This is a genomic window from Gordonia rhizosphera NBRC 16068 (assembly GCF_000298195.1).
GTDB lineage: Bacteria > Actinomycetota > Actinomycetes > Mycobacteriales > Mycobacteriaceae > Gordonia > Gordonia rhizosphera.
In genome coordinates, this window is the sequence record NZ_BAHC01000104.1 from 1 (window position 1) to 57,671 (window position 57,671).

Genomic DNA, 57,671 nt, shown 5'->3' on the forward strand with positions numbered 1-57,671 from the left:
CATCGACCGATCCCATCCCGGTCCGGCCACCCCATGGCTGGCGGCGACGGCCCGCTGGGCGTGGCGCACCAAGCTGATGGTGTCGGCATCCATCGAGGCCCGCGTGCGCCTGCGGCAGCGTGCCGAGACCGACGCGGTCGCGGTGTTCGCGAAGAACCTCAAGGATCTGCTCCTGGCCGCGCCGGCCGGCACCCGGGCGACCCTCGGACTCGACCCGGGGTTCCGGACCGGAGTCAAGGTCGCGGTCGTCGACCCCACCGGCAAGGTCCTCGACACCTGCGCGATCTTCCCGCATCAGCCGCAGAAACAGTGGGATCAGGCCAAGGTGACCCTGTTGGCGCTGGTGTCCCGTCACGACGTGGAACTCGTCGCGATCGGAAACGGCACCGCATCCCGCGAAACAGATGCGCTGGCAACGGAATTGATCGCCGACATCCGGGCTGCCGGTGCCCGGCCACCCGCGAAGGCGGTAGTCAGCGAGGCCGGCGCCTCGGTCTACTCGGCCTCGCAGTATGCGTCCCAGGAACTCCCGGAGCTCGATGTGTCGCTGCGTGGCGCTGTGTCGATCGCCCGGCGTCTGCAGGATCCGTTGGCCGAACTGGTGAAGATCGAGCCGAAGTCGATCGGGGTCGGGCAGTATCAGCACGACGTCACGCCGGGCACCCTGGCGCGCAGCCTCGACGCCGTCGTCGAGGACGCGGTCAACGCCGTCGGCGTGGACCTCAACACCGCGTCTGTGCCACTGTTGTCGCGCGTGTCGGGTGTCACCCCCGGCCTGGCCGCCGCGATCGTCTCCCACCGCGACAGAGTCGGCCCCTTCCGGAGCCGTTCCGGTCTGCTCGACGTAGCGCGGTTGGGGCCGAAGACTTTTGAGCAGTGTGCGGGATTCCTGCGTATCCGTGACGGCGAGGACCCGCTGGATGCCTCGGGTGTCCACCCGGAGGCGTACCCGGTGGTGCGGCGCATCCTGGACCGGACCGGGACGACGCTCACCGAGATCATCGGCGACGAGCGAACCCTGCGGGGTCTGCGACCGGCCGACTTCGCCGACGACCGCTTCGGCGTCCCCACCGTCACCGACATCCTCGCCGAACTCGAGAAGCCGGGCCGCGACCCACGTCCCGCCTTCGAGACCGCGACCTTCGCCGCCGGCGTGGAGAAGGTCGCTGATCTCAAGCCGGGCATGGTGCTCGAAGGTGTGGTCACCAACGTGGCCGCATTCGGTGCCTTCGTCGATGTCGGTGTCCATCAGGATGGCCTCGTTCACGTGTCGGCGATGGCCGACCGCTACGTGTCCGACCCCCACGAGGTGGTGCGGTCCGGACAGGTCGTGCGGGTCAAGGTGATCGACGTGGACATCGACCGGCAGCGCATCGGACTGAGTCTGCGGCTCGATGACGACGTCAAGGGTGCTCGCGGGTCGTCGGGGCAGAAGTCGGGCGGGCAGAAGCCGGGCGCGCAGAAGTCGTCCGGTGGCGATCGCCGGCAGGCCGGCCAGCGGTCCGGACAGCGCTCGGGGCGTGGCCAAGACAATCGCCGGGAACGCTCGGGGCGCGGGCAGGCGCAGCCGAACGGATCGATGGCGCAGGCGCTGCGGGACGCGGGGTTCGGTCGCTGAACCGGGTTACGACGCCCCCGTCACCGCATCCCTCAGGGACTCCAGATCACGTTGTACCGCAGCACAATCCGCATCGAACTGCGAGTCGGTGAGATCGCGTTGCCGAACGGTGAACACCACCTCGGCACCGTCGGGATGGGCGATCACGCGTAGCGGATTACCCACCACCGTGCCGTCGGGCAGCGTCACGTCGTGGTCGAGGATGCCGAACGCGTTGCGGGGTGCGAACAGCACGGTGACCTCGCCCATCGGCGAGTCGGCGATTATCAGATCGCCGCGGCGTCTGATCCCGGCTGCGAGGCCGGTCGCCCACCGCGGCAGATTGTCCGGGTCGGCGGCGAACCGATACACCGCGTCGGGCGACGCGGCGATGACGACCGACAGGTGCCGGCTTCGGGGGATGGTCATGATGGCCGAGGGTACCGTCGACGATCCACATCAGGAGTTCTGCCGTTGCGGAACCGTGACCGCCTCGTGTGCGTCCCTGCCTTGACCGGACAGACCCCAATAGTCACTCTTGTCACATCCGTAACAGAAGTCACGGGCGGCTGCCGGTGTGAGGAGTGGTGCATGAGCCTGCGGGCCGTCGCGGTGCGTGGTGTTGTCTGTGGGCTCGTCGCGGCCGCTGCGCTCGGCGCCAACGGACTCGGCGCCGGACGCGCCGACGCATCGCCATGCGGCAACCTCGGTACGGGATCCAGCGCCCTGCCCGATCTCGGGTCGGCCGGATCCTCGGGGTCGAGCGCCCTGCCCGATCTCGGTTCGAGTGGATCGTCGGGGTCGCTGGGGTCGCTGGGCTCGTTGGGGTCGATCCCGGGTCTCGGACCGCAGGGACCGCTCCCGCCGTATGTCACCGCGAGCACGCGGGCAGTGGCGTGGGTGACCGGACCGCTCAGCATCAATCTGACATTCAACAGGTTCGGGATCACGGGCACCGATCTCGGCATCGGTTGGGACAACGGGCGCGGCCAGACGTTGATGGCCTTCGGTGACACCTTCGGCGACTGCAACAAGTTCGGGCAGCAGTGGCGTCACAATGTCCTGCTGCGGACCAACGACACCCGGTACGACGACGGTATCTTCATCCCGAACGGCGTTGCCGGAGATCAGAACTCGGGCACGGTGATCGCTGCGGGGGAACCGAACTTCGCCCAGGAGATCATCCCGTCGCTGGGTCTGGACAACGTCGAGGTCACCACCGTCCCGACCGCGGCGATCGCGCTGCCGGGCCCCTACGGTTTCCGGCAGTACATCAACTTCATGTCGGTGCGGTCGTGGGGCTCGGCCGGTCACTGGGTGACGAACTTCTCGGCGGTCGCGTACTCCGATGACAACGGGCAGACGTGGACGACCGACCAGAGCACGATCCGCATCAACGCGCCGGTGACACTCGCTGTACCGCAGGCGCTTCCGGAGGTGGAATACAACAACGGCAAGTTTCAGCAGAACGCCTACGTTCGCGGGCATTCCGGATCGGGCGACGACGGGGACTACATCTACCAATTCGGCACTCCGAACGGCCGGTACGGTGCGGCGTTCCTTGCTCGGTTCAAGCCCGAGGACATCCTCGACCTCACGCGCTACCAGTACTGGGCCGGGTCCGCGCAGGGTTGGATCGATGACATCCACGACGTGCCCGACGACGGGTCGGCCATCGTGGTGCCCGCGCCGGTCACCGAACTGTCGGTGGCGTGGAGTCCCTACCTCGGCAAATACGTCATGCTCGACGGCGACAACGGAATCCGCGTCCGGACCGCCGATCATCCGCAGGGCCCGTGGAGTGCGCCGCGCTACCTCGTCGTACCCAACACCGTCGTGCTCTACGGTCCGATGATGCTGCCCCGATCGCCGGCACTCACCGAGGACTCGAAGTACCTGTACTTCAATGCATCGCGGTGGAGTGACTACAACGTCATGGTGGTCCGCACGGACCTGAGCCGGGTACCGGGCCTGAAGTAGGGGCGAGCCAGTAGGGTTGTGCGCATGCCGATCCTGAACAAGGACATGACCCTGTGCATATCCCTCGCCGGGCGCCCGTCGAACATCGGCACGCGCTTCCATAACTTCCTCTACGACGAGCTCGGGCTGAACTTCATCTACAAGGCCTTCACCACCGACGACATCGAGGGCGCCATCCGCGGTGTACGCGCTCTCGGCATCCGCGGCTGTTCGGTGTCGATGCCGTTCAAGGAGGCGGTGATCCCGCTCGTCGACACGATCGAGGAGTCGGCGGCGGCGATCGAGTCGGTGAACACCATCGTCAACGACGACGGCCGGCTGACGGCCTCCAACACCGACTACGAGGCGGTGGCGCAGCTCATCGCGACTCACGGCCTCGACCCGGCGGGGTCGGTGGCAGTGCGCGGCTCGGGAGGTATGGCCAAGGCGGTGGTCGCGGCGTTCCGCGGGGCCGGCTTCGACGATCTCACGGTGGTCGCACGCAACGAGCAGGCCGGCGCCGCCCTGGCCGACAAGTACGGCTACGCTCACACCACCGACGACCCGGCGCCCGGGTCGTCGATCCTCGTCAACGTCACACCGCTGGGCATGCGCGGCGCCGACGAGGATGCGCTGTCCTTCGACCCCGGGCAGATCGCCGCCGCCGACGTGGTGTTCGACGTCGTCGCGTTCCCCGCCGACACGCCGCTGATCCGGGCCGCCCGCGAGGCAGGCAAGCCCGTGATCACCGGGGCCGAGGTGATCGCCCTGCAGGCGGCCCGGCAGTTCGAGCGATACACCGGTGTGTCGATCACACCCGACCAGGTCGCCCGGGCATCGGAGTTCTCCCGCGCAGAGTGAGCCAGGTCAGGTCACCGGGAACCGCAGCCCCGCCACCGCGGTGTCGTTCCAGATCAGCGCGGTGATCTCGTCGGGACGTACCGCGATCGCCTCGCCACCGTGATCGAGGACCGTGACCGCGATCCGTGACAGCAGGTCATAACCGTCGTCGGCGTAGGTGATGTCGCCGGAACCGTCGTCGATGGTGCCCTTGATGTCGTGGGTGACGTTGTAGATGAGCGTCGAGACCGCACCGGCCGACGCGGCATGGCTGATGTCGGCGAGTTCGGTCGCCACCAACCCGCGCGACATCCCGTCGGCGATGCGGTCCACCCGGGCGTTGTTGTTGCGCGCGTTGATCGCGGTCAGCTCGCGACGGATCGCGGCGTCGATCTCGTCGGCACGCAGGTCGTCGGGGCCGCCCGGCACCGGGATGATCTGACGCAGGTGATCGGCGGCCGGGTAGAGATCGAGCAGCGGATCGGTGGCGAACAGGAACAGCGGTCGTTCGGCGTTCGGGTCGACGGGCGCGAGCTCGCTCTTCACCGCCTCGGCCACCCGTTTCGAGTAGGCCTCCAGCAGCACTTTCTTGCCCTCGCCGCCGGCCAGGCGTCCGACGTGGTCGCGGTCGCGCAGCGTGGGGTGATTGCTCGCCTCGACCGCGTCGGCCCCGTACGTGCCGGACAACTCCATCGGGGCCGCGACGGTGGTCGGCGTGGCGTGCCACAGATTCCAGCCATTGGTGGACAGCGTCAGCGCGAACGCGGTCTGGGGAGTCGTCACCGGCCGGACGAGTTGTCGAACGTCGAAGAAGGTGCCCACCTGCAACTCGTTCTCGAGACGATTGGGCAGGACGAACATTTCGGTGAGGTCATCGGCGATGAAAATGGCCAGGGAATGGGATAATCGCGACCACGACTCGTCGTTGGCCACCGATTCCCACCGATCGCGGAGGGCGGTCTCGGTACCGTGCCGGATGCCCGACTCACGCAGATGCCGGATCGCCCGGTCGAAGGCGCTCTTGGCGGTGAGGTGACTGGCGTCCCGCTCATCCGGTGCGGGAGATGTCTGGGCGTAGATGCTGATCGCGTTCTCATGGGGAGTCCCGAGCGCGCGCAGGTCGTCCAGGGTTGGGAGTGCGAAGCGAGCCATCGCCGTCCTTCTTTCGTCGGCCTCTGTTCAACTCCTGTTTGCGATGCTACCGAGACGGGACGCGGTGTCGTGGTGGTTCGCGGCACTCGATTCGGGTAGTCACCGGCGCCGCGCGGCTGCGAGCGTGGACGGCCCGAGCACATCGGCGCCGAGCGCGGCGACCCGCCGTCGCAGCTCGCGATCGGCGGTGACGACCACACACCGCCGGCCGTCGTGCTCGGCCACGACCTCGACGATGCGGTCGTCACCGGAACCGGGCGCGCTCACCGTCGTCACCGTCGGTGACGAGACCACCGTGCGGGCCTGTCCCTCGACGACCATCACGACCTCGACCGGCCCGGGGATCTCGCCGAGTCCGGACGCGGCGAGCCCGGACAACCGATCGCGCAGACGCTCGGTGGCGCCGTGCCGGTCGCGCCACCAGCCGTCGGGGGTCGAGCCGACGACATTCGCGGCATCGACGACGACCAGGGGAAGCGAGGACCCGGTCATGGGGTCTCCATTCTCGAAGAAGGCAACCGTTGACAAACTCAATCGTTAATGATTATGTGTGATCTACGACATTGCGGTTCGGCCCGCGGGCTCTGACGGACAGGATTCCACGATGGCTTCGGTAACACTGGAACGACGGATCTTCGACGACGACCATATGGCGTTCCGCGAGACAGCGCGAGGATTCGCGCGCCGCCACGTGCAACCGCACCTCGCCGACTGGGCCGCCGCCAAGACGGTCGATCGGGGCCTCTACCGGACCGCGGGGGAACTCGGGCTGCTCGGTATTGCCGTCGACGATCACGCCGGGGGTGGCGGTATCGACGACTTCCGCTTCAACGCCATCCTCATCGAGGAACTCTGCGCCGTCGGCGCGCAGGCGGTGACGATGGGTCTGTCGGGATTCAACGATCTGGTCGCGCCGTACCTGGACTGGCTGTGCACCGACGACCAGAAGCGGAAATACCTCGCCCCGCTGTGCGCCGGCGAGATGGTGTCCGCGATCGCGATGACCGAGCCCGGCGCGGGCAGCGACCTGGCGTCCATCGCGACCACGGCGGTCGCCGACGGTGACCACTACGTCGTCAACGGCGCCAAGACCTTCATCTCCAACGGGATGCTGGCCGACGTCGTCGTCGCGGTGGTGAAGACCGACCCGGCGGCGGGCCGCGACGGGATCAGCCTGCTGCTCATCGAGACGGACACCCCGGGCTTCACCCGCAGCGGCCCGCTGACCAAGATCGGGCTGCCCGCGCAGGACACCGCCGAACTGCACTTCGACGACGTGCGCGTGCCCCGGGCCAACCTGCTCGGCGACGAGGGCAAGGGATTCGCCTACCTGCGACACAATCTGGCACAGGAACGGCTGTCGATCGCGGTCACCTCGATGGCGCTGATGCGCCGGACCTTCGACATCGCCCTCGAACACACCGTGACCCGTACCGCCTTCGGGCAGCGGATCGCCGACTTCCAGGCCAACCGTTTCTATCTCGCCGAACTCGCCACGCAGATCGAGGTCGCTCAGACCTTCGTCGACCGGTGCATCCTCGACGCCGCGCACCACGACCTCGACGAGGTGACCGCCGCGATGGCCAAGTGGTGGGTCACCGAACTGCATTCCACCGTGGTCAACCGCGCCGTCCAGCTCCACGGCGGATACGGATTCATGGCCGAATACGACGTCGCCCGCGACTATGTCGACTCGCGCGGCGCCACCCTCTACGGCGGAACCACCGAGATCATGAAGGAGATCATCGGTCGTCGTCTGACCCGCCCCTCCGCAACCTGATTCAGTCACTCAACGCACGCCCCACCCACCGTCGCGACGGCGCCCTCCGCCTGTCGTCGTGATGCCGCACGCCCAGCGCCGGCTTGCCACGCCGCGATCCGACTCGAAAGGGAACACCATGACCACCATCGATGAGGCTGCACTGCAGCTACCACCCGACGTCCGCGCACGCGAGGCACGTCGCGTGGTCTTCTCCAGCTACCTCGGCAGCACGCTGGAGTACTACGACTTCCTGCTCTACGGCACCGCGGCATCGCTTGTATTCGGCCCGGTGTTCTTCTCCGGGCTGTCGCCGGCCGCCGGCACCATCGCCTCTCTCGGCACCTTCGCGGCCGGGTATCTGGCCCGCCCATTCGGGGGAATCCTGTTCGGCCACTTCGGTGATCGGCTCGGCCGCAAACGCATGCTGGTCCTCGCGATGACCCTGATGGGGGTGGCGTCGGTCCTGATCGGGCTCATCCCGCCGGCATCGGCCATCGGCAGTTGGGCCGCCGTCATCCTCGTGACGCTGCGCGTGCTGCAGGGGATCGCGGTCGGCGGCGAGTGGGGCGGTGCCGCGCTCATGGCGCTCGAACACGCCGACCCCCGCCGACGGGGATTCATGGCCGCGTTCACCAACGCGGGAGCGCCCACCGGAGCCCTGCTCGGCACACTGGCCATGACCCTGTTCGCCACGCTGCCCGACGACGTGTTCTTGAGCTGGGGATGGCGCATCCCGTTCCTGCTGTCGGCGGTCATGCTCATGGTCGGTCTGTTCGTCCGCGCCCGGGTCAGCGAGAGTCCGATCTTCGCCGCTGCCGCGGCCAAGGCGGCAGCAGCGAAAGAACGAAGCAAGCTGCCGATCATCGAGGTCCTGCGCAACCCCTCGACGGTGGCGATCGCGGCCGGTGCATGCATGGCGAGCTTCGCGATCCAGACGACGTTCACCACGTTCGGCATCACCTACGCGGTACACAGCGGCGCAAGCAAGCCGGACGTGCTGCTCTCCTTCGCGGTGGGACAGTTCTTCGCCATCTTCATGATCCTCGGGTTTGCTCGATTGTCGGATCGTGTCGGCCGCCGTGTGGTGATGCTGTTCGGCATCGGTGGGATGATCGTCCTCGTCTTCCCGCTCTTCGCGCTGCTTTCCTCCGGCAACCTCGGGCTGATCACCCTGGCATTCGTCCTCTCGATGACCTGCCAGAGCGCGACGTATGGCCCGATGGCCGCCTACATCGCCGAGCAGTTCGGCACCCGGAGCCGCTACACGGGTGCGTCGCTGGGCTATCAGCTCGCCACACTGCTCGGTGGAGGGTTCACCCCGGTCATCCTCGCGTCGCTGTTCGCCGGCGCGAACGAGTCTCTGGTGCCGGTCGGGTTGTTCGTCATCGCGCTGGCCGTGGTCAGCGGGACGATCCTGCTGGTCACCCGCGAAACCAAAGACCTCGTCCTCGAAGAGATGTGACACCGCAGGCCTGTCCTGTTCGTCCCCCGGACCCGCGTTCGTCCCCCGACTGCAGTCGGGGGACGAACACGTTTGTGGGGGAGGAACTTTCGGACTAGGTCAGGGTGACGCCGTGGCAGAAGCGGTTGTCGGGATCGAGTGACGCCTTGATCTGGGCCACGCGGGCGCGGTTGGTGTCGCTGAACGAACTCGCCGAGCGGGCGACGCGTTCCTCACCTTCCAGGAAGTTCAGGTAGGCGGCACCGGTGACGTACGGCTCCAACGCCTTTCGGGTCAGGCGCAGCGCCGACTCGACCGCGAGCCCGACATGCGGATCGGGGACCACGGACACCATCTCGAGCAGGAAGGTACCGGAACGACCACGGTCGTTCACCGCCTCGGCGGCCCCGCGGGCGATGGCCCCGCCTGAATGGCGCAGCTCGGCGAGCAGGATGATCGGCGTGGAGCCGAGCCGCGGCAGGACGCGCGAGACGAGGATGTCGATCGCCTCGTCGGGCAGGTCGTCACACCATTCGGTGGTCATCATCGACGGCATGGGATCGGTCGGGTCCATGCTGATCGAGTCGGCTGCGGCGAAGGGCATCTCGCCCCACATGTCCATCGCCGGGGTCTTCCAGTCCCGCCATTCGTCGATGACCGCCTTGCCGACCTCCAGATCACCCGACCAGCATCCGCGCACGAGGACGAAACTCTTGCCGCGCAACGGCTCCGGGACCATCTCCAGCGGTGGGAAGTTCATCAGGGTGACGGCGGAGGTCAGATCCTCGCCCTGCTCCGGAGCCCACCGGGCGAAGCGGCGCATGACCTCCGCGGCGTCCTCGGCCGGGTAGAAGAGGTTGCCACCGTACACGGTGGAGACCGGGAACAGGTCGAGGACGACGTCGGTGACGACACCGATACTGCCTGCGCCGCCCCCCTTGAGCGCCCAGAAGATGTCCGGGTGGCTGGTCGCGCTGGCGGTGATGGGTTCACCCGCGGGCGTCACCACGCCGAACGAGCGTACCGAGTCAGACGCCAGGCCGTACTTGCGGCCGAGCCATCCGAACCCGCCGCCGAGGGTGTAGCCGACGACGCCGACGTCGGTGGTCGACCCCAGCAACGGGGCCAGACCGTGCTGCTGTGCCTGCTCGAGGACCGGACCCCATTTCGCGCCGGCGCTGACGGTGGCGGTGCGTTCGATCGGATCGACGCGGACGTCGGTCATCGCCGACGTGTTGACCAGCAGTGCGCCGTCGGCCGCGGTTCCCGGACCGTGGCCGGTCGCCAGGATCGCGACCCGCAGCCCCTCCTCGGCGGCGAACCGGACGGCCTCGACGACATCGAATCGGTTGACCGCGCAGACGATCACGGCGGGTCGATGGTCGGCGAGCACGTTGAATCCACGCCGCGACACGTCGTATCCGGGGTCGCCGGGTCCGTAGACGTCGCCGACGATTCGGTCGGCGAGTGCGGCGAGCACCGCGGTGCGGGTGCGGACCGCGATGTCGTCGTCGAGGTCGGTGCGGGGAGCGGACTGGATGGTCATGGGGTGTTCCTCACGTCGGGGCCGGTGGTCGGCCTGGTCGGGTTCCGGGCGAACCGGATGTGAAGAACTCTCGTCGGCGGTGCTTGATGATCTCTTGGAGCCGGCTTGGAGGCCCTATCCAAGTACGTATTCCCTGGTCAGCGCGATGTCAGCGGAAAGGCATCAAGCCATGGTCGGCCGCGAAGGAGTCGATACGGGCAACCAGAGTGGTGGCCTCCTGCATCACGGCGACACGGCGCGCCTCGCGGAGGGTGTCCGCGATGATCGAGGCGGGATGGTCGGTCGCGTACTGGTACTCGGCGCACACCAGCAGCCGGTGAGCGTCCGGATATCGCTGACCCGTCTGCTCGGCGAACGACTGCGCCTGCTCCAACAGGACGGGCACTCGGTCGTATTGTCCGGCCGCGACGAGGGCCTCGGCATACAGCGCGAACCAGAGACCCAGCCCGGTGCGCTGGGGTCGGTCGACGCCGTGCAGACGTTCCATGTGCTCGAGGGCCTCGTCGGGGGCGTCGCTCAGGGCCCGTGACCACCAGTAGATGCGTTCGCCGCTCTGACGAAGGTACTCCAGTGCCCGGTGGCTCGGTGTCGCCAGCAGGCGCTCGCCCAGGTCACGGGCCCAGTCGGTGTCGCCGGCGAGCGCCGCGGCGTGGACCCCGAAGATGGCGGCGCCGAGATAGGAGACCGGATCGTCGGGACCGGCCTCGATGTGCTCGCAGAGATGGCGTCCCTCGTGCGGGCCGACGTGCATCGTGGTCGCCACCGCGCGGAACCCGCGTGCGATCAGCGCCTGATCGGACTGTAGGCCGCTGATCGCCGCATCGATGGGCGCGTAGTCGACGAGGAGCCGATAGGCCTCGCCCATGCGGCCCCGATCGAAGAGGTCGATCGCGGCGGCTTGCATGCCGAGGTGGACGACCGTCGGATTGCCAGAACCCTTCGCACGCGAATACATCTCGGTCGCGTGGCGATGGGAGGTGCGGATGTCGGCGATCTGGGAGTGGGCGGCGAACCGGGCATAGTCGAGGTTGGCGAGCAGCGTGGCGTCGTCAGAGGCCTCACCGAGTTCGCGTGCGCGTGCGAGTAGATCGGGATCGGCCGCAAAGTATCCCTTCCACGCTACGTCGCTGAACAGGTGCGTGGTGATCGCCGCGAGTTCCAGGGACCGCTCGCCGGCGCTGCGTGCGAGGGACGCGGCATCGGAGAGGTGACGTTCGCCCGCATCGAAGTTGTAGGTGCGCAAGGCGATCCGACCCGACGTGAGCAGGGCGCGCGCGGTCCTCGCCCGGTCCGCGAGCGGGCCCGCCGCCCACAGATGCCCGGCCAGCACGGATGCATGCGTCGAACTGCCGTCGTCGAGTCGGTCGGCGATCGCGAGGTGGATTCGACACGCACGCCTGGCCGGAATGCCCTCGGCGATGGTCTCGCGGATCAGATCGTGGTTGAACGTGAACACGAACGGATCATCCGGTTCGATGTCGACCAGCCCTGCGGCGAAGGCGCTGTCGAGCGCATCGAGGGTGTCGTCGACATTCTCACCTGCCACTGCGGCCAGTAGTGAGATGTCCACGCGGCGTCCGATCAGCGCGGACACATCCAACAGGTTCGTGGTCCGCTCGGACAAGGGACGGATTCGTTCTCGGACGACGTCGCGCACCCCGGCGGGGACGGCCTGTTCGCCGATGGATCCGCGGTCGGCGAGGAGCCGGGCGAGCTCACGGACGAAGAACGCGTTACCGCCGGTGCGCCGCGAGATCGAGGCGATGGTTCCGGCCGCAGGCCATTCGTGGGTCTCGCGGCGGACCATCTCGGAAATGTCGTCGTCGGAGAGCGGGCCGACCTCGATCCGGCGGTGCTCCGGCAGCCGGGCGAGGGTGCCGAGCGCGTTGGTGACCGCCGGCCGCTGGCTCGATGACCGCAGCGAGACGAAGAAGGTGACCCCGGGTGTGCGACGGGCCGCCATGTGGCACAGGAGTTCCAGGGAGCCGCCGTCAGCCCACTGCAGATCGTCGAGCGCGATGATCAGCAGATGAGATCGCGCGATGAGCTCGAGGAGGTCGGCGGCCTGGTCGTAGAGACGGAAACGCGCTGTGGCGTCGGGCATCTCACGCGGCGGCGGAATGACGGTGACACCCTCGGTGACCATCCTGCCGAGGTCGCTGTCGAGCAGTCGGGGACGGTGCTCGGGATCGAGTTCGGGCAGGACCGACCCGAGCACCTGCACCCACGGCCACATCGACGGTGCGCCGTCTTCCTCGATGCAGCGGCCCCACAGAACCTTCAGGTCGGCGGCCCCCGCGGCCCGGCGGGTGGCCTCCTCCAGCAGCGCGGTCTTACCGGCGCCGGGTTCACCTTCGACGATGACGAACCCGCCGGGACCCTGGAGGGATGTGAGGACCGCACGATGCAGGACGGCGAGCTCGTCGGTGCGCCCGATGAGGGTCGACGGGCTGGCCGTGGCGGTGTCGGTCCCGTCTGCCTCGGCGTCCGGTGCCACCGAGGCGTCGTCATGCCGCCCCGCCGGGGTGGGCCGGAGCGGCGCAGTGGCCGCGGGTGCGTCGAGGGCCGGCGCGTGCTCGAGGATCTCGCGTTCCAGGGTCCGCAGCCGCGGTCCAGGGTCGACACCGATCTCGTCCGCGAGGATTCTGCGGGCATCGGCGATTGCCGCGAGCGCCTCGGACTGTCGGCCGAGCCGGTACCGTGCCGTGGCGAGTAGACACCACAGTCCCTCGTCGAGCGGGGAACAGCGAACCGCCTGTTCGAGTTCGGGAACCAGTCCACGGTGTTCCCCCAGCGCGAGTCGCACCTCGAAGGAGAGTTCCTGGGCCTCCGCGATCGTGCGCTCGAGATGTGCGGCCGCCTCGTCCCGGAAGACCAGTCCCTCGAACTCGGGAAGCAGGGGTCGGTAGCGGTTCAATGCGTCCTGCAAGAGGTGCGCGGCTGCCGCCGGGTCCCCGATGCGAGATCGTTCGTGCGCGTCGGTGAGCCGGGCCACGAGGTTGCGGACGTCGACCTCGGTGTCGTCGGCGACCAGCGCATACCCGGACCCCTTCGTCACGAGCACCGTCGAGGGTGCACGCGGTTTCCGATCGGGCTCGAGCGCCTTGCGGAGACCCGAGATGTAGGCCTGCACGGAGACCTCGGCGCGATCGGGTGCCGCGTCGCCCCAGATGCCGTCGATGAGCCGGTCGAGGCTGACCGGGTCGCCCCTGGCCAGGATCAGCTGAGCCAGCACGGCACGCTGTTTGCGCGTGCCGAGTTCGACGGTCTCGGAACCGATCTGCGCCCCGAGGCCGCCCATCACAGTGTATGCGGGCCGACCCATCAGCGAGAGTGTAGACCCGCCCCCGCGTTCCCACATGATCTCCGAAGGTCTCCTCGGGCGAGGATTACCCTGGTCGGATGGGATTCACCCGTGAACAGCTCCAGGCCTTTGTCGGCACGGAGGTTCCCGATCTCATCGGCGACGACTGCCGGCTGCTCTTCGTGGGGATCAATCCAGGGCTCTGGACCGCGGCCGTGGGCGCCCATTTCGCGCGGCCGGGTAACCGGTTCTATCCGGCGCTGTACCGGTCGGGGATCGTCGACCGGCCCATCGATGCGTCCGCGGGAATGTCGGACGAGGATCGTGCTCTGCTGTGCCGCCGGGGCGTCGGCATCACGAATATCGTCGCCCGTGCGACGGCGACGGCCGCCGAACTGTCCACCGAGGAGCTGCGGGCCGGCGCCGGGCGGCTGCGCGCCAGGGTTCGGCGGGTCTCTCCGCGTGTCGTCGCGATCGCCGGGATCACCGCCTACCGTTCGGGTTTCCACCGTCCGCACGCGGTGACCGGACCGCAGGACGAGGACTGGGACGGAGCCGCGGTGTGGGTGGTGCCCAATCCGAGCGGTCTCAATGCGCATGAGACCGTCGATTCACTCGCGGTGGCCTACGCGGCCGCGGCGCGGGCGGCGGGTGTGCTCGGGCCGGAGTGATCCGCCGACCCGATTCACACGTCGGTGGAGGCGATGGTGCGTCGGCGGGCCGACAACAACTCGACCTCGGGCCGTCCGGCCGCGAAGCGCTCCACCTCATCGAGGACGTCGACGACGTGGGCGCGGTCGGCGGCGACGACACCGACGCCGATCATCGCCCGACGGTGGGCGTCTTGATGGCCGACCTCGGCCACGGAGACGGCGAAGCGTTTACGGATCTCGGCGACGATCGGGCGGATGACCGACCGCTTGTGTTTGAGGGAATGCACATCACCGAGGAGATAGTCGAACTCTATGAAACCGATCCACATCGTCGAAACAGTGTAGCCCCAGCTCTCCGTCGACCGTGCACACCTGCCCGTCGACCGTGCGCACCCGCCCGCCGTCGACCGTGCACGTCCGGACATCGATCGTGCACAGCCCTCAGGCGAGTGCGCACGGTGGACGGAACTCTGCGCACGGTGGACGTGCACGGTCGACGGAATTCTGCGCACGGTGGACGGGTGGGCGTGCACGGTGGACGGAATTCTGCGCACGGTGGACGGGCGGGGGTGCACGGTCGACGTCCTGGTGCGCACGATCGACGCGGGCTCAGAACCAGCGTCGCGGATAGATCTGTTGTGCCAGTTCCCTCTTCGTGGCAACGGCGCGGTCTCGCTCCGATGCCGAGAAGCCGCCGGCGTGCGGTCGCGCCGGGATCGTGTCGGGGTCGTCGACGACGGTCCAGCGTGACCCGATCGCGGTCAGCGACCGGTGCTTGGTGGCGTAGTAGTCCGGCCGGGGGATCACGGCCACCCCGGAATCGCCGGCCGCGGCCGCGACGAGATGCGGGTGGAAACGTGTACTGATCCACGTGTCGCCACGGCCGACGGGCAGGCCGTTGTGCCACACGTCGAGGAACGGAACGGTCCGCGCCCCCGCCAGGCGATCACCGAGGCGGGACGGGATCTCGCGGTCCGCGCCGGGAATCCCCTCGATCACGGTGATCGCCTCCCCGGGGACCTGCCACTCGTCGAGGGTCGCCCTCACGAAGCGGGTGAGGGCGTCGAGCCCGGTCGTGCCGAATGCGGTGAAGTCGTCGGTGAGATCGGATTGCAGGCACAGTGTGACCCGGTCCCGGCCCGGCGGCGAGTCGACCGTGGGCGCCGCGGCGAGGGCGTCGTCGACCCCGAGCCACGCGTCGTCGCCGGTCTGCCTCATCCCCGCCACCCCCGCCAACGCCTTCGACGACGCGTCGTCGCGCACGTCGAACACGGTGAACTCGGTGACGGCATCGGTCAGCGCCGAGCCATAGGACCCCGTCAGCACCGGGATGAGGCCCTGTCCGGTCGCGTACGCCGGTACACCGGTGGTCCGGGCCAGCTGCGCCGCGGCGGCCACCAGCGAAACGTGGTGAGGCCACACCTGGTTCACGTAGCCGCCGCCGAGCAGGTGCACCGACGACGCGCGACGGAAGACGTCGACCCCCTCGGCCAGCCGCGGGGCCTTGCCGAAGGTCGTCGCGGCCTGCGCCACCCAGATCCACGGTGTCGAGGGGTCGGGACCATCGGTGCGGTCGGCATTGGCGGCATAGCCGGCCATCTGCCACAGCGTGTCGGTGAAGACCACATTCGGGTGTTCGGCGTGCAGCATGAGTGCGGCCTGACCCGGGCTGTGGCAGTCCAGCACGACCATCGCTCGCGGCCGGGCCCGCGCGAGGTGGCGCAGCCAGGCCCGGGCGATCAGTTCGTCGCCGTAGTTCGGGTGCCCCGACGGCGCAATGAGATAGATGATCTCCGTATCGCGAAGCCGTTGAAGAAGGCGGTCGACACCCGGGATCTGCACGCGAGGGATGATACCGACGGCGCCCGTGGGCACGACCGGCGGGCACGCCGCGACCGCCGGTCAGTGATGGCCGAGCAGGTAGGTGACGTGATCGGGCACGTACTTCGACAGCGAGCGTGGTGGCCGACGGTAGTTGCCGGTGTCGACGGGATGTTTCGGGAGTTCGACGTGGGGGAGAGGAACGTCCTCGTAGTCGATCGTCGACAGCAGATGCGAGATCATGTTCAGCCGGGCGTGCTTCTTGATGTCGGATTCGACGACATACCAGGGACTGACCGCGGTGTCGGTGTGCACCATCATCTCGTCCTTGGCGCGCGAGTAATCCTCCCAGCGGTAGATCGCCTCGAGGTCCATCGGGCTCAGCTTCCACTGACGCACCGGGTCGTTGCGGCGCGAGCGGAACCGCTTGAGCTGCTCCTCGTCGGAGACCGAGAACCAGTACTTGCGCAGGATGATCCCGTCGTCGATGAGCATCTGTTCGAAGATCGGGGTCTGTCGGAGGAACCGGGTGTGCTCCTCGGGTGAGCAGAAACCCATGACCTTCTCGACGCCGGCCCGGTTGTACCAGGACCGGTCGAACAGCACGATTTCGCCCGGCGAAGGCAGATGGGCGACATAGCGCTGGTAGTACCACTGGCCGGTTTCGCGGTCGCTCGGGGCGGGCAGTGCCGCGACCCGGGCGATGCGCGGACTGAGGTATTCGGTGATGCGCTTGATGGTGCCGCCCTTGCCGGCGGCGTCGCGGCCCTCGAAGATGACCACCAGGCGGCCCCTGCTCGTGCGCACCCACTCCTGGAGCTTGACCAACTCGGTCTGCAGGCGAAAGAGCTCCGCCTCGTAGACGCTGGTGGGGATCTTCGTCGGCTTCGCGCTCTTCTTCGACTTCGCCATGGGCCGAGCTTAATCGGGCGAGGCCCGAACGACGATGCGTCCCGATGTATTCAGGCCGGCAGCAGATCGCCGACGGCGGCGCGCTCGTCGGCGAGTTCGGCCACCGAGGCGTCGATTCGTGCCCGGGAGAAGTCGTTGATCTCCAGGCCTTCGACGATTTCCCAGTGCCCGTTCACGGCACGGACCGGGAATGAGCACACCAGTCCCTCGGGGACCCCGTAGGCGCCGGGTGAGGGCAGGGCCGCCGAAACCCAGTCGCCCTCGGGCGTACCGAGAAACCAGTCGTGGACGTGGTCGATTGCCGCGCTGGCCGCCGATGCCGCCGACGACGCGCCCCGGGTCTCGATGATCGACGTGCCGCGTTTGGCGACTGTCGGGATGAAGTCGTCGATGAGCCAGGCGCGGTCCTCGGCGAGTTCGGCGCCGGTGCGCTCGCCGACCCGGGCATGGAAGATGTCCGGGTATTGCGTCGCGGAGTGGTTGCCCCACACCGACACCCGGCTGATCTCCCGCGCCGGCACGCCTGCGTGGTGCGACAGCTGCGCGATCGCCCGGTTGTGATCGAGACGAGTCAGCGCGGTGAAGCGTTCGGCCGGGATCTCGGGTGCATGCGCGGAAGCGATGGCCGCGTTGGTGTTCGCCGGATTCCCGACGACGACGACCCGGATGTCGTCGGCCGCAACATCGTTGAGAACGGCGCCCTGTTCGGCGAAGATGGCGGCGTTGGCCTGCAGGAGATCGGCGCGTTCCATCCCCTTGGTGCGGGGCTGGGCACCGATCAGCAGCGCGAAATCGGTGCCGTCGAACGCCTGGCGCGGATCGTCGAAGATGTCGACGGACAACAACTGTTCAAATGCGCCGTCGTCGAGTTCCATCGCTGTGCCGACCGCGGCGGAGACGGCCTGCGGCAGTTCGAGCAGCCGTAGCCGGACGGGTTGGTCATGGCCGAGCATCGCGCCGGCGGCGATACGGAACAGTGCGGCATATCCGATGCTGCCCGCGGCGCCGGTGACGGTCACCACGGCAGGAGTGATCGAAGACAATGGGGGCCTTTCGCGAGAGGAGCGGGATTCGGTCAGCGAAGCAGCATCATTGCTGTACGAGGATCACGGTGTGGAGCGGGCTCGCCAGCGTGAGGACCGGACCCACCGACCACCAGCGCAGCGGCACCGACGTGAAGGAGACCAGCCAGGCGTCCGCGCCGTCGCGCGGGGGCGGACATGCCATCAGCGTCGACGCCATCCGACCTGTGACCAGTTCACCGGTTATCACGGACCCGGTCATACTCGCCGTGCCGACGTGCAGGTTGCACCCGGTGCTCATCGCGATCCGGTGCCCGGTTCCGAAGCTGACCCGCATCGGACCGCCACCGGGGATGGCGGTACCGACGACCGACACAGACGAGTACGTCTTGCCGACGAATGCCGCGAACGGATCACTCGCGGCCGGCGACGCCGAGGTCCCCGCTGTGACCGGCTGCGCCGTCGCCTGACCGACCCCGAGGCCGGCGACGACGAGCGTGATCAGCCCGCCGAGGATCGCCACGACCATTCTCATGCCGGGTCTGACCGATCGCTGTCGCGCCCGTGAGGGCGTGGGATGATCGATCCGGTTCCCGGCGACCTCGTTGCTGGTGATCGCTGCGCGTGGATGCATGAACCCAAGTTAACCGAACCGAGAGAAACCGGCGCTCAACGATGACGCAAGCGGGGATGCCGATGGTGGCGGTCACCTGCCGGACCGAGTACCTCCGCGCGCGCCACTTCGGCAGCGCCCGGTCCGCGTGGCTGTGCATGATCACGGCACTGGTGGCGCTGGTCGCGCTGAACGCCGCGGGTGTCGACGGGGCCGTGACCGCGACGGTGGTGGCGGTGGCCCTCGCGGGGGCGCTGGCGGCGGTCGGTCGGCTCGCACGACGAGGCGCCGTCCTGGTCACCGTGGACGCCGACACCGTCTACCTGGGTGATGAACAGCACGGCGTCACCGGACATCGGCTCGCGGATCTGCGCTCGGTCGACCTCGGCCCGGTCGCCGAGTTGACCGGTGCCGGGACAGCCGGGCCGCGTGACCTGACGATTTCGGGACTGCGCACCCTCACCCTCGGCTTCGCCGGTCCCGGGGAGGAACCGGAGATGTGGCGGGTCGGCGTGGTGCACGGGGACCCGGCGGCCGCCGAGGTCATCGGGCGACTGACGACTGTGGTACCCCGGCGCCCGACCCCGCCGCGTCCGACCCCTGCGCGTCCGACCCCGCTGCCTCGGACCCCGACGGGCACGACCACGCCGCGCACGACGACTCCCCGCATTCTCGATGCCGGCAGCGACGAAGCCGCCGAACGCCTGTGGGAGGAGGCGACCGTCCGTCACGACACGATCCTGTTCGAATACGGCGCCTACGAACTGCAGCCGGATCTGATGCTGCGCTACCCGGCGGTCACCGACATCACCAGGACCCCGGTCCAGGACTTCCACCGGGCCCTCGACGAGGCGACGGCCCTGCGCACCGACAGCTGCCCCGACGACCGGGCCCGCGCGGATGCTTATCAGCAGGCGGTGATCGCCCTGCGTCGGGCCTGGATCGCGTGCGAGCCGCAACTCGCGACGGCCCAGGGCGAGGGTCAGTGGCCCGCCTCGACGAACTCGCCGTCAACGGAATAGGCTCCCGCCGATGCCGACTCCCCGGCGAGTTCGACCTGGATGACCGGTCGCCCGTCGGTCTGGAAGATCGAGGTCATCTGGATGTCGACCGCCTCCCGGTCGAAGGCATCGACCCCACCCCGGGCCATCGCCTCCTCGCGCACCGCCTCGAACACCTCCGGCGACACGTCGTCGAACGAGAACGAGCCCTGCGACGTCCCGGGGTATTCGGCGACTTCCGGGAACTCACCGGGGACGACGGTGACCGTGCCCGATCGTCCCGGCTCGGTGTACTCGATGAGGACACCGCCGCTGCTCTGGATGCGACCCGCATACATCGTCGGGGTGTTCGGCGCGGTACCGCGGATCTCGAAGCGGCGCAGGTTGTCGCGGTCGGCGGCCAGGTTCGCCTCCGCGAGCGCCGCCCGGGCCAACCGGAACGAGGTGTCGAAGTCGCCGGGGTCGAAGAAGTCGGCCACCGTGCCGTCGGGCCGTCCCGCGATGTGGATGTCGGGGATGCCGCTGTCGCCGAACCCGCCGACCAGAGCCACCGGATGTCCGCGGACCGGGCGGTTGATGGCGAAGTCGGTCAGGTCGAGGTCCTCGCCGGCCGGGCCGAGCCGTGACTGCATCGTGGTCGCCATCGCGGTGACGTCGGTGCCGGCGATCTCGTCGGCCCGGAACGTGTCCGGACGACGTTTGACCGTCGGCGTCCGCCGTGGGTCCTGCCAGCCGCGGCCGCCGTATTTCCACAGCGAGAGGGCCTGTCCGCTCGTCGGGTCGTAGACCTCGGCGCGGGAGGTGCCGTCGTCGTCGAGGGAGATCGTGAGGATGTTGTCGGACGCCGTCGGACCGATCCCGACGATGTGGGTCAGGACGTCGCGGGTGCGCGACGCCAGGTCGGTGGGCGTCATCGGGCCGTCCCCGATGCCGATGGACTCGGCCACCGACGGCAGCAGGCTCTGCGCGTGACCACGGCTCATCGACGTGATCCAGCGGGCCCGGTAGGCGGTGTCGTCGGGAGGGTGGATCGTCGCGGTGAGCATCGTCGGTTGCAGATCCCCGGCGGACAGACTGCTGCGGGTGAGGGCCTCGACGTCGATCGGGATCGCCTGCGCGCTGCCCCCGCGGCGGAAGACCGGCAATTCGGAGGTCCGGGTTGCGCGCGGCACGGCAGACATGCCGAGGATGATCACGGGGACGCCGACGACGAGCGCGAACCACCACGCGTTGAAAGCACCCAGCCCGATCCCGGTGGCGATCAGCATCCCCCCGAGCGCCGCCCGCACGACACGTGCGGCGGTCCGACAAAGAATAGGGTCTGCGCCGACCCACCGAAAGCCGGTGGCACCGCGGTCCGCAGATCCTTCGCGACGTGCGGTCCGACGCGTACCGTGGACGGCGATCACGCGGGCAGCCGCGGTCGGCTCGGACCTTGTCCGGCCCCGCCGCCGGTGCTGCGAGAATGAGGCCGCGAGCCGTACCCATGCCGACAGGGCAGAGTCAGGAGAAGAGTTTCGGTGGGAAAGCTGACCAACAGCATGTGGCGACTTCTGGGTTCTCAGTCGTCACGCAACCAGTCGAAGTCCGTCGCGCTGATCGACGAGACGGACACCCACTCCGAGTGGGCTGCCGGACTCGACGACGACGCCTTCGCCGACGAGGCGCAGAAGCTCGACATCGCGGGCAAACGCGACGACCGTGCCCGCTTCCTGGCGCTGGCGCGCGAGGCCGCCGACCGCTCCATCGGCCTGCGTCCCTTCGGGGTCCAGCTGCAGGGTGCGCTGCGGCTGCTCGAGGGCGACATCGTCGAGATGGCGACCGGTGAGGGCAAGACGCTGGCGGGCGCGATCGCCGCGGTCGGTCACGTCCTCGAGGGTCACAAGGTGCACGTGATCTCGGTCAACGACTACCTCGCGGCCCGCGACGCCGAGTGGATGGGTCCGCTCTACACTTCGTTCGGTCTGACGGTGGGGTCGGTGAGTGAGAACTCCGACCGCGACGAACGCAGGGCCGCCTACGCCGCGGACGTCACCTACGCCTCGGTCAACGAGATCGGTTTCGACGTCCTGCGCGATCAGCTCGCCCTGTCCGCCGACGACCTGGTGTCGCCGAAGCCCGACGTCGCGATCATCGACGAGGCGGACTCGGTGCTGGTGGACGAGGCGCTGGTGCCGTTGGTGCTGGCCGGTACCGCCGACGCCGTGGTCCCCGATCAGGCCATCCACGAAGTGGTGGCGCGGATGAAGAACAAACACTTCGAGATCGATACCGACGGTCGTAACGTCACCCTCACCGACGAGGGTGCGGCGTTCGTCGAGGCGGAACTCGGCGGGATCAACCTCTACGACGAGGAGCACGTCGGTACCACCCTCGTGCACGTCAACGTCGCCATGCACGCGCAGTATCTGCTCGAACGCGACATCCACTACATCGTCCGCGACGGCGGCGTGCACCTGATCAACGCCTCGCGTGGACGCGTCGCCCAGCTACAGCGGTGGCCGGACGGTGTGCAGGCCGCGGTGGAGATCAAAGAGGGTCTCGCCCAGTCGGATTCGGGTGAGGTGATCGACACGATCACGGTGCAGGCGCTGATCGGCCGCTATCCGAAGGTCTGCGGGATGACCGGTACCGCGCTGGCTGCCGGCGAGCAGTTCCGCCAGTTCTACGAGCTCTATGTCTCGCAGATCCCACCGAACTCGCCCAACATCCGGGTCGACGAGCCAGACCGCGTGTTCGACACCAAGGCCAACAAGGTCGAGGCCATCGTCTCCTACGTCCAGGAGGTGCACGAGACCGGACAGCCGATCCTGATCGGCACCCACGACGTCGCCGAATCCGAGGAACTCGCGTACTTCCTCGACAAGGCCGGTGTCGCGTCGGTGGTGCTCAACGCCAAGAACGACGCCCAGGAGGCGAAGATCATCGCCGAGGCCGGCAAGCTCGATGCGGTCACGGTGTCCACCCAGATGGCCGGCCGCGGCACCGACATCCGGCTCGGCGGCTCGTCCGACGACGAGGCCGCCCGCGAGGAGATCGTCGAGCTCGGCGGTCTGTGCGTCGTCGGCACCGGTCGCCATGACACCGAACGCCTCGACAACCAGCTGCGGGGGCGTGCGGGTCGTCAGGGTGATCCGGGACGGTCGGTGTTCTTCTCCAGCCTCGAGGATCCGGTGGTGACGAAGAATCTCGCGTTCAAGCGTGATCCGGTGTCGCAGGCCGAGGACGGCTCGATGGGCGCCAAGGGCATCGACCTCATCGAGCAGGCCCAACGCATCGCCGAAGGCGTGATGCTGGAATTGCACGCCAATACCTGGCGGTACAACAAGCTCGTCAACCAGCAGCGCGACATCGTCGTGAAGCGACGCATGGAAATCCTCACCACCGACATCGCCATCGAGGACCTCGCGGACAGGGAACCGGAGCGTTACGCCGAGCTGACCGGCACGGCCACGCCGACCGAGGCAGAGAACGTCGAGCCCGCCACCACCGACGACGACGTATCGACCACCACCGTCGCCACCGAGCCGACGCCACCGGTCGAACCCGTGGACAAGGACGTCCTCGCCCAGGCGGCCCGCGAGATCATGTTGTTCCACCTCGACCGGGCATGGGCGGATCACCTGGCGTTCGTCTCCGACGTGAAGGCCAGCATCCACCTGCGGTCGCTGGGCCGCCAGAGCCCCCTCGACGAGTTCCACAAGCTGATCCTCGACGAGTTCGCGAAACTCCCGGTTGAGGCAGTCGAGAACGCGCGCACCACATTTCGTGAGATCCCGATCACCAACGACGGTGTCGACCTCGGCGCCAAGGATCTGCACCGGTCGACGATGACGTGGACATACATGGTTCACGACAACCTGTTCTCGTCGGGCGGGGCGAAGACCCTGCAGGGCATCATCGGCATCTTCGGGTGACCCCCGGGGACATGGTGCGCGAACCCGGTGCGTCCGACGACGTCACCGCACCGCCGCCACCGACGCGGTCCGACGACCGGGTGCTGACGCTGCCGAACGCGCTGAGTGTGCTGAGGCTGGCGTTGATCCCGGTGTTCGTGTGGCTGCTGTTGGTGGTCGAGGCCGACGGATGGGCGTTCGCCGTGCTGATGTTCTCCGGCTTCTCGGACTGGGCCGACGGCAAGATCGCCCGCTGGCTCGATCAGTCGTCGCGGATCGGGGCGCTGCTCGACCCGGCCGCCGACCGTCTCTACATCGTCATCATCCCGATCGCATTCGGGATCCGGGATTTCCTGCCATGGTGGCTGATCGCCGTCGTCATCGGCCGGGACCTCGCCCTGTTCGCCATGGGACCGCTGCTCCGATCCCGGGGGCTGATGGCGCTGCCGACGCTGTACATCGGGAAGGCGGCGACCTTCGCCCTGATGAGCGCCTTCCCGTGGCTGCTTGCCGGGCAATTGGATTCGGTCGTCGGGACGATCTGCTATCCGATCGGGTGGGCGTTCATGATCTGGGGCGTCGCCCTCTACCTGTGGTCGTTTGTGCTCTACGCGTATCAGACGCTGCTGGTGCTGCGGCGGATGCCGCGGGTCGCCGCGTGACGCATATCCGAGTGCCGTGCGCGCGACGGCGTCCGATGTTGTTCAATCGGACAGCGAGGAATCGCCACGAGACCGTGCGGATGGGCGACCGGCGAGTCGTCTCCGCTGTGAGAAAGGTGTCAACAGTGACCGAGACCAATGTGCCGTCGGCTCTGCGGTATACGGCTGAGCACGAATGGGTCGAACAGACCGGCCCGACGACGGTGCGGATCGGCATCACCGATTTCGCCCAGGATGCGCTCGGTGACGTGGTGTTCGTCCAACTTCCGGCGACCGACGATCAGGTCGAAAAGGGCGAGTCGTTCGCCGAGGTCGAATCGACCAAGAGTGTCTCGGACATCTACGGTCCATTGGACGGTACGGTGTCTGGGGTCAACGATGCGCTCGAATCGTCGCCGGAAACGGTGAACTCCGATCCATACGGTGCGGGATGGCTGGTCGAGATCACCGTGGCCGACGAGGCGACGCTCGGTACAGCGCTCGCGGAGATGCTGGATGCCGACGGCTATCGTGCGGTGATCGAGGGCTGATCGACCGACCGGCGAGTAACAAGCCGACAACGCAGGACCTAACAGGCCGGTCGACCCCCGTACGGCGACTATGATCGTCGGTGTCCTGATCGAACGCTACGACCCGAGCGGCGGGGGCGACACGGTACGGTTACTCACAGCAGGATGCGCTCGCATGGATGCCGTGGGTAAGCGGGCCGCCGGAGGCAGCAACGCCGGAACCGGCGGGGGACCGAGACAGACGAAGGAGCAGTGGTGAGCGAAAACGACAAGGATCTCGAGGCGCCGGTGGAGACCACATCGGTGTTCCGCGAAGAGTTCATCAGCGAGCTCGACGCGGGAGCAACCGCCACGAGTGAACCCGCCGACACCGGGGTGGAGAGGCTCTCGCCCGGCACGGCGTTGCTTGTCGTCAAGCGCGGCCCCAACGCGGGTTCGCGATTCCTGCTCGACCAGCCGACCACCTCGGCCGGTCGGCACCCCGACAGCGACATATTCCTCGACGACGTGACCGTCAGTCGTCGCCATGCGGAGTTCCGCCTCGACGAGAGCGATTTCCAGGTCGTCGACGTGGGCAGCCTCAACGGCACCTACGTCAACCGGGAACCGGTCGACAGCGCCACGCTGAGCAACGGTGACGAGGTTCAGATCGGCAAGTTCCGCCTGGTGTTCCTCAGCGGTCCTCGCGACGGCCGAGCCGGCGCCTGACCTCGGTGTCGGCATCATCGGCGGGCCGGCGCGCAGAGGGCTCGATGTCGATCGGGGCGGTCCTCGCGCTGCTGCGCGAGGACTTCCCGGATGTGACGATCTCGAAGATCCGGTTCCTGGAGTCGGAGGGGTTGATCACACCCGAGCGGGCCCCGTCGGGGTACCGGCGGTTCAGCGTCGCCGACTGCGAACGCCTCAGGTTCGTGCTGACCGCGCAACGTGACCGTTACCTGCCGTTGAAGGTGATCAAGGAGCAACTCGACGCGATCGACGGCGGTGACGGTGGCACCGGCGGCAGCACCCGTCTGCTCTCCTCGGCCCGCAGCGCGGTCGCTCCGGCGACCGATTTCGGGCAGCGGGGCGGTCGGGTGTCGCGCGAGTCGCTCATCGAGCGAACCGGCGTCGACTCGGCGTTCGTCACCGAGCTGCAGCGCAACGGGCTGTTGTCGCCGGGCCCGGCCGGATTCTTCGACGAGGACGCGGTGCGTCTGGTCGAGGCGGCGGCGGCGCTGGCCAACTACGGCCTCGAGACGCGTCACCTGAGGGCGTTCAAGGTCTCGGCCGACCGCGAGGCCGGTCTGGTCGCCCAGATCGCGAGCCCGATCGCCAAGGGCAAGGGCACCGGAGCGCGTGACCGCGCCGAGGAACTCGTCCGGGAGATCGCCGCGCTGTCGGTGACCCTGCACACTCAGCTCGTCAAGGCCGCGGTGCGCGGCGTCCTCGACTGATTCACGCTCGACAGTTTGCCGCTCAGCGCCCGCCGCGAAGTCGCGACGCGGTGTAGCGTCGTGGGCAGCGACAATGCGGCCGAGGCGAGCCGGTCGACTGCCCGGTCGAGATGTCACAGTCCGGCGATCACGAGGAGGCGGATACCAGATGGGCGAGATGCGAGTCGTGGGTATTCGGGTGGAACCGCCACAGAGTCAGCCTGTTTTGTTGCTGCGCGAGGTCGAGGGTGAACGCTATCTGCCGATCTGGATCGGCCAGAGCGAGGCGGCGTCGATCGCCTTGCAGCAGAAGGGCATCGAGCCTCCGCGTCCGCTCACTCACGATCTGATCGTGATCCTGATCAACGAGTTCGGGAAGTCCCTGCAGGAGGTCCGGATCGTCGACATGCAGGAGGGCACCTTCTATGCGGAGATGGTCTTCGCCGACGACCACCGGGTGTCGGCGCGGCCGTCGGACTCGATCGCGGTGGCGATGCGCCTCGGGGTGCCCATCATCGCCGACGAGGAGGTACTTGCCGAGGCGGGGCTGTTGATCCCCGACGAAGAAGGTTCCGAGGGTGAGCCGGCCGACGCCAAAGAGGACGAGGTCGAGAAGTTCAAGGAGTTCCTCGACAACGTGTCCCCGGACGACTTCAAGGCCAGCGGCGGGGCCTGATCGAGGCGCGGTTGGTCACGGAATGGGCACCGCCAGGTCACCATTCACTAGAGCTCAAGTTGAGGTTGAGGCTTATCCGCGCGTCGCGTTGATTTGACCGTCTCGCGGCACCTACCGTTCAACGCGTCGCCCGATTTCGGCGGTGACGAAGGATGATCGGTCTTGAGGCGCGTACTGTTGAGGCAGTCTTGGAGGCGAACTTCTCCAGGTGGTCCGTCTGTCGAGCCGATCCAGGTGTTGCGAGGGAGTCTGCAGTGGGCGATCAGCCGTTCGACGACGATGTGCCGTCAACCACACAAACCGCGTCCGGCGGTTCCGGTGACCCCACCTCGACGACCCGGCCGACCCCGACTCAGGGCACCCTCGACGACATCGCGCCCGGCCTGTTTCCCAACGACACGGTTCCCGACGAACTCGTCGGCTACCGCGTCCCCAGCGCCTGCCAGATCGCCGGTATCACCTATCGTCAGCTCGACTACTGGGCGCGCACGTCGCTGGTCGTGCCCTCGATCCGCGGTGCCGCCGGTTCGGGCAGCCAGCGGCTCTACTCGTTCAAGGACATCCTGGTCCTCAAGATCGTCAAGCGTCTGCTCGACACCGGTATCTCACTGCAGAACATCCGCGTCGCGGTCGACCACCTGCGGCAGCGCGGTGTCGAGGATCTGGCGCGGATCACTCTTTTCTCTGATGGCACGACCGTCTACGAGTGCACCTCCGCCGAGGAGGTCGTCGACCTGCTGCAGGGCGGGCAGGGGGTGTTCGGCATCGCCGTCAGCGGTGCCATGCGCGAACTGACCGGCACCATCGCGGACTTCCCCGGCGAGCGGGCCGACGGTGGTGTCACCGAGACCGCACCCGAGGACGAACTCGCCGCGCGCCGCAAGAACCGGGCACGCCGCACCGGCTGACCTGCGGTACGGTCACTGCGACCCGTATACTGGGCGCACGTCGCTGCGTCACGGGAGAGAGCCGCCGATCGGATTGGGGTGGCCGCCGAAGGAGCAACACCTCCTCGTCAAACTCTCAGGCACCCAGGACCGTGATGTTGACGGCGTCTCTGGAAAGTGACCCGGGGTGACCCGGGTCCGCCCACGGTGAAAGGCCGGACCGGTATTGCCGGGCCGGCCGAATCTCTCAGGCGTCACCCATCCGCATGCGGGCCGGGGGACAGGACAGAGGGGGAGGGCCCTGACCGCCGAGAGGTTGCCCGTCATGCCACCCGTTCCCGAGTCCGTCCGCTCCGCCTTCGTCGATCGTCACGTCGGTCCCGATGCGGGTGAGACCGCGCGCATCCTCAGCGAGATCGACGTCGACTCGCTCGACGCCCTCGCCCGACGGGTCGTCCCGGCGGTGATCGCCGACGACTCCGACGACAACGGCCTGCAGGCGCTGCCCGACGCGATCGACGAGCCGACCGCACGCCGGCGCCTCGCCGATCTCGCGGCACGAAATGTGGTGGCACGCTCGATGATCGGGCTCGGTTACTACGACACTGTGACCCCGCCGGTGATCCTGCGCAACGTCGTGGAGAACCCGGCCTGGTACACCGCCTACACGCCGTATCAGCCCGAGATCAGCCAGGGACGTCTCGAGGCGCTGCTGAACTTCCAGACCATGGTCGCCGATCTCACCGCGATGCAGGTCGCGAACGCCTCGATGCTCGACGAGGCGACCGCCGCGGCCGAAGCGATGACGCTGATGCGCCGCGCCGGCCGGTCGAAATCGCACCGGCTCGTCGTGGATGCCGATCTGTTCCCGCAGACCCGGGCGGTGCTCGAGACCCGGGCCGAGCCGCTCGGCATCGAGTTGGTCGAGGCCTCTCTGCACCCCGACCGTCCCGATCGCGGACTGCCCGAGGGCGACTTCTTCGGCGTGGTGATGCAGGTGCCGGGTGCCTCGGGACGCATCGTCGACGCCGCGCCGATCATCGCCGCGGCCCACGACCGCGGCGCGCTCGTAGCGGTGGGGGCGGACCTGTTGGCACTGACGCTCATCACCCCGCCCGGCGAGCAAGGTGCCGACGTCTGTTTCGGCACGACCCAGCGGTTCGGTGTGCCGATGGGCTTCGGCGGCCCACACGCCGGATACCTCGCCGTGCACACCGCCCACGCGCGTCAGCTCCCCGGGCGCCTCGTCGGTGTGTCCAAGGACGCCGACGACAACCTCGCCTACCGGCTCGCTCTGCAGACCCGCGAACAGCACATTCGTCGCGAGAAGGCCACCAGCAACATCTGTACTGCTCAGGTCCTGCTCGCGGTCGTGGCGGCCATGTACGCGTCCTATCACGGTGCCGACGGGCTGCGGGCGATCGCGCGACGCGCCCACGCGTCCGCCGCGTTCCTCGCCGACAGTCTCACCGCGGCCGGATTCTCCGTCGACCACTCCACGTTCTTTGACACCATCACGGTGCGGACCCCGGGACGGGCGGACGCGGTGATCGGCCAGGCCAAACGCGATGGCGCGGTCAACCTGCGCCGGGTGGACCCCGACCGGGTCGGCATTGCGTGCGACGAGACGACGTCGGCCGACGACCTGGCCGCGGTGTTGCGCGCGTTCAGCGCCCAGGGGGTCAAGCCTCGGTCGTTCGCCCAGCCGATCGAGACCCGCACCACCGAGTACCTGACGCACCCGGCGTTCAACCGCTACCGCACCGAGACCGCGATGCTGCGGTACCTACGTCAGCTCTCCGACAAGGACATCGCGCTCGATCGCAGCATGATCCCGCTCGGTTCGTGCACGATGAAGCTCAACGCGACCACCGAGATGGAGGCCATCACCTGGCCGGGGTTCGCCGACCTGCACCCGTTCGCGCCGGCCGCCGACACGGCCGGTATCCGTGAACTGATTGCCACGCTGGAGGACTGGCTGGTCGCGATCACCGGGTATGACCGGGTGAGCTTGCAGCCCAACGCCGGGTCACAGGGGGAGTACGCGGGGTTGCTGGCCATCCGGCGGTATCACCGCAGCCGCGGCGAGGAGGACCGCGACATCTGCCTGATCCCCTCGAGTGCGCACGGCACCAACGCGGCGTCCGCGGTGATGGCCGGGATGCGCGTCGTCGTCGTCGGATGCCGGGAGAACGGCGACGTCGACGTCGATGACCTGCGCGCGAAGATCGACAAGCACCGCGACGCGCTCGCCGCGATCATGATCACCTACCCGTCGACACACGGCGTGTTCGAACACGACATCGCCGAGATCTGCGCCGCCGTGCACGACGCCGGCGGGCAGGTCTACGTCGACGGTGCCAACCTCAACGCGCTCGTCGGTGTCGCCCGGCCGGGCCGGTTCGGTGGTGACGTCAGCCATCTGAACCTGCACAAGACCTTCTGCATCCCGCACGGCGGTGGCGGTCCGGGTGTGGGTCCGGTCGCGGTGCGGTCGCATCTCGCCGGGTTCCTGCCGGGTCATCCCTTCGCCGACGAACTCCCGGATACCGGTGCGGTATCCGCGGCGCCGTACGGGTCCGCGTCGATCCTGCCCATCACCTACGCCTACATCGCGATGATGGGGGCCGATGGGTTGCGGCGCGCGACGCTGACCGCGATCGCATCGGCGAACTACATCGCCCGCCGCCTCGCCGACCATTTCCCGGTCCTCTACACCGACGGCACCTCCGAGTCGACGCACGGCGTCGGCGGGTTCGTCGCCCATGAAGCCATCCTCGACCTCCGGCCGCTGACGAAGGCAACCGGGGTGACCGTCGACGATGTGGCAAAACGCCTGGCCGACTACGGTTTCCATGCTCCGACGATGAGCTTTCCGGTCGCCGGGACCCTGATGGTCGAACCCACCGAGAGCGAGAACCTCGATGAGCTCGACGCGTTCTGCGACGCGATGATCGCCATCCGGGCCGAGATCGACAAGGTCGCGGTCGGGGAGTGGCCGCTCGACGACAACCCGTTGCGTGGGGCCCCGCACACCGCCGAGGCGCTGGTCGGTGACTGGGACCATCCGTACTCCCGGGAGGTCGCCGTCTACCCCCAGGGGCTGCCGTCGGCCGGAGCGCGCGCCAAGGTGTGGCCGGCCGTCCGGCGCATCGACGGGGCGTTCGGTGACCGCAACCTGGTCTGCAGCTGCCCGCCGATCGACGCGTTCGCGGACTGACCTGGTGGTGTGTCTACGCCCATCCGTAGACGAGTCCGTTGATGGTCACCGCGGCGGCCGTCTCCGGATTCGGCATCGGGTTCGCGGTCACCGGGAAGGTGACCGTCGCGGTCGCCGGCGGCATCGGCGCGTCGCCGCGGAAACCGAGCGCGGTGAGTTTACCGAGCTCGTCGGGGGTGGCCACGAACCGGAAGAACTCGGCCACCGCGTCGGCCTGTTCGGTGGCGACCCGCGGTCCCGTCAACCGGATGATCGGGAAGTCGGCCATCGGGGTGGGACCACCCGGCACCACCTCGGCGAGGCGCGCCATCGTGTCCTCGCGGGTGAGCTGGTAGAGCTGCTGTTCGGTGATCGACACGGCATGGATCGCAGACGTCGCGGGGTTCTGCGCGTCGGCCATTTCCCGGGCCGCACCGACAGGCGTCCCGTCGGGTGAGCGAGGCGCGCCGTCGAGCATCGCCTCGACACTCGACGAGACGCGGTCCGAGCGTGCGTCCTGCTCGGTCAACGGGCCGGTTGTCCGGGTCACCTGCATCGCGACCGCCTGGGCGGCGAGCGCCGTCGCATCGGATTGTGCGCCCGTCGGCATCGCCAACCGGATCGATCCCCAGCTGCCCAGGCCGAACGCGCCCAGGCTCGCGTTGCGCTGCTGCAGGGTGGGTAGTTGCTGCCAGTCGAGGTCGTCGCCGAAGGCCGTCGCGAGGCGCGGCGCGACGGCGAGGACGACCGGTGAGGAGACCAGCGAGTCGGGGTCGCCGTCGACCAGGTCGGGTTGGGCCGCGGTCAGCTCGGCGGCCCAGATCGACGACTGCGGGACCCAGGCGGCCGGGTAGGCGCCGAGGGATTCGGCGTCCCAGTTCCCGGTGAGCCCGTCGAGGGTGATCTTCGCGTCACCCGGCCGCACGGCGATGGTCACGCAGTGATCGCGGACCACCGGGTTGGTCTTCGCGAAATCTTGCGCGATCTCATCGAGGGCGCCGGCCACGTCGGGGTCGGCGACGACGGGGACGGTGGTCTTGCCCTCCACACAGGTCGCGGCGGCCTGGTCGCCCTGCCGGTCGACGCGGTCGCCGACCTGGATCCACAGCACGACCAGGGCTGCCGCGAGGACCACCGCCAGCAGGGTGCCGACCAGACCTCGACTGACTCCGCGACCACTCAGTCCCGAGCGGCCCGCGGCGCTCCGATGGTGTGCCAACCCCCTGCCTTCCCTTGTTCGGACCGACCTCTACCCGGCCAGGCCGCGGACAGGGCGGCCGGTCAGGCGTTGGCGGCCTTGAACTCGCGCCGCTTGCGATGCAGGATCGGCTCGGTGTAGCCGCTCGGCTGCGTCGTTCCTTCGAGGATAAGCGCCTTGGCGGCCTGGAACGCGATGTTCGTGTCGAAGTCGGGGGCCATCGGCAGGTAGGAGGGATCGTCGGCGTTCTGCCGGTCGACCACCGGTGCCATGCGCTCGAGAGCCGCGACGACGTCGTCGGCCGACACGATCCCGTGCCGGAGCCAGTTCGCGAGCAGCTGGCTGGAGATCCGCAGGGTGGCGCGGTCCTCCATCAGGGCGACATCGTGGATGTCGGGCACCTTGGAGCAGCCGACGCCCTGGCTGATCCAGCGCACCACATAGCCGAGGATCGACTGGCAGTTGTTGTCGAGTTCCTCGCGCTTCTCCTCGTCGGACCAGTCGGTCCTCGGGGCGAGCGGGATGGTCAGGATGTCGTCGACCGACGCCGGATCGCGCTTGGCGATCTCGTCCTGCCGTTCGAACACGTCGACGAGGTGGTAGTGCATGGCGTGCAGGGTCGCTGCGGTCGGTGAGGGCACCCATGCGGTGGTGGCGCCGGCTTGTGGCTGGCCGATCTTCTGCTCCACCATGTCGTGCATGAGTTCGGTCATCGCCCACATGCCCTTGCCGATCTGCGCCTTGTGCTGCAGGCCGGCGTGCAGACCGGTGTCGACGTTGAAGTCCTCGTAGGCGAGGATCCACTTCTGCTTCTTCATCTCGCCCTTGCGGATCATCGGCCCGGCCTCCATGGAGGTGTGGATCTCGTCGCCGGTGCGGTCGAGGAAGCCGGTGTTGATGAACACGACCCTCTCCTGCGCGGCCTTGATGCAGGCCTTCAGGTTCACGGTGGTGCGGCGCTCCTCGTCCATGATGCCGACCTTGAGGGTGTTCTCCGGCAGCCCGAGGACCTCCTCGACACGGCCGAACAGCTCGACGGTGAACGCGACCTCGTCGGGGCCGTGCATCTTGGGCTTGACGATGTAGATCGACCCGGTCCGCGAGTTCTGCAGGCCGTCGGAGGCCGACAGTCCGTGGATTGCCGCGGCCGAGGTGACCAGCGCATCGAGAATGCCCTCGGGCACCTCGTTGCCGTCGGCGTCGAGAATCGACGGGTTGGTCATCAGGTGCCCGACGTTGCGCACGAACAGCAGCGAGCGGCCGTGCAGGTCGAACGCCGAACCGTCGGGTGCGGTGTAGTCGCGGTTCGGGTTCAGCGTCCGGGTGAACGTCTTGCCGCCCTTGGCGACCTCCTCGGCCAGATCGCCCTTGTTCAGGCCGAGCCAGTTGCGGTAGCCGAGCACCTTGTCGTCGGCGTCGACCGCGGCCACCGAGTCCTCGAAGTCCATGATCGTGGTGATCGCCGATTCCATCACGACATCCTTGATGCCGGCGGGATCGGTCGTGCCGATCGGCGAGTCCGGATCGATCTCGATGTCGATGTGCAGTCCGTTGTGGCGCAACAGCACCGACGACGGCGACGAGGCGTCACCGCGGTAGCCGACGAACGCCGACGGATCGGCGAGGGTCGCGGTCTTGCCGTCGGTGAGGGTGACCTGCAGGGCCGAGTCCACCACGGCGAAGGCGGTGACGTCGGTGTAGCTGCACTGCTCGAGCGGGACGGCCTTGTCCAGGAAATCCTTGGCGTAGGCGATGACCTTGTTACCGCGCACCTTGTTGTAGGCGCCGACCTTCTCCGCGCCGTCGGTCTCGGGGATGACGTCGGTGCCGTACAGCGCGTCATACAACGATCCCCATCGGGCGTTGGACGCGTTGAGCGCGAAGCGGGCGTTGAGGACGGGCACCACGAGCTGCGGGCCGGCGGTCTCGGAGATCTCGCGGTCGACGTTCGCGGTGCCGATCTGGAAGTCGGCGGGCGGCTCGACGAGATAACCGATCTCGCTCAGGAACGTCTTGTAGGCGGCGTGGTCGAAGTTCTCCGGCGACGTGGGATGGTCGCGGTGCCACTGGTCGACCTTGGCCTGGAGTTCCTCGCGGATCGCGAGCAGTTCACGGTTGCGGGGTGCGAGATCGGCGAACACCGACGCCGCTCCCGACCAGAAGGCGTCCTGATCTACGCCGGTACCGGGCAACGCCTCGTTGTTGATGAAGTCGTACAGGACGGAAGCGACCTGCAACCCGTTGACGGTGACCCGGTCTGACATGACAGCCTCTCTCACGGCGGCGATGGAACGACGTCAATGCTACTCGCCGGTAATCAGCGTTCCGGCAGGTATCCCCGGTCCGCCCGGCGTAGGGGCCCGAGAACCTCACAGCAGACAAGCGTCGATGCCAGTATGTCGATGACCACCCTGCCTCGTGAGGCTTTCGGGGCCGGTCGTCAGGGTTCGATGGACGCCAGCAGCTCGCTGCACCGTCGCGCCACGGTGTCCCGCAAGACCGCGCCCCGCTCGGCGATGGCCGCCTGTTCGCGCACGTACTCGGCCCGGCCGCTCGGGGTCTCGATCGGCACCGGCTCGTACCCGAGAGCACGCAGGTCATAGGGGCTGGCCCGCATGTCCAGCTCCCGGGCGCGCAACGCGAGTTCGAAGGCGGCCAGGGTGAGGTCCGAGGGGATCAGTGGGGCGAGCGAGAAGCATGCGCGGTAGAGGTCCATGGTGGCGTGCAGACACCCCGGCTGTTCGTCGTCGATCTGCCGGTCCCGGGTCAGCTCCACCTCGTTGTGCGGCCGCGCCGCGTCGGTGAAGAACCGGAACGCGTCGAAGTGGGTGCAGCGCAACCCCATCGCGTCGACCACCGCATCGGTCCCGGCCGCGCCGAGTCGAAGCGGGACGTTATGGCGCGTGTCGTCGGTCCGATAGACCATCGCCCATTCGTGCAGTCCGAAACATCCGAGTCGGGCCGGCCGTGACGCGGTGGCCTGCAGCAGCGCTTCGGTCGTGCGCAGCGCACCCGCCCGGGAGCGCAGATGGTCGGGGTCGACACTCACGCCACCGTCGACGCGGTGGTAGCCCCGCAGGTCGAGGTAGATCTCCGCGTCGGCGAGCACGATCCCGAACCCCGGATGCCACCGCAACACATGGGCGGGGCGCGAGGCGTAGTAGGTGAACAGGAAGTCGATCACCGGGTGTTTGACACCCCGCCGCCGCGCCCGCAGATACGGCCCGACGAGTTCGTCGACCCGCGCCCGATGACGCTCACGGAGTGTCCGCCAGTCCGAGGCCGCCAACACCGACCCGGACACCTGCTTCGCGGACACCTGGTTGGCCATCACCGTCACACTCGGTGCGTCTCGTCGCGGACGTTGCCGACGAACTCCTCGGCGAGGTCGGCGAGCGCCACCACCCCTACGGTGCGCCCGGTGTCGTCGACGACGGCCCCCAGATGCGCGCTCGTACGCCGCAGCACCCCGGTGGCCTCGTCGAGCGGGGTGGCCGACGCGATGACCGGGAGCGGACGGATCTTGTCGATGCCGATGATGGTGTCCGGCCCGATCCGTTCGTCGAGGATCTCGTCGAGCACGTCCTTGAGATGCAGATAGCCGGTGAACGTGCCGTCGGGGCCGCGAACCGGAAACCGGGAGAAGCCGGTGTCGCTCACCGCCCGCTCGACCGCACCGAGCGTCGGCCCGGTGCCGCCGGTGCCCGCATCCACCTCGACATCGACGCTGCGCATCCGCTCCAGCGGGATCATCACCTCGGTGACGACGCGGCTCACCGACCGCAGCGCGCGGGTGAGACGCTCGTGCTCCTCGGCGTCGAGGAGCCCTTCCTGCTTGGACTCGCTGATCATCTGTGCGAGTTCACCGGGAGAGACCGCCGAGGCCAGTTCGTCCTTGATCGGCACCCGCATGAGCCGCAACGCCCCGTTGGCCAGCCAGTTGTAGAACGCGATCAGCGGACGGGCGAGACGGATGAACCCGAGATGCGCGGGCACCAACAGCATCGCCGACGTCTCCGGCCCCGCCAGCGCGATGTTCTTCGGCACCATCTCACCGATGAGGATGTGCAGGACCGAGATCAATCCCAGGGCGATCGCGAAGGCGATCGGGTGCAACAGCCCCTCGGGCACGTGCAGCAGCTCCATCGGCGCCTCGATCAGGTGGGCCACCGCGGGCTCGCCGACCCGGCCGAGGAGGATGGAACAGATCGTGATGCCCAGCTGCGCACCGGCGAGCATCAGCGACAGACGTTCACCGGCCCGGATGACGGTGCGAGCCCGCTTCTTGCCGCTCTCCTCCAGAGTTTCGAGCCGGTCGCGGCGTGCCGAGATCAGCGAGAACTCGGCGCCGACGAAGAAGGCATTACCGGCCAACAATGCCACCGTGAGAACCACGGCCCAGACGTCGTTCACCGGGGGACACCCACCGCCGACGCCGGCCCGTCGTCGTGCACGGGGCGTAGCGACACCACATCGATGCGGCGCCCGTCCATCTGGGTGACCACGGCGCGCCAGGTCACCTCCGCGCCCACGGTCGGTTCCTCCGACTCGTCGTCGTCCTCGTCGTGGACCGACCGGTGCGGAAGCTCCACCGAATCGCCGACCTCCGCTATCCGTCCCAGACAGAACATGACGAGCCCGCCGAGGGTGTCGAAAGACCCCTCGGGGGCGCGGTAGCCGATCGCGTCGAACAGCTCGTCGGTGCGCAGCAGGCCCGAGCACAAGAAGCCGTCACCGTCGACGGCGACGTCGGCACGCTCCCGGTCGTGTTCGTCGGTGACGTCGCCGAGGATCTCCTCGATGAGGTCCTCGGTGGTGACGATGCCCGCGGCACCCCCGTATTCGTCGATGACGACACACAGCTCCATGCCATCGGCGCGGATCCGTGCCATCAGCGCATCCCCGTCGAGACTCGCCGGGACCCGGGGAACCGGACGCGCGATGGACTCCACCGTGGTGTCGGCGAGGCGTTCGGGGGCGACGGTGAACGCCTGCTTGATGTGGACCACCCCGACGAGGTCGTCGAGGTCGCCGTCGATGACGACCGGGAACCGGGAGTGCCCGGTGCGCGACGACGCCATCACGAGGTCGCGGATGTTGTCGTCGCGGTCGAGGGAATCGACGGTGACGCGCGGGGTCATGAGGTCTTCCGCGGTCAGTTCACCGAACTTCAGCGACCGGTCGACCAGCGCCGCCGTGTCCTCGTCGATCGAACCCTCGCGAGCGGAGTTGCGCACCAGCGAGACGAGTTCCTGGGGTGAGCGCGCCGAGCGCAGTTCCTCGGCGGGCTCGATACCCAGCCGGCGCACGATCCAGTTCGCCGATCCGTTCAGCCCGTTGATCGCCCATCGGAAGACGGCCGAGAACAGCGTGATCGGCCCGGACGTCGCCCGGGCCACCGCCAGTGGCTTGGCGATGGCGAGGTTCTTGGGGATCAGTTCGCCGAGGACCATCGACAGCGACGTGGCGATGATCAGCGCCAGCGCGAGCGAGACCCCCGACGCCGCCGATGAACTCAGCCCGAGATTCGTCAGCGGTTCGTGGAAGAGTCCCGACAGCACCGGCTCGGCGATGTAACCGGTGATCAGTGTCGTGATGGTGATGCCCAGCTGGGCGCCGGACAGCTGGAACGACAGCGTCTTGTGGGCCCGTTCGACCTGGCGCGCCCGACGGTCCCCGCGGGTGGCGACATCGTCGGCGATCGTCGAACGTTCGAGCGCGGTGAGGGAGAACTCGGCCGCGACGAACAGCGCGGTGCCCAGGGTGAGGGCGACGAAGCCGATGAGGCTCGCGACGAGGAGGAGGGTCTCCACCCGGTCACCACCCACCCGGAAGCGGTCGGCCCTCGGCGAACCCGGCCGCCGACTGCACGCCCAGGACGACCTTGTCGTGCAGCTCGCGCAACGAGTGCGCACCTGCGTAGGTCGCGGTGCTGCGCACTCCCGAACAGATGTGGTCGATCAGATCCTCCACGCTGGGACGGTCGGGATCGAGACGAATCCGCGACGCCGAGATGCCCTCCTCGAACAGGGACTTGCGGGCGCGGTCGTAGGCGCTGTCGCCCGAGGACCGGGCGGCCACGGCACGCTTCGACGCCATCCCGAAACTGACCTTGTAGAGGCCGTCGGCGTCGGACTGGAGGTCGCCGGGCGACTCGTACGTGCCCGCGAACCAGGAGCCGATCATCACGTTGGACGCGCCGGCCGCGAGAGCCAACGCGACATCGCGGGGATGACGGATGCCGCCGTCGGCCCATACATGGGCATCGTGTCGTCGGGCCGTCGACGCGCACTCTGCGACCGCGGAGAACTGGGGGCGGCCCACCCCGGTCATCATGCGGGTGGTGCACATGGCGCCGGGCCCCACACCCACCTTGATGATCGAGGCGCCCGCGTTGATCAGGTCGATCGTGCCCCGGGCGGAGACGACGTTGCCGGCCGCGATCGGTACGCCGGGATCGGAGGCGGCGACCGCCTCGAGGGCGGTCAGCATCTTTTCCTGATGACCGTGCGCGGTGTCGATGACCAGCAGGTCCACGCCGGCGTCGACGAGCGCTGTCGCCTTGCCGACCACATCGCCGTTGATCCCGACCGCCGCGGCGATGCGCAGCCGCCCGTCATCGTCGACGTTCGGCCGGTAGATGCCGTGACGCAGGGCACCGACCCGCGACAACACGCCCGCAAGCCGCCCGTCGCCGTCGACGAGGACGGCGATGCCGAGGTGCAGGTCGGCGAGCGCGTCGAAGATGTCACGGGGATCGGTGTCGACCGGACGGGTCACCATGTCGGGGTCGAGGACCTCGGCGACCCGGGCAAACCGGTCCACGTCCCGGCAGCGTTTCTCGGTGACCACACCGACCGGCCTGCCCTGTTCGACAACCACCGCCATCCCGTGCGCTCGTTTGGGGATGAGCGCCAACGCATCGGTCACCGAACTCTGGGGATCGAGGATCACCGGGGTGTCGGCGACGAGATGGCGCGACTTGACGTAGGAGATCGACGCCGCCACCGCCGGGATGGGCAGATCCTGCGGCAGGACGACGAGACCGCCACGCCGGGCAACGGTCTCGGCCATCCGTTTACCCGCGACCGCCGTCATGTTGGCGACCACGATCGGGATCGTGGTGCCGCTGCCGTCCTCGGTCGACATGTCGACATCGAACCGGGAGGTCACGTCCGACCGGTTCGGGACGATGAACAAGTCATCGTAGGTCAGGTCGTGGGTGGGCCGATGGCCCTCGACGAAGCGCACGGTTGGTGTCGAACCCCCTCAGGCCTCGACCTCGGAACGGTCCCCGCTCCACAGGGTGTGGAACGTGCCGGGCTTGTCGACGCGCTGATAGGTGTGCGCACCGAAGAAGTCGCGCAGTCCCTGGGTCAGCGCGGCCGGCAGACGCTCGGCGCGCAGGCCGTCGTAGTAGGACAGCGACGACGCGAATGCCGGCACCGGGATGCCCAGGGTCGTGGCGGTCGCGACGACGCGGCGCCAGCTGTCGATGCCGGCCTCGACGGCGTCGCGGAAATAGGGTGCGAGCAGCAGGCTCGGCAGATCCGGATTCTCCTGGTAGGCCTCGCGGATGCGGTTGAGGAACTGTGCGCGGATGATGCAGCCACCGCGCCAGATCGTCGCCAGGGAACCGCGGTCGACATCCCAGCCGTACTCGGCGCTACCCGCGGCGATCTGATCGAAGCCCTGGGCGTAGGCGACGACCTTGGACGCATAGAGCGCGGACTTGACGTCGGCGATGAAAGCGTCACGGTCGGTGGGGGCGGCGCCGAGGGTGCCCGCGGCCAGGCCACTGGCGGCGGCACGCTGGTCGGTGGCACTCGACAACGCGCGCGCGAACACCGCCTCGGCGATACCAGTGGTGGGGATGCCGAGATCGAGCGCCGACTTGACGGTCCAGCGCCCGGTGCCCTTCTGTCCGGCCGCGTCGACGACGACGTCGACGAGCGGCTTGCCGGTCTCGGCGTCGACCTGACCGAGCACCTCGGCGGTGATCTCGACGAGGTAGCTCTCCAGTTCGGTGGTGTTCCACTCGCGGAAGACCTCGGCGATGTCGGTGACCGGCATGTCGAGGGCCTGACGCATGAGATCGTAGGCCTCGCCGATGAGCTGCATGTCGGCGTACTCGATGCCGTTGTGCACCATCTTCACGAAGTGGCCGCTGCCATCGGGCCCGATGTGGGTGCAGCAGGGTTCGCCCTCGACGTTGGCCGCGATCGATTCCAGCATCGGTCCCAGCGACTTGTAGGACTCGGCGGGTCCGCCGGGCATGATCGACGGCCCGTTGAGGGCACCCTCCTCACCGCCGGAGATACCGGCACCGACGAAGTGCAGGCCGCGCTCGGCGAGTGCCCGTTCGCGGCGGATGGTGTCGGTGTAGAGCGCGTTGCCACCGTCGATGATGATGTCGCCGGTTTCCATCGCATCGGCCAGTTCACCGATCACCGCATCGGTGGCGTCACCGGCCTTCACCATGATCAAAACGCGTCGGGGACGTTCGAGGGCGTCGACGAATTCCGCGACCGTCTCGGTGCGGACGAAGTCGCCGTCGGAACCGTGCTCGGCGATCAGGGCATCGGTCTTGGCGATGCTGCGGTTGTGCAACGCGACCGTGTACCCGTTGCGCGCGAAATTGCGTGCGATGTTGGAACCCATCACGGCGAGACCGGTGACACCGATCTGTGCCTTCTTCGATTCGGGGGAGTCGGAACCGGACGTAGCGGCGGGAGTCGTCATGGCGTCAAGCCTATTGCCTCGTCCGAGCCGACGACGAACGGGTCGGTGTCGTCACCCGGCGGTCATCAGCCGGCTGAGTTCGGTCAGCCACGGGATCGCGACCGCGAGGGTCGGGACGACCAGGATCGCCGCGGCCACGGCGTAGGCGCACACCGCGGTCAGGCGCGCGTCGCGAGCGTCCCGCAGTCGGTGGATGCGGGCCAGCGTGGTCGGACCGCCGACGGCCATGGCACCGCGGGGCGCCACAGCATCGGCGCAGGCGACGAGTGCGCGGCCCAGCGTCGTCGGCGTGGTCGCGCGGACCGCCTGGTCATCGGCGAGCGCCTCGACCAGCAACTCCACCGCACCCAGTGCCGACCGGCTGCGGACGAACCGCGGAAACGCCTCGTGGAACGCGATGAAGGCCTCGAGGACCAGGTCGTGGCGGGCGCGCAGGTGCGCCCGTTCGTGCGCGAGCACCGCGGTCAACTCCTCGCGGGTCAGCCGCGTGACCACGCCCTCGCTGACCACCACGCGCTGACGCAGACCCGGCAGGCAATAGGCGAGGGGTTGCTCGACGTCGATCATCCGCACGTCGCTGGCGAACAGCGGGTGGGAGTGATCGCTGCGATCGCAGCGGTCGAGGATGTCGATGAGTTGCCGGTGGGCGTGTCGCCGCGCCCGGGTGCGCACGCCGACCCGGATGACGGTGTACATCAGTCGGGCGCCGACCATCACCGTGAGCATGAAGACGCCCACGAGCAGCAGCCAGAGCGGCAGCCCGAGCCGCTCGATCTCGTGAAGGGGGTTCGTCGTCGGTGTGCCGTCGGGGCCGGGCGCCAGGAGGTTCGCCGCGATGGCCAGACCGCAGGAGAAGGCGGACAACACGCCGGCCAGAGCGATCGCCTGCCACAGCGTCATCGCCGCCCGAGGTGCCCGGACCGGCCAAGACGCACGAGACATGGCCTCGGCGGCAGGGCCGACCAGAACCAGGGTCAGGATGCCGAAGAGGAGCGCGGTCATCGATGTCCTTGCCGGTCAACAGTGGTTGTCGCTGGTGGGAATGAAGAATCTACCTGGTCTCGCCGGTGCCGCGGGCGGCTTCGAGCTCATCGAGTGCGTGTCGCAACGCGGCCGCCTCGTCCGCGCCCACGCGGCCGACGAACGACACCAGGGCCGCATGCCGGGATCCGGGGGCGTCGGCCTCGCTGAGGGCGTCCACCATCAGGCTGGCGACGAGGTCCTCGCGGGGATGGGTCGGCACGTACTTGTGCGCCCGGTCGTCGCGGATCTGGGTCACCAAATTCTTCTTGGCCAGACGCTGCAGCACGGTCATGACCGTGGTGTAGGCCAGTGAGCGGTCACGCGAGAGGCTCTCGTGCACCTGTCGCACGGTCTGCGGGGTCGAGCTCGCCCACAGCGTGTCCATGACGGCGCGTTCGAGGTCGCCCAGTCCGTTCATTCTTCGCATTCTACTTCCGCTTCTCCTACTCGCCCATTCTGTGTACTTCGTTGAGCTCCGTGCCTGGTCATAGCTGTTCTGTCGGACGCGGGTCCACCAATGCAGTTGACAACATTGGTAAGGCTAACCTACATTCATCCTACGTCGGACCGCGCGAGTGTCCTGAGGGCTGCAGAGACCCCCGGTCCACGCCACGATGGGCCCTACGATGCAACGCGTCGTGGGGCCCATCGGTTCCCGTGGACACCCCTGTGTTCACGCCACGAGGTAGTTCCCACCCGCGCGCAGCTCCCGCCCGCGCGGTTCACGCCGACGCGCACCTGTCACGTTCGCGCTGCTGTCGCTACGTGCGCGTCCTACGTGGACCGCGCGCGTTCTGGGACGGTCGATCACCGCCGCCGCGACATCCGTGACAATCTCATGGGTATGAGCGTCGACACAGAGCAGATGATCAAGGACACCTTCGGCAGGGGTTTCGACAGCACGGCGCTGGGGCTGGTTCTCGACGAGGTCACCGCGGACCGCGTGCTCGCCCACTTCGAACTGACCCCACAGCACCATCAGCCGTTCGGCATCGTGCACGGCGGTGTCTACTGTGCGGTCGCCGAGAGCGTGGCGAGCTGCAGCGGGTTCACCTGGCTGCAGGACAGCGGCATCGGCGGAACCGCGGTCGGCGTCAACAACAACACCGATTTCATCAAGTCGGTGAGCAACGGAACCATCAGTGTGGTTTCCGAGCCCGTCCATCGTGGGCGGCGCCAGCAGCTGTGGCGCGTCGCGATGACCGACGATCGGGGCCGGCTCGTGGCGGCCTCACAGGTGCGTCTGCAGAACATCGATCTCCCCGAGGGCGTCGAACTGCCGTCAGGCGGCGACGCATGACGGTTCGGTCGCTCTCGACCGAGGCCCGGGCCCGGATCGAGGAGATCCTGGCGCCGGTCGACGCCGATCTCGCCGCGCGCTACCCGGGGGACCGGGCAGCCGCACAGCCCGCGCACACCGTCTATGTCGGCGCCGCCGACGTCGACGAGGACACCCCGACGTCGTGGGGAACCCGGGCCGATGAGATCGCGGCGGCCGCCACCGAGGTCCTGACCGACCTCGCCGGCGACGATCCGGCGGTGATCGACCTGGTCCGCGCCCGATTGCGGACCAGTCCGATAGAGGATCTGCGCATCGACCTCGAGGACGGCTATGGGTGGCGTGCCGACGCCGTCGAGGATGCCGACGCGCGCCGCGCCGGTGAGATTCTCGCCGCCTGGACCCGGCGGCGTCCGATCACTCCGCGCAGTGCCGGGGTCCGGGCCAAGGGGCTCGGGGAGGCCGAGCGTTCGCGTGGTCTGCGCACCCTCGAGTTGGTGCTGGACGGGGCCGGCGGGGTTCCCGACGGTTTCGTGTTCACCGTGCCCAAGCTGCGCGACGTTCGACAAGTGGACGCGGTCAATCTGCTGTGCTCCGACCTCGAACGCGTACACGGGTTGCCGGACGGGGTGCTGCGATACGAGTTACAGGTCGAGATCCCGCAGGCGGTGCTCGGGCCGGACGGCCGGGCGACGGTGGCCGAGGCAATCCATCGCGGAACTCCTCGTCTGACCGGATTGCATTACGGCACCTACGACTACAGCGCCGCATGCGGCATCGTCTCGGCGCAGCAGTCGCTGGCACATCCGGTGGCCGACCATGCCAAGGCGGTGATGCAGGCAGCGGCGGCACAGACCGGGGTGTGGATCAGCGACGGTTCCACCCAGGTCGTCCCGGCGGGTGACCCCGAGCAGATCCGGGCCGGGCTGCGTCGCCACCACGCGCTGGTGATCCGGTCGCTGCAGCGCGGCTTCTATCAGGGGTGGGACATGCACCCGGGGCACCTGGTGACCCGCTGGCTCGCGGTGATCGGGTTCTTCCGATCCGCCATGCCCACCGCGGCACAGCGACTGCAGTCCTATTTCGACCGGGCCTCCGGTGCCGTGGTCGACGAGCCGGCGACCGCGATGTCGCTGTCGCTGGTCCTGCAGCGCGGCGCGGCGGCCGGCGCGTTCACCCCCGACGAGGTCCTCGACATCGCGCCGCTGTGTACCCCTGCGCGGCTGGCCGAGCTGCGAGCCGGTGGCGGCGGCCTGCCGGTCTGAGTTCAACGAGCCAGACCCGAGGCCGCGTGGCAGGATGTCAACAACGTCGTGCCCGGCGCGGTGGTCCGGGCCCATCCCCGTCGACGAGGAGCGGAACACGTGCGTCTGTCGCCACATGAGCAAGAGCGATTGCTCATTTCCTACGCCGCGGAGCTGGCTCGGCGTCGGCAGGGTCGAGGTCTGAAACTCAACCATCCCGAGGCCGTGGCGATCATCACCGACCACGTGCTCGAGGGAGCGCGAGACGGACGCTCGGTCGCTGAGCTCATGTCGTCGGGACGCGAGGTGTTGCACCGTGACGACGTGATGGACGGCGTCCCCGAAATGTTGCACGACGTCCAGGTCGAGGCGACCTTCCCGGACGGAACCAAGCTGGTCACCGTGCACAACCCCATCGATTGACCTGGTGAGAAGGGTTCCAATGTCGAGAGCAGAGTCGTCGGTGGTGCCCGGTGAGGTGATCGCCGCAGAGGGGACCATCGAGCTGAACGCGGGCGTCGACGCGGTCACCCTGACGGTCGTGAACTCCGGTGACCGACCGGTGCAGGTGGGCAGCCACGTGCATTTCCCGCAATCCAATGCGGCGCTGGAGTTCGACCGGGCCGCGGCCCGCGGCCGCCGTCTGGACATCCCCGCGGGCACGGCCGTGCGTTTCGAACCGGGCATCGAGATGACGGTTTCCCTCGTCCCGCTCGGCGGCACCCGCGAGGTTTACGGGATCTCCCTCGATGCACCGGGAAGGATCGACTGATGGCCATCCTCGGACGTGACCGTTACGCGCAGCTCTTCGGACCCACCGTTGGGGATCGAATCCGGCTCGCCGACAGCGATCTTCTCATCGAGGTGACCGAAGATCGCTGCGGCGGTCCGGGACTCGCGGGCGATGAGGCCGTTTTCGGTGGCGGCAAGGTGATCCGCGAGTCCATGGGGCAAAGCCGCGCCACCCGCGCCGACGGCGCCCCGGATACCGTCATCACCGGGGTGGTGGTTCTCGACCACTGGGGGATCATCAAGGCCGACATCGGTATTCGCGACGGGCGCATCATCGCGATGGGCAAGGCCGGCAACCCGGACACGATGGACGGGGTCCACCCCGACCTCGTCATCGGTCCATCGACCGAGATCATCGCGGGCAACGGCAAGATCCTCACCGCGGGTGCGATCGACTGCCATGTCCATTTCATCTGCCCGCAGATCATGGACGAGGCACTCGGCAACGGCATCACCACCCTCATCGGCGGTGGCACCGGCCCGGCCGAGGGCAGCAAGGCCACCACCGTCACCCCCGGGGCCTGGCATCTGCAGTCGATGCTGGCCGCCACCGACGGTTGGCCGATGAACATCGCTCTGCTCGGCAAGGGCAACACCGTCAGTGCCGAGGCGATGCACGAGCAGGTCCGCGCGGGCGCTTCCGGATTCAAACTGCACGAGGACTGGGGTTCCACCCCGGCCGCGATCGACGCCTGCTTGCGGGTTGCCGACGAGACCGGGGTGCAGGTGGCCCTCCACAGCGACACCCTCAACGAAGCCGGCTTCGTCGAGCAGACCGTCGGTGCCATCGGCGGCCGCAGCATCCACGCGTATCACACCGAAGGCGCCGGTGGCGGTCATGCACCGGACATCATCACCGTCGCCGCATACCCGAATGTGCTGCCGAGTTCCACCAACCCGACGCGGCCGCACACGGTCAACACCCTCGACGAACACCTCGACATGCTGATGGTGTGTCATCACCTCAATCCGACGGTGCCCGAGGATCTGGCGTTCGCGGAGAGCCGGATTCGTCCGTCCACCATTGCCGCGGAAGACCTTCTGCACGATCTCGGAGCGATCTCCATGATCGGCTCGGATGCCCAGGCGATGGGCCGCATCGGCGAGGTGGTGTTGCGCACCTGGCAGACCGCGCATGTGATGAAACGCAGGCGGGGTGCCCTGGAAGGCGACGGGCGCGCCGACAACAATCGGGCCCGGCGCTACATAGCGAAGTACACCATCTGCCCGGCGGTCGCCCACGGCTTCGACGAGGAGATCGGGTCGGTGGAGACCGGCAAACTCGCCGACCTCGTGCTCTGGGATCCGGCCTTCTTCGGGGTGCGCCCCGACCTCGTCATCAAGGGCGGCGTGATCGCCTGGGCGGCGATGGGCGACGCCAACGCGAGCATCCCCACCCCGCAACCGGTCCTGCCGCGGCCCATGTTCGGCGCCGCGCCCAAGGCGGCGGCAGCGACATCGGTGAGCTTCGTGGCCCCCGGGTGCGACGGCGACCTCGCCGACCGGATCGGCCTGTCCCGGAGGCTCGTCCCGGTCCGCAACACACGGGCGGTCGGCAAGGCGGACATGCCCAACAACGATGCCTGCCCGCGCATCGAGGTCGATCCCGACACGTTCACGGTCCGCGTGGACGGGGAGGTCTGGGACGCCGAGCCGGCCACCGAACTGCCCATGGCGCAGCGCTATTTCCTGTTCTGAGACATCGATGGCGCCATCACCGTCACACGACGACCCGAGCGGTGCAGGGTCCGGCCCGGGATTCGCTGACTCACCGCTGGCGATGATGCTGACCCTCGCCGACTCCCGGCTGCCGGTGGGTGGGCACGTACATTCCGGCGGCGTCGAACAGGCCGTCGCCGACCGGGTGATCCGTGGCGTCGACGACCTCGCCGACTACCTGCGCCGCCGTATCGCCACCAGCGGCCTGGTCGCCGCGTCGATCGCCGCGGCGGTCGCCGACGACACGCTCGACGTCGAGGCCGCCCAGCTCGAAACCGATGCCCGCACACCGTCGGCCGCGGCGCGTAAGGCGTCGCTGGCACAGGGGAGAGGGCTGCTGCGGCTCGCCAAGCGCATGTGGCCGACCCTGGACTGGTCCGGACACGCGCCGCGGACCCATCTCCCGGTCGTCAGCGGCGCGGTGGGCCGGGCGTGCGGGCTGTCGGGCTTTCACACCGCATTGATCCTCGTCTACACGACGATGAGCGGTTCGGCGACCGCGGGCCAGCGTCTGCTCGCCCTCGACCCGGCCGATGTGGCGCTGGTGATCGCGGGCCTCGGTCGCGACTGTGAGAACGTCGCGGCGCAGGCCGCCGTCGGCCTTGCCGATCTCTCCGACCCGGTGCTCGACGTCTTCGCCGAACGCCATGAGCGGCAACCGATGCCGCTGTTCATGTCCTGAGCCCATACCATCCGAGAGGAACCCGATGCCCCCGCATCTCATCGACGGTCAACCCCACTCGCACGACCACGACCGCCCACGCCGCCGTCGCGAACCGGGTGAGGCGTTGCGGATCGGGGTGGGCGGTCCCGTGGGGTCGGGTAAGACGGCGCTGGTGGCAGCCCTGTGCCGGCAACTGCGCGACGAATTGTCGGTGGCCGTGCTGACCAACGACATCTACACCACCGAGGACGCGGACTTCCTGCGCCGCAATGCGGTCCTGCCGGATGAACGGATCACCGCCGTGCAGACCGGCGGGTGCCCGCACACCGCGATCCGCGACGACATCACCGCCAACCTCGACGCGATCGACGATCTGATCGCGGCCAACCCGCCGCTGGATCTGATCCTGGTGGAATCCGGTGGCGACAACCTCACCGCGACCTTCTCCACGGGCCTGATCGACGTGCAGATCTTCGTGATCGACGTGGCGGGCGGGGACAAGGTGCCGCGCAAGGGCGGTCCCGGCGTGACGTTCTCGGATCTGCTGGTGATCAACAAGACCGATCTGGCGCAGCGGGTGCACGCCGACCTCGACGTCATGCGGCGCGATGCCGAGCGGGTCCGGGAGGGCAGACCGACCGCCATGATCTCGCTCACCGACGATCCGGCCGCGTCGGATGTGCTGGCGTGGGTGCGCGCACAGCTCGCCGAGATCGCGGTCGCCGGCTGACCTCGTGCACACCGAGATCGAGATCGTCGCGCAACCCGGCCGCTCGCCCCGGACACGGTGCACCGGTGGTGTGGCGGTGCGCCAGACCGGACCGTCCTCGCTGCATCTGATCGGCACGGCGGCGACCCCATTGGGTGGCGACACCATCACCGTGCGGGTCGTGGTCGAGGCGGGGGCGACGCTGCACCTCGAGACCGTCGCGGCCACCATCGCGCTGCCCGCGCGGGAGCGGTTGGACTCTCGGATGGACTGGTGGCTCGAGGTGGGTGCCGGTGCGAGGCTGCACGTCGATCCCGAACCCACCATCGTGGCCGCCGGTGCCGAGCACCGCACCGACACCAGGGTGATCGCGGCGCCGGACGCCACCGTCATCGTCGCCGAATACGCGCAGCTCGGCCGTGGCACGGAAACGCAGGAACACACCGCCCGCGCGCGCTGGCAGGGTGGGCTGCATGTCGACGTCGCCGGTGCGCCGGTGCTGCGCCATCGGCTCGCGCTCGATGGTTTGCGCGGCGCCGGCCATCGGGCCGTCGGCAGTGTGTTCCGTTATCCGGACGAGCGCGCGGCCGACGTGTCACCGACCGCGTACGCGACGCGGCTCGAACTGACCCGGCCGGCCGGCGTCGCGGGATCGACCCTCACGACCGCGGTGGCCGGGTCGGCCACCGCGGCGCGGGCCGTCTGCGACGAGCTCGATCTCGCTCCGCTCGCGCTTTAGGGCGTGTCTCCGAGATCAGCTGGCCTCGACGGCCGTCGACTCGGCGCCCGCGGACTCCGCCTCCACCTCGGGTATCGGTTTGTTCTCCATGGCGCTGAGCGCTCCGAGCGCGGTGCGCGCGTATACCTGCTGTTCGGTCACCGCGAGCTGGGTGCGATGTCGGGTGCTGAACGCGAAGAACCAGTTGACCAGGGTGTTCAGTCGGTTGCGGAAGCCGACGAGGTACACCAGGTGCAGCGCCAGCCAGCCCAGCCACGCGAAGTAGCCCTCGGTCTCGAACTTCTTGTTCTTCAGGCCCGGGATCGGCACCTGCATGACCGCGCTGAACCGCGACACGGTGGCCATCGAGCCCTTGTCGAAGTAGCTGAACGGCTTGCGTTCCGACGGCGTGTGACCCTTCAGCTCGGCCTTGATCGCATCCGCGGCGTACCGGCCACCCTGGATGGCGCCCTGGGCAACGCCGGGCACACCGTCGACGGCCATCATGTCTCCCACGACGAACACGTGCGGGTGGCCGGGGATCGACAGATCCGGGAGGACCTTCACGCGGCCGGCGCGGTCGAGTTCGACACCCGACTGCTCGGCGAGCTGCTTACCCAGCGGGCTGGCCTGCACGCCCGCCGACCACACCTTGCACTGCGATTCGATCCGGCGGGTGGTGCCGTCCTTGTCCTTGACCTCCAGGCCGTCGTAGTCGAGGCCGGTGACCATGGCGTTGAGCTGGATCTCGACCCCCATCTTCTCCAGGCGAGCCGCTGCCTTCATGCCGAGCTTCTCGCCGAACGGCGGCAACACCGCCGGTGCGGCATCGAGGAGGATCACGCGGGCCTCGGTCGGGTCGATGTTGCGGAAGGTGCCCTTGAGGGTCTTGTCGCTCATCTCCTTGATCTGGCCCGCCATCTCGACGCCGGTGGGGCCCGCGCCGATGACGACGAACGTGAGCAGCTTGGCCCGTTCCGCCGGGTCGTCGGAGAGCTCGGCCTGCTCGAACGCGCCGAGAATACGGCCACGCAGCTCGAGGGCATGGTCGATGGTCTTCATGCCGGGGGCGAACTCGGCGAAGTGATCATTGCCGAAGTACGACTGATCAGCGCCGGCCGCGATGATCAGGTGGTCGAAGGGCGTCACCGTGATGCGCTCGAGGAGTCGCGAGGTGACCGTCCGCCCCTCGAGATCGATCTTGAACACATCGCCCAGCAGGACTCGTGTGTTCTTCTGTTTGCGCAGGATCACGCGGGTCGCGGGGGCGATCTCGCCCTCGGCGATGATGCCGGTGGCCACCTGGTACAGCATCGGCTGGAACAGGTGATGCGTGGTCTTCGCGATGAGGGTGACGTCGACGTCGGCCTTGGCGAGGCGTTGGGCCGCGAAAAGACCACCGAAGCCGGAACCGACGATGACCACGTGGGGCCGGGCTGAGGACGGAGTCGGGCTGCTCATATGAAGAACATCTCCTGTCGAATGGGAGGTCGGCTGCTACCGCACGCCCCCTAACGGTAGTCAATCATCGACGATCGGTCTCGCCGAAGACCCCGCGGTGCGTGGGCATGCGACGACGCCGTGGATTTCCGTGGTCACGCCGTGAGGTCGGCAACATCCGGCCGTCGCGCCGTCCATGATGCCGCACGGGGCGGCGACCACGCCAATGCTGTCGTCTCCCAGTGGCTGCGCAGCAGCTCGTACTCGACCTCACCGCCGCCGAGACCGGACATCTCCTCGTCGCCGGACAGCCGGATCGCCGACAGCCGCATCCCGACCTTCTCCATCACGCGCCGCGACGGCGAGTTGGCTGCGAGGGTGCTGCCGAAGACGCGTTCGGCGGCGATCTCCCGGAACGACATCGCAACCAGCGCCCGCGAGGCCTCGGTCGCGAACCCCTGACCCCACGTGTCGCGGCGGAGCCGATAACTCAACTCGAGCTCGGAGCGGCTGCTGTGTCGGGGGGTCCGCAGGGCGAACCACCCGACGAAGCCCGCGTTCGTTCGTTCCCTCGCCGCCCACATCCCGGTGCGATGCGCCCGGAGTTCGGCCTGCGCGCGGGGCAGCACCCAGTCCTCGATGACCTCCCGGGGGGTTGGGGCGCCACCGCTGACGAACCGCATCACCGCCGGATCGCTGTCGAGTTCCACGAGCGAGTCGACATCGGACATCTCGACCGGACGCAGCCGTAACCGAGCCGTCTCCAAGATCACGACTTCCCCCTCGCCTCACGTCTGCCTCGAGAGAGTCTACGGTCTCCCCGCCACCGCACGGCGCCCATCGGACGGGTGTGTCCGCGCCGACAGGCCTTGCCGTCGGACGCCCTGTCGGAGACAGCCGCTGAGGCCCTGTCGGAGACAGCCGCTGAGGCCCTGTCGGAGACAGCCGCTGAGGCCCTGTCGGAGACAGCCGATAGGGTCTTCGATCGTGGCCGACCAACACCTCGAGATGGCCCTGCAACTGCGGTGGGGCGACATGGACATCAACAACCACATCAACAACGTGCAATTCGCTCGTCTCTTCGAGGAGGGCCGGGTCCGTTCGTTCGCGACGTGGCTGCCCGATCGGCCCGCGGACTACTCGATGGTCGTCGCGCGTCAGGACATCGTCTTCACCGCGACCCTCGACTACGGCCTCGACCCCGTCACCGTGCGGACGTGCGTCGGCCGTGTCGGCACCGCGTCGTTCACGATGGTGCTGACGCTGATCGACCCGACCGGACAGACCTGCGCGGTGGCCGAGACCACGATGGTGTCGGTCGACGAGGTGGGACGGCCGCGCGCGATCCCCGACGCCGTGCGCGAGGTGATCGCCGCGCATCAGGTCTCAGGAGCCGGACTGCCGGTCCGGAACTGACCTCCGCACCAACCACGAAACCCCAAGGCGAGGATAATGTTTCACCTGCATCGCGCCGAGCGCACCGACGCCCTCGCCGATGCGCTCGCGGATCTGCTGTCGAGCCCGCCGTCGGACCCGTTGAGTCCCGAGGTGGTGGCGGTACCCGCACCCGGTGTGGAGCGGTGGCTGCAGCAGCGCCTCGCCACCCGCCTCGGCGCGTCGGGAGGCGGCGACGGAATCGCGGCGAACATCGACTTCACCTCCCCGGCGGCGCTGACCGACCGGGTGATCGGTGACGTCCGCGGTGCGGCGTCGGGGGCCGACCGGTGGCGGGGTCCGGCGATGACCTGGCCCGTGCTGATGGTGCTCGACGAGACCATAGACGACCCCGGCCTCGCGGTGCTGGCCCGTCACGTCGGAGCCGACACCGAGGCCGACGACCACCGGCGCGGCCGCCGCTTCGCGACGGCCCGACAGATCGCCGAGCTGTTCGACGGGTACGGGCGTCAGCGGCCGGCGATGCTGTCGGACTGGGCCGCCGGACACGACACCGACGGCGCCGGGCGATCCGTGCCCGACGATCTCGGCTGGCAGCCGGCTTTCTGGCGGGCGGTGCGTGAGTCGATCGGCGAGCCGCACCCCGCCGAGGACCTGCCGCGGGTGTGCGCCCGATTGCGTGACGACCCTACGTCGACCGACCTGCCGGAACGGCTGTCGGTGTTCGGGCCGACCCGCGTCACCGAGTCGCTGCTGGCGGTGCTCGCCGCGCTCGCCGTCCATCGCGAAGTGCATCTGTTCGTGCCCCACCCCGGACCCGCCCTGTGGGATGCGGTGACCGCCGCGGCGCCTACGACGCCGACGATGCGGCGTGCCGAGCTGACGCCGCCGCGGCTCACGCACCCGCTGTTGTCGAGTCTGTCGCGGGACGTGACCGAACTGCAGCTGCGGGTGGCGCCTGTCGTCGACCGCGTCGTGCACCACCCGCCGGTGTCGGCCGTCGCAGAGGGTGGGTCGGTGCTCGCGGCCCTGCAGGCGGGCATCCGTGACGATCGCCTCGAGGTCGGGTCGGTGCCGGCCGACAACTCCGTCGAGATCCACTCCTGCCACGGCCGGGAACGGCAGGTCGAGGTGCTGCGTGACCGCCTGCTGCACCTGTTCGCCGACGACCCGAGCCTGCAGCCGCGCGACGTCGTCGTGATGTGTCCGGACGTGGAGTCGTTCGCGCCACTGATCCGCGGGGCGTTCGGCCAGCCGGGTCTGGGCCATCCGGCCTTCGAACTGCGCGTGCGACTCGCCGACCGCGGGCTGCGCACCACCAACGAGGTTCTCGACGTCGTGGCCACCGTCGTGGAACTGGCTGCCGGGCGGGTCACCGCCGGTGAGGTTCTCGATCTGCTCGGCAGGGCCCCGGTCCGCCAGCGCTTCGACGTGAGCGACGACGACCTCGACATGATTCGGGAGTGGTTGGCGGGCAGTAACGTCCGATGGGGCATCGCCGACGGTCAGCGCGCGCGGTTCGGCCTGGCGGGGTTCGGGCAGGGTACCTTCGCCGCGGGACTGGACCGCATCGTGCTCGGCGCGGTCGCCGAGGAGGCGGACGGCGAGTGGCTCGACACCGCCCTGCCGCTGGCCGGCGTGGAGAGTACCGAGATCGATCTCGCCGGGCGGTTCGCCGAGTTCGTCGCACGGCTGTCGGAGATCCTCGACTCGTTGTCCGGGACACATCCACTGCAGCGGTGGATCGAGATCCTCGTCGGCGTGATCGACGCCCTGGTGCTCACCGGGCGCGACGAGGAATGGCAACGCGCTCAGGCGATCCGAGCCCTGACCGCCGCCTTCGACGGCCACCGGGACGGCGGTGACACCGAAGAGCGCATCCGGCTCCGGCTCGGTGACATCCGCGACCTGGTTGCCGTGCTGGTCGCCGCGGCACCCACGCGTGCCAACTTTCGGACCGGCGAGCTGACGGTGTGTTCGATGGTGCCGATGCGGTCGGTGCCGCATCGGGTGATCGTGCTGCTCGGCGTCGACGCCGACGCGTTCCCGCGCGCCCAGCGGACCGACGGCGACGACATCCTCGGACGCGAACCGCTGGTGGGGGAACGCAATCCGCGTGACGAGGACAGACAGCTGTTCCTCGATGCGATCTGCGCGGCGCGCGACAACCTGCTGGTGTTCTACAGCGGTTCCGATCCGGTGTCGGGAGAACGGATCCCGCCGGCGGTGGTGGTCAGCGAACTCGTCGACACGGTCACCGCGCTGACCGGTCCCGACGGCGCCGACCGGGGGTGCGTGCGCCTCCACACCCTGCACGGATTCGACGCGGCCAACTTCCGTCCGGGGACGATCACGGGTATCGACGGTCCGCTCAGCTTCGACCGCGCGCTGCTCGCCGGCGCGCGATCGCTGGGCCGGGCGGCGACAGCGACCCCACCGATCGCCGACATCGCGATTCCGCCCGCCCCCGACGACGACATCGACCTCGACGACCTGGTGTCCTTCCTGCTCAACCCGATCGAGGGGTTCGTCCGGCAGAGGCTCGGCGCCCGGGTGCCCGACGACGAGCGGCCCCACGCCGACCAGCTCGACGTGGAACTCGACGCCCTGGAGCGGTGGGGTATCGGCGACCGATTCCTGAACCGGATGCTCGCGGGAGAGGATCTGGCCCGTTGTCAGGCCGCCGAACTGCGGCGGGGAACATTGCCGCCGTTCACCTTCGGTACCCGGGAGCTCCAGGCGATCTCCACCGACGTGACCGCGGTGTTCGACGCGGCCGCCGCCGCCCGCGCGGGCCGGCCGCGGACCGCCGACCTGACGGTGGCGCTGCCCGACGGGCGCCGGCTCTACGGAACCGTCGGCGACATCTTCGGCGGCACCGTCGTCACTGCGACCTACTCCAAGCTGCGGGCCAAACAGCGGCTGGGCACCTGGGTGCGTCTGGTGGCGCTGGCCGCCGCCCGGGGCGGTGAACCCGACGGGGCGGAGGTCCTCGGCGGCCTGGTCGTCGCCCGGCGGCCGGGACGGCGCGGCGGGGTGGCGCGGTCGCTGTACGCGATTCCCGACGACCCGCTGAGTGTGCTGACCGACCTCGTCGCCCTACGCGACGCCGGGCTGCGGCGGGTGCTGCCGCTGCCGATCGATCCGGCCGCCGAGTTCGTCGCCCATCATCGTCGCGGCGGCCCGGTCGCGACATCGTTGCCCGCCGCGCGCCGGTCCTTCGACGGTGACTTCGGCGCGGGTCGGGATCGCTACCTTCGTCTGGTCTTCGGCGGCGACGTGACGGCCGACGTCGATGCCGACGCGATGTTCGGCGAGACACTGCCCGACGACGGTCGGTGGTGCGGGCTGCAGTTGCCCGGTGATCCGGGTGATCCGCTGTTCGCCGGTCTGGCCCGGCTGGTCTGGGAACCCCTGATAGAACACGAGACGACGACATGACCACCGCCACCCCGTTCGACATCGCCGCGCCGTTGCCGGAGGGCACCACGGTCCTCGAGGCCAGCGCCGGCACCGGGAAGACCTACGCCATCGTCGGCGTCGCCGCCCGCCACATCGCCGACGGTGTGTCGATCGACAAACTCCTGCTGGTCACCTTCAGTCGGGCGGCCACCGCCGAACTGCGCGAACGGATGCGCGATCGGGTCCGCGACCTCGTCGCCGCCCTGTCCGATCCCGCCCTGCCCGATCCGCAGGTGGCGCGCATCCACGACGACCCGCTCGTCGGGTATCTGACCTCGGGCACACCCGAGCTGGTCGCGACACGTCGCGAACGGCTGTCGCGGGCGCTGTCGGATTTCGACGCCTCCACCATCGCCACCACCCACACCTTCTGCAACCGGATGCTCGACGCTCTGGGCTTCCTGGGCGAACGGGACCTGATCCACGAGATCGTGGAGGATGTCGACGATCTTGTCGACGAGGCCGCCCTAGACCTCTACATCCGTGGCTACGCGGGCACCGAGCGGCCGGAGATCTCCTATGCCGACGCCGCCGCGATCGCTCGGGACACGGTCCGACAACCCGGTGCGAAGCTCGCGCCGACCGTCGCCGACCTCGACGACGCGGGCGGCGCGAGGGCCGTCGCCGCCCGTCGCCGCATCGGCTTCGCCGGCAAGATCCGGGACATCGTCGAAAGCCGGAAACGGTTGTCGCGGTTGCGGACCTACGACGACCTGCAGATGATGCTGTATCGCATCGTGACCGATCCCGTCGTCGGCGAGGCCGCCTGCGAGCGAATCCGTGCGGTGTTCGATGTGGTGCTCGTCGACGAGTTCCAGGACACCGACCCGCAACAGTGGGAGATCGTCCGCAGATGCTTCCACGGTCATCGGACGCTCGTTCTGGTCGGTGACCCGAAACAGTCCATCTACGGATTCCGCGGCGCCGAGGTGCTCGCCTACCTGCAGGCGGTCAAGACCGCGGACACCCTGCGGGTCCTCGACGTCAACCGGCGGTCCGACGGTGCCCTGGTCGGGGCGCTGGGCCGTCTGTATGGCGGCGCCGAACTCGGCAACCCGAGGATCGTCGTGCACGACGTCGAGGCGGCTCATCCGGGTAGCCGTATCCACGGTGTGCCGCCGGTCCGGATCCGGGCCTTCGCACGTCGGACCTTTACGATGACCGGGCCTAGCGGTTTCGCCACGGTGGGACTGGTGCGCGACCGCGTCATCGCCGACGTCGCGGCCGACATCGCCGGCCTGCTCGCCTCCGGCACCGCCATCGAGGTGGACGGGGTGCGGCGGCCCGTCGAGCCCGGCGACATCGCGGTCCTGGTGACCCTCAACAAGACCATCGAACCACTGCGACAACAGCTTTCCCACCACGGTGTCGCGGCGGTCATCGGTTCGGGAACCAGCGTCTTCCACACCGCCGCCGCCCGGCAGTGGCTCGCGGTGCTGCGCGCCATCGAGCAGCCGGCGCGCAGCGATCTGGTTCGGATGGCGGCGCTGACGCCGCTGATCGGGTGGACCCCGCAGCGGCTGGCCGCCGACGACGGGACCGGCACCGCCGAGCTCGCCTCGCTGCTGCAGGATCTCGGGCGGGTGTTCGCCGAAGGCGGGTTCGCCGCGATGTCCCAACGCCTCGTGGGCCGGATGGCGGTACCGGAACGAGTGCTGGGTACCCGCGACGGGGAACGTGCCCTCACCGACTTGCTGCAGGTCTCGGCGCTGTGCAATGCCCAGGTCGCCGACACCGACTGTGGCCTGGGCGCGTTGCACGAGTGGCTCGCCGAACGCGTCGCCGACACCACCCGGTGGCAGCGCCACGAGGACCAGACCCGGCGACTGGACCGAGATACCCAGGCCGTCCAGATCATGACGGTGTATCGCAGCAAGGGCCTGCAGTTCCCGATCGTCTATCTGCCGTTCGCCTGGGACGGCACCCGCAACTCGAACCGCGCGACCTTCACCTACCACGACGAACACGGTGAGCGCTGCCTGGACGTGGCCGGCAAGGAAGCTCCGGGCTATGCGGCGCGATGGCGGCAGTACGAGACCGAGGCGGCGGGCGAGGACCTGCGACTGCTGTATGTGGCGCTCACCCGCGCTCAGTCGCAGGTGGTGGCCTGGTGGGCGCCGGCCTACCACACCCGCAACTCGGCACTGCATCGAATCCTTTTCGGACGCAACGGGGATTCGCCGCAGATCCCCGACGCCGTCGACGTCGGCGACGACGACACCATTGCCCGTGTCCTGTGGGGGCATCAGACCGCGGACGGGTCCATCCGTGTGGAGAGCGCGGGTCGGCCCACGACAGCGCGGGTGGAGCCGGCGGCGCCGGCGGCAGTCGCAGACGACCTCGAGGTCGCCCGATTCGACCGGGTCATCGACCAGAACTGGCGCCGCACTTCGTATTCGGCGATCGTGGCGAGTGCTGC

General features: G+C 68.6%; 48 protein-coding genes and 1 riboswitch (1 of these 49 running past the window's edge). Of the genes, 26 read left to right on the top strand and 22 right to left on the bottom strand.

Features of this window, described 5'->3' with window-relative positions; translation table 11 throughout:
- A partial coding sequence (locus GORHZ_RS11940) for a helix-hairpin-helix domain-containing protein (RefSeq protein WP_006333279.1) occupies positions 1-1,618 on the top strand: 1,618 nt, incomplete at its 5' end.
- A 6-nt stretch (positions 1,619-1,624) separates the two neighbouring features.
- On the opposite strand, the gene GORHZ_RS11945 is transcribed toward GORHZ_RS11940, so the two are convergent.
- Complete coding sequence (locus tag GORHZ_RS11945; RefSeq protein WP_006333280.1) at positions 1,625-2,026, bottom strand: SRPBCC family protein; 402 nt, start codon at positions 2,024-2,026, stop codon at positions 1,625-1,627.
- 162 nt (positions 2,027-2,188) lie between these two features.
- Here GORHZ_RS11945 and GORHZ_RS11950 point away from each other — a divergent pair, with 162 nt between their 5' ends.
- Positions 2,189-3,577, top strand: a complete 1,389-nt coding sequence (locus GORHZ_RS11950) for a glycoside hydrolase family 183 protein (RefSeq protein WP_006333281.1) — start codon at positions 2,189-2,191, stop codon at positions 3,575-3,577.
- 24 nt (positions 3,578-3,601) lie between these two features.
- Positions 3,602-4,417, top strand: coding sequence for a shikimate 5-dehydrogenase (locus tag GORHZ_RS11955; protein ID WP_040531549.1), 816 nt, complete (start codon positions 3,602-3,604; stop codon positions 4,415-4,417).
- Positions 4,418-4,423: 6 nt separating this feature from the next.
- On the opposite strand, the gene GORHZ_RS11960 is transcribed toward GORHZ_RS11955, so the two are convergent.
- A complete protein-coding gene (locus tag GORHZ_RS11960) occupies positions 4,424-5,548 on the bottom strand; it encodes a baeRF11 domain-containing protein (protein WP_006333285.1) in 1,125 nt (374 codons plus the stop codon).
- 99 nt (positions 5,549-5,647) lie between these two features.
- A complete protein-coding gene (locus tag GORHZ_RS11965; RefSeq protein WP_006333287.1) occupies positions 5,648-6,040 on the bottom strand; it encodes a PIN domain-containing protein in 393 nt (130 codons plus the stop codon).
- A gap of 112 nt (positions 6,041-6,152) precedes the next feature.
- Here GORHZ_RS11965 and GORHZ_RS11970 point away from each other — a divergent pair, with 112 nt between their 5' ends.
- Together GORHZ_RS11970 and GORHZ_RS11975 are read left to right on the top strand one after the other, a co-directional pair.
- On the top strand, positions 6,153-7,328 hold the full coding sequence (locus GORHZ_RS11970; RefSeq protein ID WP_083877278.1) for an acyl-CoA dehydrogenase family protein: 1,176 nt from the start codon (positions 6,153-6,155) through the stop codon (positions 7,326-7,328).
- 118 nt (positions 7,329-7,446) lie between these two features.
- A complete protein-coding gene (locus GORHZ_RS11975; RefSeq protein ID WP_006333294.1) occupies positions 7,447-8,772 on the top strand; it encodes an MFS transporter in 1,326 nt (441 codons plus the stop codon).
- Positions 8,773-8,866: 94 nt separating this feature from the next.
- On the opposite strand, the gene GORHZ_RS11980 is transcribed toward GORHZ_RS11975, so the two are convergent.
- On the bottom strand, positions 8,867-10,297 hold the full coding sequence (locus GORHZ_RS11980; protein ID WP_006333295.1) for an FAD-binding oxidoreductase: 1,431 nt from the start codon (positions 10,295-10,297) through the stop codon (positions 8,867-8,869).
- A 148-nt stretch (positions 10,298-10,445) separates the two neighbouring features.
- Positions 10,446-13,622, bottom strand: coding sequence for an ATP-binding protein (locus GORHZ_RS11985; RefSeq protein WP_040531551.1), 3,177 nt, complete (start codon positions 13,620-13,622; stop codon positions 10,446-10,448).
- 77 nt (positions 13,623-13,699) lie between these two features.
- On the opposite strand from GORHZ_RS11985, the gene GORHZ_RS11990 reads away from it, so the two are divergent.
- Positions 13,700-14,272 carry a mismatch-specific DNA-glycosylase gene (locus tag GORHZ_RS11990; RefSeq protein ID WP_006333297.1) on the top strand — a complete coding sequence of 191 codons (573 nt, stop codon included), beginning with the start codon at positions 13,700-13,702 and terminating at the stop codon, positions 14,270-14,272.
- 14 nt (positions 14,273-14,286) lie between these two features.
- Here GORHZ_RS11990 and GORHZ_RS11995 read toward each other — a convergent pair whose 3' ends face one another.
- The 5 genes from GORHZ_RS11995 to GORHZ_RS12015 all read right to left on the bottom strand — a co-directional run bounded on the left by GORHZ_RS11995 (position 14,287) and on the right by GORHZ_RS12015 (position 18,643).
- Entirely contained in the window at positions 14,287-14,583 is a 297-nt protein-coding gene (locus GORHZ_RS11995; protein WP_006333298.1) for a DUF503 domain-containing protein, read from the bottom strand.
- Positions 14,584-14,863: 280 nt separating this feature from the next.
- Positions 14,864-16,096, bottom strand: a complete 1,233-nt coding sequence (locus GORHZ_RS12000; protein WP_040531570.1) for a polysaccharide pyruvyl transferase family protein — start codon at positions 16,094-16,096, stop codon at positions 14,864-14,866.
- Positions 16,097-16,156: 60 nt separating this feature from the next.
- Entirely contained in the window at positions 16,157-16,987 is an 831-nt protein-coding gene (gene ppk2, locus GORHZ_RS12005) for a polyphosphate kinase 2 (RefSeq protein WP_006333300.1), read from the bottom strand.
- Positions 16,988-17,037: 50 nt separating this feature from the next.
- Complete coding sequence (locus tag GORHZ_RS12010) at positions 17,038-18,030, bottom strand: malate dehydrogenase (RefSeq protein ID WP_006333301.1); 993 nt, start codon at positions 18,028-18,030, stop codon at positions 17,038-17,040.
- A 46-nt stretch (positions 18,031-18,076) separates the two neighbouring features.
- Positions 18,077-18,643 (bottom strand): META domain-containing protein, encoded by a 567-nt coding sequence (locus GORHZ_RS12015; RefSeq protein ID WP_051998852.1) that lies wholly within the window; start codon positions 18,641-18,643, stop codon positions 18,077-18,079.
- A 41-nt stretch (positions 18,644-18,684) separates the two neighbouring features.
- Between GORHZ_RS12015 and GORHZ_RS12020 the strand changes: the two genes are divergently transcribed.
- Positions 18,685-19,644 carry a hypothetical protein gene (locus GORHZ_RS12020; protein ID WP_157205150.1) on the top strand — a complete coding sequence of 320 codons (960 nt, stop codon included), beginning with the start codon at positions 18,685-18,687 and terminating at the stop codon, positions 19,642-19,644.
- Here GORHZ_RS12020 and GORHZ_RS12025 read toward each other — a convergent pair.
- Positions 19,605-20,891: a hypothetical protein gene (locus tag GORHZ_RS12025; RefSeq protein ID WP_006333304.1), complete on the bottom strand. Its 1,287-nt coding sequence runs from the start codon at positions 20,889-20,891 to the stop codon at positions 19,605-19,607. The two genes, GORHZ_RS12020 and GORHZ_RS12025, sit on opposite strands and share 40 nt — an antisense overlap.
- Before the next feature lie 252 nt (positions 20,892-21,143).
- On the opposite strand from GORHZ_RS12025, the gene secA2 reads away from it, so the two are divergent.
- From secA2 to gcvP, 8 genes are all read left to right on the top strand, one after another.
- Positions 21,144-23,540 (top strand): accessory Sec system translocase SecA2, encoded by a 2,397-nt coding sequence (secA2, locus tag GORHZ_RS12030; RefSeq protein WP_006333305.1) that lies wholly within the window; start codon positions 21,144-21,146, stop codon positions 23,538-23,540.
- An 11-nt stretch (positions 23,541-23,551) separates the two neighbouring features.
- Positions 23,552-24,181 carry a CDP-alcohol phosphatidyltransferase family protein gene (locus tag GORHZ_RS12035; RefSeq protein WP_085948704.1) on the top strand — a complete coding sequence of 210 codons (630 nt, stop codon included), beginning with the start codon at positions 23,552-23,554 and terminating at the stop codon, positions 24,179-24,181.
- Between the two features lie 125 nt (positions 24,182-24,306).
- Positions 24,307-24,711: a glycine cleavage system protein GcvH gene (gene gcvH, locus GORHZ_RS12040; protein ID WP_006333307.1), complete on the top strand. Its 405-nt coding sequence runs from the start codon at positions 24,307-24,309 to the stop codon at positions 24,709-24,711.
- Positions 24,712-24,942: 231 nt separating this feature from the next.
- Entirely contained in the window at positions 24,943-25,398 is a 456-nt protein-coding gene (gene garA / locus GORHZ_RS12045; protein ID WP_006333308.1) for a glycogen accumulation regulator GarA, read from the top strand.
- A gap of 44 nt (positions 25,399-25,442) precedes the next feature.
- Positions 25,443-26,126 carry a transcriptional regulator FtsR gene (ftsR, locus tag GORHZ_RS12050; RefSeq protein ID WP_006333309.1) on the top strand — a complete coding sequence of 228 codons (684 nt, stop codon included), beginning with the start codon at positions 25,443-25,445 and terminating at the stop codon, positions 26,124-26,126.
- 148 nt (positions 26,127-26,274) lie between these two features.
- A complete protein-coding gene (locus GORHZ_RS12055) occupies positions 26,275-26,781 on the top strand; it encodes a bifunctional nuclease family protein (RefSeq protein ID WP_006333310.1) in 507 nt (168 codons plus the stop codon).
- A 254-nt stretch (positions 26,782-27,035) separates the two neighbouring features.
- Positions 27,036-27,689: a MerR family transcriptional regulator gene (locus GORHZ_RS12060; protein WP_006333311.1), complete on the top strand. Its 654-nt coding sequence runs from the start codon at positions 27,036-27,038 to the stop codon at positions 27,687-27,689.
- Between the two features lie 41 nt (positions 27,690-27,730).
- A riboswitch (glycine riboswitch) is annotated at positions 27,731-27,831 on the top strand.
- Positions 27,832-27,993: 162 nt separating this feature from the next.
- Positions 27,994-30,888 (top strand): aminomethyl-transferring glycine dehydrogenase, encoded by a 2,895-nt coding sequence (gene gcvP / locus GORHZ_RS12065; RefSeq protein ID WP_006333312.1) that lies wholly within the window; start codon positions 27,994-27,996, stop codon positions 30,886-30,888.
- Between the two features lie 13 nt (positions 30,889-30,901).
- Here the strand turns inward: gcvP and GORHZ_RS12070 are convergent, their stop codons facing one another.
- The 9 genes from GORHZ_RS12070 to GORHZ_RS12110 all read right to left on the bottom strand — a co-directional run bounded on the left by GORHZ_RS12070 (position 30,902) and on the right by GORHZ_RS12110 (position 42,257).
- Positions 30,902-32,086: a type 2 periplasmic-binding domain-containing protein gene (locus GORHZ_RS12070; protein ID WP_006333313.1), complete on the bottom strand. Its 1,185-nt coding sequence runs from the start codon at positions 32,084-32,086 to the stop codon at positions 30,902-30,904.
- A gap of 62 nt (positions 32,087-32,148) precedes the next feature.
- Entirely contained in the window at positions 32,149-34,329 is a 2,181-nt protein-coding gene (locus GORHZ_RS12075; protein ID WP_006333314.1) for a malate synthase G, read from the bottom strand.
- Between the two features lie 176 nt (positions 34,330-34,505).
- Complete coding sequence (locus tag GORHZ_RS12080) at positions 34,506-35,396, bottom strand: hypothetical protein (RefSeq protein WP_051998854.1); 891 nt, start codon at positions 35,394-35,396, stop codon at positions 34,506-34,508.
- 5 nt (positions 35,397-35,401) lie between these two features.
- Complete coding sequence (locus GORHZ_RS12085; RefSeq protein ID WP_006333316.1) at positions 35,402-36,478, bottom strand: hemolysin family protein; 1,077 nt, start codon at positions 36,476-36,478, stop codon at positions 35,402-35,404.
- A complete protein-coding gene (locus tag GORHZ_RS12090) occupies positions 36,475-37,878 on the bottom strand; it encodes a hemolysin family protein (protein ID WP_006333317.1) in 1,404 nt (467 codons plus the stop codon). The genes GORHZ_RS12085 and GORHZ_RS12090 overlap by 4 nt, the downstream gene beginning before the upstream one ends.
- Positions 37,879-37,882: 4 nt before the next feature.
- Positions 37,883-39,316: a GMP reductase gene (gene guaB1 / locus GORHZ_RS12095; RefSeq protein WP_006333318.1), complete on the bottom strand. Its 1,434-nt coding sequence runs from the start codon at positions 39,314-39,316 to the stop codon at positions 37,883-37,885.
- An 18-nt stretch (positions 39,317-39,334) separates the two neighbouring features.
- Positions 39,335-40,807, bottom strand: coding sequence for an NADP-dependent phosphogluconate dehydrogenase (gene gnd, locus GORHZ_RS12100; RefSeq protein WP_006333319.1), 1,473 nt, complete (start codon positions 40,805-40,807; stop codon positions 39,335-39,337).
- 51 nt (positions 40,808-40,858) lie between these two features.
- Positions 40,859-41,809, bottom strand: a complete 951-nt coding sequence (locus tag GORHZ_RS12105) for a M56 family metallopeptidase (protein WP_006333320.1) — start codon at positions 41,807-41,809, stop codon at positions 40,859-40,861.
- 49 nt (positions 41,810-41,858) lie between these two features.
- The gene (locus tag GORHZ_RS12110) at positions 41,859-42,257 is read right to left on the bottom strand and encodes a BlaI/MecI/CopY family transcriptional regulator (RefSeq protein WP_040531555.1); all 399 of its coding nucleotides are present in this window, start codon (positions 42,255-42,257) and stop codon (positions 41,859-41,861) included.
- Positions 42,258-42,668: 411 nt separating this feature from the next.
- Here GORHZ_RS12110 and GORHZ_RS12115 point away from each other — a divergent pair, with 411 nt between their 5' ends.
- The 8 genes from GORHZ_RS12115 (at position 42,669) to GORHZ_RS12150 (ending at position 48,976) form a co-directional block, all read left to right on the top strand.
- Entirely contained in the window at positions 42,669-43,130 is a 462-nt protein-coding gene (locus GORHZ_RS12115) for a PaaI family thioesterase (RefSeq protein ID WP_373279597.1), read from the top strand.
- On the top strand, positions 43,127-44,374 hold the full coding sequence (locus tag GORHZ_RS12120) for a DUF6986 family protein (RefSeq protein WP_006333323.1): 1,248 nt from the start codon (positions 43,127-43,129) through the stop codon (positions 44,372-44,374). Before GORHZ_RS12115 ends, GORHZ_RS12120 begins: the two co-directional genes overlap by 4 nt.
- Before the next feature lie 99 nt (positions 44,375-44,473).
- Positions 44,474-44,776: an urease subunit gamma gene (locus tag GORHZ_RS12125; RefSeq protein ID WP_006333325.1), complete on the top strand. Its 303-nt coding sequence runs from the start codon at positions 44,474-44,476 to the stop codon at positions 44,774-44,776.
- Positions 44,777-44,795: 19 nt separating this feature from the next.
- A complete protein-coding gene (locus GORHZ_RS12130) occupies positions 44,796-45,125 on the top strand; it encodes an urease subunit beta (RefSeq protein WP_006333327.1) in 330 nt (109 codons plus the stop codon).
- On the top strand, positions 45,125-46,843 hold the full coding sequence (locus GORHZ_RS12135) for an urease subunit alpha (RefSeq protein WP_006333329.1): 1,719 nt from the start codon (positions 45,125-45,127) through the stop codon (positions 46,841-46,843). Before GORHZ_RS12130 ends, GORHZ_RS12135 begins: the two co-directional genes overlap by 1 nt.
- 85 nt (positions 46,844-46,928) lie before the next feature.
- Entirely contained in the window at positions 46,929-47,546 is a 618-nt protein-coding gene (locus tag GORHZ_RS12140) for an urease accessory protein UreF (RefSeq protein WP_006333331.1), read from the top strand.
- A gap of 25 nt (positions 47,547-47,571) precedes the next feature.
- Positions 47,572-48,258 carry an urease accessory protein UreG gene (gene ureG / locus GORHZ_RS12145; protein ID WP_006333332.1) on the top strand — a complete coding sequence of 229 codons (687 nt, stop codon included), beginning with the start codon at positions 47,572-47,574 and terminating at the stop codon, positions 48,256-48,258.
- Positions 48,259-48,262: 4 nt separating this feature from the next.
- Entirely contained in the window at positions 48,263-48,976 is a 714-nt protein-coding gene (locus GORHZ_RS12150) for an urease accessory protein UreD (protein WP_006333340.1), read from the top strand.
- 15 nt (positions 48,977-48,991) lie between these two features.
- Here the strand turns inward: GORHZ_RS12150 and GORHZ_RS12155 are convergent, their stop codons facing one another.
- The gene (locus tag GORHZ_RS12155; RefSeq protein WP_006333342.1) at positions 48,992-50,416 is read right to left on the bottom strand and encodes an NAD(P)/FAD-dependent oxidoreductase; all 1,425 of its coding nucleotides are present in this window, start codon (positions 50,414-50,416) and stop codon (positions 48,992-48,994) included.
- Between the two features lie 134 nt (positions 50,417-50,550).
- The gene (locus tag GORHZ_RS12160; RefSeq protein WP_006333343.1) at positions 50,551-51,168 is read right to left on the bottom strand and encodes a GNAT family N-acetyltransferase; all 618 of its coding nucleotides are present in this window, start codon (positions 51,166-51,168) and stop codon (positions 50,551-50,553) included.
- A gap of 214 nt (positions 51,169-51,382) precedes the next feature.
- Between GORHZ_RS12160 and GORHZ_RS12165 the strand changes: the two genes are divergently transcribed.
- The 3 genes in view from GORHZ_RS12165 to GORHZ_RS12175 are tightly spaced (at most 36 nt apart) and all read left to right on the top strand, a layout consistent with a single transcriptional unit that may run on beyond the window.
- On the top strand, positions 51,383-51,811 hold the full coding sequence (locus GORHZ_RS12165) for an acyl-CoA thioesterase (RefSeq protein WP_006333344.1): 429 nt from the start codon (positions 51,383-51,385) through the stop codon (positions 51,809-51,811).
- 36 nt (positions 51,812-51,847) lie between these two features.
- Complete coding sequence (gene recC, locus GORHZ_RS12170; RefSeq protein ID WP_006333345.1) at positions 51,848-55,231, top strand: exodeoxyribonuclease V subunit gamma; 3,384 nt, start codon at positions 51,848-51,850, stop codon at positions 55,229-55,231.
- Positions 55,228-57,671 carry the 5' portion of a UvrD-helicase domain-containing protein gene (locus GORHZ_RS12175; RefSeq protein ID WP_006333346.1) on the top strand. It continues 904 nt past the right edge of the window, so only the first 2,444 of its 3,348 coding nucleotides appear in the window; its start codon is at positions 55,228-55,230; its stop codon lies off the right edge, out of view. The genes recC and GORHZ_RS12175 overlap by 4 nt, the downstream gene beginning before the upstream one ends.

Bases quoted from the DNA above. Each gene is read 5' to 3' on its own strand.
- GORHZ_RS12020 (WP_157205150.1), top strand. From the start codon at position 18,685: ATGACGCAAGCGGGGATGCCGATGGTGGCGGTCACCTGCCGGACCGAG.
- GORHZ_RS12135 (WP_006333329.1), top strand. From the start codon at position 45,125: ATGGCCATCCTCGGACGTGACCGTTACGCGCAGCTCTTCGGACCCACC.
- gcvP (WP_006333312.1), top strand. From the start codon at position 27,994: ATGCCACCCGTTCCCGAGTCCGTCCGCTCCGCCTTCGTCGATCGTCAC.
- GORHZ_RS12110 (WP_040531555.1), bottom strand. From the start codon at position 42,257: ATGCGAAGAATGAACGGACTGGGCGACCTCGAACGCGCCGTCATGGAC.
- GORHZ_RS12055 (WP_006333310.1), top strand. From the start codon at position 26,275: ATGGGCGAGATGCGAGTCGTGGGTATTCGGGTGGAACCGCCACAGAGT.
- GORHZ_RS11975 (WP_006333294.1), top strand. From the start codon at position 7,447: ATGACCACCATCGATGAGGCTGCACTGCAGCTACCACCCGACGTCCGC.
- GORHZ_RS12105 (WP_006333320.1), bottom strand. From the start codon at position 41,809: ATGACCGCGCTCCTCTTCGGCATCCTGACCCTGGTTCTGGTCGGCCCT.
- GORHZ_RS12140 (WP_006333331.1), top strand. From the start codon at position 46,929: ATGCTGACCCTCGCCGACTCCCGGCTGCCGGTGGGTGGGCACGTACAT.
- recC (WP_006333345.1), top strand. From the start codon at position 51,848: ATGTTTCACCTGCATCGCGCCGAGCGCACCGACGCCCTCGCCGATGCG.
- GORHZ_RS12120 (WP_006333323.1), top strand. From the start codon at position 43,127: ATGACGGTTCGGTCGCTCTCGACCGAGGCCCGGGCCCGGATCGAGGAG.
- GORHZ_RS11960 (WP_006333285.1), bottom strand. From the start codon at position 5,548: ATGGCTCGCTTCGCACTCCCAACCCTGGACGACCTGCGCGCGCTCGGG.
- ureG (WP_006333332.1), top strand. From the start codon at position 47,572: ATGCCCCCGCATCTCATCGACGGTCAACCCCACTCGCACGACCACGAC.
- gnd (WP_006333319.1), bottom strand. From the start codon at position 40,807: ATGACGACTCCCGCCGCTACGTCCGGTTCCGACTCCCCCGAATCGAAG.
- GORHZ_RS12115 (WP_373279597.1), top strand. From the start codon at position 42,669: ATGGGTATGAGCGTCGACACAGAGCAGATGATCAAGGACACCTTCGGC.
- GORHZ_RS12080 (WP_051998854.1), bottom strand. From the start codon at position 35,396: ATGGCCAACCAGGTGTCCGCGAAGCAGGTGTCCGGGTCGGTGTTGGCG.
- GORHZ_RS12075 (WP_006333314.1), bottom strand. From the start codon at position 34,329: ATGTCAGACCGGGTCACCGTCAACGGGTTGCAGGTCGCTTCCGTCCTG.
- GORHZ_RS11945 (WP_006333280.1), bottom strand. From the start codon at position 2,026: ATGACCATCCCCCGAAGCCGGCACCTGTCGGTCGTCATCGCCGCGTCG.
- GORHZ_RS11950 (WP_006333281.1), top strand. From the start codon at position 2,189: ATGAGCCTGCGGGCCGTCGCGGTGCGTGGTGTTGTCTGTGGGCTCGTC.
- GORHZ_RS11980 (WP_006333295.1), bottom strand. From the start codon at position 10,297: ATGACCATCCAGTCCGCTCCCCGCACCGACCTCGACGACGACATCGCG.
- ftsR (WP_006333309.1), top strand. From the start codon at position 25,443: ATGTCGATCGGGGCGGTCCTCGCGCTGCTGCGCGAGGACTTCCCGGAT.
- GORHZ_RS11970 (WP_083877278.1), top strand. From the start codon at position 6,153: ATGGCTTCGGTAACACTGGAACGACGGATCTTCGACGACGACCATATG.
- GORHZ_RS11985 (WP_040531551.1), bottom strand. From the start codon at position 13,622: ATGGGTCGGCCCGCATACACTGTGATGGGCGGCCTCGGGGCGCAGATC.
- GORHZ_RS12015 (WP_051998852.1), bottom strand. From the start codon at position 18,643: ATGCATCCACGCGCAGCGATCACCAGCAACGAGGTCGCCGGGAACCGG.
- GORHZ_RS12130 (WP_006333327.1), top strand. From the start codon at position 44,796: ATGTCGAGAGCAGAGTCGTCGGTGGTGCCCGGTGAGGTGATCGCCGCA.
- GORHZ_RS12025 (WP_006333304.1), bottom strand. From the start codon at position 20,891: ATGCTGATCGCCACCGGGATCGGGCTGGGTGCTTTCAACGCGTGGTGG.
- GORHZ_RS11965 (WP_006333287.1), bottom strand. From the start codon at position 6,040: ATGACCGGGTCCTCGCTTCCCCTGGTCGTCGTCGATGCCGCGAATGTC.
- GORHZ_RS11990 (WP_006333297.1), top strand. From the start codon at position 13,700: ATGGGATTCACCCGTGAACAGCTCCAGGCCTTTGTCGGCACGGAGGTT.
- GORHZ_RS11995 (WP_006333298.1), bottom strand. From the start codon at position 14,583: ATGTGGATCGGTTTCATAGAGTTCGACTATCTCCTCGGTGATGTGCAT.
- ppk2 (WP_006333300.1), bottom strand. From the start codon at position 16,987: ATGGCGAAGTCGAAGAAGAGCGCGAAGCCGACGAAGATCCCCACCAGC.
- GORHZ_RS11955 (WP_040531549.1), top strand. From the start codon at position 3,602: ATGCCGATCCTGAACAAGGACATGACCCTGTGCATATCCCTCGCCGGG.
- GORHZ_RS12035 (WP_085948704.1), top strand. From the start codon at position 23,552: ATGGTGCGCGAACCCGGTGCGTCCGACGACGTCACCGCACCGCCGCCA.
- GORHZ_RS12155 (WP_006333342.1), bottom strand. From the start codon at position 50,416: ATGAGCAGCCCGACTCCGTCCTCAGCCCGGCCCCACGTGGTCATCGTC.